The organism is Stenotrophomonas sp. SrG (assembly GCF_050031795.1).
In the GTDB taxonomy this organism is placed as follows: Bacteria; Pseudomonadota; Gammaproteobacteria; order Xanthomonadales; family Xanthomonadaceae; genus Stenotrophomonas; species Stenotrophomonas rhizophila_A.
Genome location: NZ_JBNBBE010000018.1, coordinates 20,992 through 75,167 on the forward strand (window position 1 = coordinate 20,992; position 54,176 = coordinate 75,167).

At 67.6% G+C, this 54,176-nt stretch carries 43 protein-coding genes, 1 other RNA gene, 1 pseudogene and 1 riboswitch; of the genes and pseudogenes, 30 read left to right on the plus strand and 15 right to left on the minus strand.

Going from position 1 to position 54,176, the window contains the following annotated elements:
- Positions 1–1,350: penicillin-binding protein activator (locus ACQG3P_RS15960; RefSeq protein ID WP_426805599.1), on the minus strand; the 1,350-nt coding region annotated here is incomplete at its 3' end.
- Between the two features lie 68 nt (positions 1,351–1,418).
- Here ACQG3P_RS15960 and rsmI point away from each other — a divergent pair.
- Both rsmI and rnpB read left to right on the plus strand, forming a co-directional pair.
- A complete protein-coding gene (gene rsmI / locus ACQG3P_RS15965; protein WP_093536101.1) occupies positions 1,419–2,240 on the plus strand; it encodes a 16S rRNA (cytidine(1402)-2'-O)-methyltransferase in 822 nt (273 codons plus the stop codon).
- A gap of 20 nt (positions 2,241–2,260) precedes the next feature.
- An RNA gene (gene rnpB, locus ACQG3P_RS15970) (RNase P RNA component class A) lies at positions 2,261–2,612 on the plus strand.
- 53 nt (positions 2,613–2,665) lie between these two features.
- On the opposite strand, the gene ACQG3P_RS15975 is transcribed toward rnpB, so the two are convergent.
- Complete coding sequence (locus tag ACQG3P_RS15975; protein ID WP_184124729.1) at positions 2,666–3,154, minus strand: DM13 domain-containing protein; 489 nt, start codon at positions 3,152–3,154, stop codon at positions 2,666–2,668.
- Between the two features lie 89 nt (positions 3,155–3,243).
- Positions 3,244–4,035, minus strand: a complete 792-nt coding sequence (locus ACQG3P_RS15980; RefSeq protein WP_426805600.1) for an NRDE family protein — start codon at positions 4,033–4,035, stop codon at positions 3,244–3,246.
- Between the two features lie 325 nt (positions 4,036–4,360).
- Between ACQG3P_RS15980 and mraZ the strand changes: the two genes are divergently transcribed.
- The 15 genes from mraZ to lpxC all read left to right on the plus strand — a co-directional run bounded on the left by mraZ (position 4,361) and on the right by lpxC (position 21,129).
- Complete coding sequence (gene mraZ, locus ACQG3P_RS15985; RefSeq protein WP_093536097.1) at positions 4,361–4,807, plus strand: division/cell wall cluster transcriptional repressor MraZ; 447 nt, start codon at positions 4,361–4,363, stop codon at positions 4,805–4,807.
- A gap of 14 nt (positions 4,808–4,821) precedes the next feature.
- A complete protein-coding gene (gene rsmH, locus ACQG3P_RS15990; RefSeq protein WP_184125439.1) occupies positions 4,822–5,787 on the plus strand; it encodes a 16S rRNA (cytosine(1402)-N(4))-methyltransferase RsmH in 966 nt (321 codons plus the stop codon).
- Complete coding sequence (gene ftsL / locus ACQG3P_RS15995; RefSeq protein WP_068849221.1) at positions 5,787–6,050, plus strand: cell division protein FtsL; 264 nt, start codon at positions 5,787–5,789, stop codon at positions 6,048–6,050. Before rsmH ends, ftsL begins: the two co-directional genes overlap by 1 nt.
- Entirely contained in the window at positions 6,047–7,894 is a 1,848-nt protein-coding gene (locus ACQG3P_RS16000) for a peptidoglycan D,D-transpeptidase FtsI family protein (protein ID WP_068849223.1), read from the plus strand. The genes ftsL and ACQG3P_RS16000 overlap by 4 nt, the downstream gene beginning before the upstream one ends.
- A complete protein-coding gene (locus tag ACQG3P_RS16005) occupies positions 7,891–9,369 on the plus strand; it encodes a UDP-N-acetylmuramoyl-L-alanyl-D-glutamate--2,6-diaminopimelate ligase (RefSeq protein ID WP_426805601.1) in 1,479 nt (492 codons plus the stop codon). Before ACQG3P_RS16000 ends, ACQG3P_RS16005 begins: the two co-directional genes overlap by 4 nt.
- Positions 9,366–10,760: a UDP-N-acetylmuramoyl-tripeptide--D-alanyl-D-alanine ligase gene (locus tag ACQG3P_RS16010; protein ID WP_426805602.1), complete on the plus strand. Its 1,395-nt coding sequence runs from the start codon at positions 9,366–9,368 to the stop codon at positions 10,758–10,760. The genes ACQG3P_RS16005 and ACQG3P_RS16010 overlap by 4 nt, the downstream gene beginning before the upstream one ends.
- A complete protein-coding gene (mraY, locus tag ACQG3P_RS16015) occupies positions 10,750–11,835 on the plus strand; it encodes a phospho-N-acetylmuramoyl-pentapeptide-transferase (protein WP_068849228.1) in 1,086 nt (361 codons plus the stop codon). The genes ACQG3P_RS16010 and mraY overlap by 11 nt, the downstream gene beginning before the upstream one ends.
- On the plus strand, positions 11,835–13,160 hold the full coding sequence (gene ftsW / locus ACQG3P_RS16020; protein ID WP_426805603.1) for a putative lipid II flippase FtsW: 1,326 nt from the start codon (positions 11,835–11,837) through the stop codon (positions 13,158–13,160). Before mraY ends, ftsW begins: the two co-directional genes overlap by 1 nt.
- The gene (murG, locus tag ACQG3P_RS16025; RefSeq protein ID WP_426805604.1) at positions 13,157–14,242 is read left to right on the plus strand and encodes an undecaprenyldiphospho-muramoylpentapeptide beta-N-acetylglucosaminyltransferase; all 1,086 of its coding nucleotides are present in this window, start codon (positions 13,157–13,159) and stop codon (positions 14,240–14,242) included. The genes ftsW and murG overlap by 4 nt, the downstream gene beginning before the upstream one ends.
- 22 nt (positions 14,243–14,264) lie before the next feature.
- Positions 14,265–15,701, plus strand: a complete 1,437-nt coding sequence (murC, locus tag ACQG3P_RS16030; protein WP_426805605.1) for a UDP-N-acetylmuramate--L-alanine ligase — start codon at positions 14,265–14,267, stop codon at positions 15,699–15,701.
- The gene (locus ACQG3P_RS16035) at positions 15,698–16,681 is read left to right on the plus strand and encodes a D-alanine--D-alanine ligase (protein WP_093536083.1); all 984 of its coding nucleotides are present in this window, start codon (positions 15,698–15,700) and stop codon (positions 16,679–16,681) included. Before murC ends, ACQG3P_RS16035 begins: the two co-directional genes overlap by 4 nt.
- Positions 16,678–17,424, plus strand: coding sequence for a cell division protein FtsQ/DivIB (locus ACQG3P_RS16040; RefSeq protein WP_426805606.1), 747 nt, complete (start codon positions 16,678–16,680; stop codon positions 17,422–17,424). Before ACQG3P_RS16035 ends, ACQG3P_RS16040 begins: the two co-directional genes overlap by 4 nt.
- Entirely contained in the window at positions 17,421–18,656 is a 1,236-nt protein-coding gene (ftsA, locus tag ACQG3P_RS16045) for a cell division protein FtsA (RefSeq protein ID WP_068849240.1), read from the plus strand. Before ACQG3P_RS16040 ends, ftsA begins: the two co-directional genes overlap by 4 nt.
- 161 nt (positions 18,657–18,817) lie before the next feature.
- The gene (gene ftsZ / locus ACQG3P_RS16050; protein WP_068849242.1) at positions 18,818–20,044 is read left to right on the plus strand and encodes a cell division protein FtsZ; all 1,227 of its coding nucleotides are present in this window, start codon (positions 18,818–18,820) and stop codon (positions 20,042–20,044) included.
- A gap of 173 nt (positions 20,045–20,217) precedes the next feature.
- The gene (gene lpxC / locus ACQG3P_RS16055; RefSeq protein WP_426805607.1) at positions 20,218–21,129 is read left to right on the plus strand and encodes a UDP-3-O-acyl-N-acetylglucosamine deacetylase; all 912 of its coding nucleotides are present in this window, start codon (positions 20,218–20,220) and stop codon (positions 21,127–21,129) included.
- A gap of 268 nt (positions 21,130–21,397) precedes the next feature.
- Here lpxC and ACQG3P_RS16060 read toward each other — a convergent pair whose 3' ends face one another.
- Positions 21,398–21,838 carry a DUF721 domain-containing protein gene (locus tag ACQG3P_RS16060; RefSeq protein ID WP_083214065.1) on the minus strand — a complete coding sequence of 147 codons (441 nt, stop codon included), beginning with the start codon at positions 21,836–21,838 and terminating at the stop codon, positions 21,398–21,400.
- Positions 21,839–21,850: 12 nt separating this feature from the next.
- Between ACQG3P_RS16060 and ACQG3P_RS16065 the strand changes: the two genes are divergently transcribed.
- The 4 genes from ACQG3P_RS16065 to ACQG3P_RS16080 all read left to right on the plus strand — a co-directional run bounded on the left by ACQG3P_RS16065 (position 21,851) and on the right by ACQG3P_RS16080 (position 30,714).
- Positions 21,851–22,801, plus strand: coding sequence for a M23 family metallopeptidase (locus tag ACQG3P_RS16065; protein WP_068849249.1), 951 nt, complete (start codon positions 21,851–21,853; stop codon positions 22,799–22,801).
- Positions 22,802–22,965: 164 nt separating this feature from the next.
- A complete protein-coding gene (secA, locus tag ACQG3P_RS16070; protein WP_093536075.1) occupies positions 22,966–25,701 on the plus strand; it encodes a preprotein translocase subunit SecA in 2,736 nt (911 codons plus the stop codon).
- 300 nt (positions 25,702–26,001) lie between these two features.
- The gene (locus tag ACQG3P_RS16075) at positions 26,002–29,661 is read left to right on the plus strand and encodes an autotransporter domain-containing protein (RefSeq protein WP_426805608.1); all 3,660 of its coding nucleotides are present in this window, start codon (positions 26,002–26,004) and stop codon (positions 29,659–29,661) included.
- Positions 29,662–29,757: 96 nt separating this feature from the next.
- On the plus strand, positions 29,758–30,714 hold the full coding sequence (locus tag ACQG3P_RS16080; RefSeq protein ID WP_426805609.1) for a Nudix family hydrolase: 957 nt from the start codon (positions 29,758–29,760) through the stop codon (positions 30,712–30,714).
- Here the strand turns inward: ACQG3P_RS16080 and ACQG3P_RS16085 are convergent.
- Both ACQG3P_RS16085 and metF read right to left on the minus strand, forming a co-directional pair.
- Positions 30,704–31,291 (minus strand): DUF4124 domain-containing protein, encoded by a 588-nt coding sequence (locus tag ACQG3P_RS16085; RefSeq protein WP_068849258.1) that lies wholly within the window; start codon positions 31,289–31,291, stop codon positions 30,704–30,706. The genes ACQG3P_RS16080 and ACQG3P_RS16085 overlap by 11 nt on opposite strands.
- Before the next feature lie 53 nt (positions 31,292–31,344).
- The gene (gene metF, locus ACQG3P_RS16090; protein WP_426805610.1) at positions 31,345–32,172 is read right to left on the minus strand and encodes a methylenetetrahydrofolate reductase [NAD(P)H]; all 828 of its coding nucleotides are present in this window, start codon (positions 32,170–32,172) and stop codon (positions 31,345–31,347) included.
- 120 nt (positions 32,173–32,292) lie between these two features.
- Between metF and ACQG3P_RS16095 the strand changes: the two genes are divergently transcribed.
- Together ACQG3P_RS16095 and ACQG3P_RS16100 are read left to right on the plus strand one after the other, a co-directional pair.
- A complete protein-coding gene (locus tag ACQG3P_RS16095; protein WP_426805611.1) occupies positions 32,293–33,171 on the plus strand; it encodes a TIGR01777 family oxidoreductase in 879 nt (292 codons plus the stop codon).
- 40 nt (positions 33,172–33,211) lie between these two features.
- Positions 33,212–33,769, plus strand: coding sequence for a DUF3228 family protein (locus ACQG3P_RS16100; RefSeq protein WP_426805612.1), 558 nt, complete (start codon positions 33,212–33,214; stop codon positions 33,767–33,769).
- Positions 33,770–33,771: 2 nt separating this feature from the next.
- Here the strand turns inward: ACQG3P_RS16100 and ybaK are convergent, their stop codons facing one another.
- The 3 genes from ybaK to ahcY form a co-directional block, all read right to left on the minus strand.
- Positions 33,772–34,242: a Cys-tRNA(Pro) deacylase gene (ybaK, locus tag ACQG3P_RS16105; RefSeq protein WP_426805613.1), complete on the minus strand. Its 471-nt coding sequence runs from the start codon at positions 34,240–34,242 to the stop codon at positions 33,772–33,774.
- A 140-nt stretch (positions 34,243–34,382) separates the two neighbouring features.
- On the minus strand, positions 34,383–34,910 hold the full coding sequence (locus ACQG3P_RS16110) for a hypothetical protein (protein WP_320459131.1): 528 nt from the start codon (positions 34,908–34,910) through the stop codon (positions 34,383–34,385).
- A 175-nt stretch (positions 34,911–35,085) separates the two neighbouring features.
- The gene (ahcY, locus tag ACQG3P_RS16115; RefSeq protein ID WP_426805614.1) at positions 35,086–36,531 is read right to left on the minus strand and encodes an adenosylhomocysteinase; all 1,446 of its coding nucleotides are present in this window, start codon (positions 36,529–36,531) and stop codon (positions 35,086–35,088) included.
- A gap of 32 nt (positions 36,532–36,563) precedes the next feature.
- A riboswitch (S-adenosyl-L-homocysteine riboswitch) is annotated at positions 36,564–36,651 on the minus strand.
- A 126-nt stretch (positions 36,652–36,777) separates the two neighbouring features.
- On the opposite strand from ahcY, the gene ACQG3P_RS16120 reads away from it, so the two are divergent.
- Both ACQG3P_RS16120 and ppc read left to right on the plus strand, forming a co-directional pair.
- Positions 36,778–39,300 (plus strand): S9 family peptidase, encoded by a 2,523-nt coding sequence (locus ACQG3P_RS16120; protein ID WP_426805615.1) that lies wholly within the window; start codon positions 36,778–36,780, stop codon positions 39,298–39,300.
- A 124-nt stretch (positions 39,301–39,424) separates the two neighbouring features.
- Positions 39,425–42,133 carry a phosphoenolpyruvate carboxylase gene (gene ppc / locus ACQG3P_RS16125; protein ID WP_426805616.1) on the plus strand — a complete coding sequence of 903 codons (2,709 nt, stop codon included), beginning with the start codon at positions 39,425–39,427 and terminating at the stop codon, positions 42,131–42,133.
- A gap of 28 nt (positions 42,134–42,161) precedes the next feature.
- Here ppc and ACQG3P_RS16130 read toward each other — a convergent pair whose 3' ends face one another.
- A complete protein-coding gene (locus ACQG3P_RS16130) occupies positions 42,162–42,665 on the minus strand; it encodes an acyl-CoA thioesterase (RefSeq protein ID WP_068849281.1) in 504 nt (167 codons plus the stop codon).
- A 71-nt stretch (positions 42,666–42,736) separates the two neighbouring features.
- Complete coding sequence (gene metK, locus ACQG3P_RS16135; protein WP_068849283.1) at positions 42,737–43,948, minus strand: methionine adenosyltransferase; 1,212 nt, start codon at positions 43,946–43,948, stop codon at positions 42,737–42,739.
- A gap of 257 nt (positions 43,949–44,205) precedes the next feature.
- On the opposite strand from metK, the gene ACQG3P_RS16140 reads away from it, so the two are divergent.
- Positions 44,206–45,249 (plus strand): metal-dependent hydrolase, encoded by a 1,044-nt coding sequence (locus ACQG3P_RS16140; protein ID WP_426805617.1) that lies wholly within the window; start codon positions 44,206–44,208, stop codon positions 45,247–45,249.
- Between the two features lie 101 nt (positions 45,250–45,350).
- On the opposite strand, the gene ACQG3P_RS16145 is transcribed toward ACQG3P_RS16140, so the two are convergent.
- The 4 genes from ACQG3P_RS16145 to ACQG3P_RS16160 all read right to left on the minus strand — a co-directional run bounded on the left by ACQG3P_RS16145 (position 45,351) and on the right by ACQG3P_RS16160 (position 49,900).
- A complete protein-coding gene (locus ACQG3P_RS16145; protein ID WP_068849287.1) occupies positions 45,351–46,175 on the minus strand; it encodes a methyltransferase domain-containing protein in 825 nt (274 codons plus the stop codon).
- Between the two features lie 19 nt (positions 46,176–46,194).
- Positions 46,195–47,187, minus strand: coding sequence for a tRNA dihydrouridine synthase DusB (gene dusB / locus ACQG3P_RS16150; RefSeq protein WP_426805618.1), 993 nt, complete (start codon positions 47,185–47,187; stop codon positions 46,195–46,197).
- Positions 47,188–47,619: 432 nt separating this feature from the next.
- The gene (locus tag ACQG3P_RS16155) at positions 47,620–48,576 is read right to left on the minus strand and encodes a ribokinase (protein ID WP_093536055.1); all 957 of its coding nucleotides are present in this window, start codon (positions 48,574–48,576) and stop codon (positions 47,620–47,622) included.
- A gap of 25 nt (positions 48,577–48,601) precedes the next feature.
- Positions 48,602–49,900 (minus strand): NupC/NupG family nucleoside CNT transporter, encoded by a 1,299-nt coding sequence (locus ACQG3P_RS16160; RefSeq protein ID WP_426805619.1) that lies wholly within the window; start codon positions 49,898–49,900, stop codon positions 48,602–48,604.
- Between the two features lie 203 nt (positions 49,901–50,103).
- Between ACQG3P_RS16160 and ACQG3P_RS16165 the strand changes: the two genes are divergently transcribed.
- The 4 genes and pseudogenes from ACQG3P_RS16165 to ACQG3P_RS16180 all read left to right on the plus strand — a co-directional run.
- Entirely contained in the window at positions 50,104–51,078 is a 975-nt protein-coding gene (locus ACQG3P_RS16165; protein WP_426805620.1) for a potassium channel beta subunit family protein, read from the plus strand.
- 163 nt (positions 51,079–51,241) lie between these two features.
- Complete coding sequence (gene hemP, locus ACQG3P_RS16170; protein ID WP_068849295.1) at positions 51,242–51,439, plus strand: hemin uptake protein HemP; 198 nt, start codon at positions 51,242–51,244, stop codon at positions 51,437–51,439.
- 161 nt (positions 51,440–51,600) lie between these two features.
- On the plus strand, positions 51,601–53,802 hold the full coding sequence (locus tag ACQG3P_RS16175) for a TonB-dependent hemoglobin/transferrin/lactoferrin family receptor (RefSeq protein ID WP_426805621.1): 2,202 nt from the start codon (positions 51,601–51,603) through the stop codon (positions 53,800–53,802).
- A gap of 5 nt (positions 53,803–53,807) precedes the next feature.
- A pseudogene (locus tag ACQG3P_RS16180) lies at positions 53,808–54,176 on the plus strand (Hemin transport protein); the annotation flags it as partial.

Sequence of the window (54,176 nt, forward strand, 5' to 3'; positions counted from 1 at the left end):
TGCCAGCGCCAGCTGCGGGGCCAGCGCGCGCGCCTGCGGTGCCTTCACCGCCAGCAGCACGCCGTCCACAGCGCCGGCGGCACGCAGCTGCGCGCCGATGTCGCCCACGGTGTCGCTCACACCCACGGTGGCCAGCACCTGGCCGCCGCGCTGGGTGAAGCGCTCGCGGAAGGCGGCGGCGGTACGGCGGCCGTTGTCGTCATTGCTGTGGAGCACCAGCACCTTGCTGCGTTCGCGGCTGCGCAGGTACTCGGCGGCGATGATGCCGTCGTCTTCCGGTGCCAGCGAAAAACCGGCGCTGCCGGCCGGCGGACTGCTCTTGCCGCGGTTCAGCGCCAGCACCGGCACCGGCAGTTCGGTACGGCCGAACACGGCGTCCACTTCATCGCGGCCCAACGGCCCGACGATGAAGTCCACGCCGGCAACGACGGCCTTGTCATACGCGGCCACGGCGCCGGCCGGAGTACCGGCGGTATCGATGAACTGGATATCCGGGCGCTGCCTGCTTTCACCGTAGTAGCCGCTGAGCAGGCCGTCGCGCACGGGCTGGGCGGCGGTAGCCAGGCGGCCGCTGAGCGGCAGCAGCACAGCCATCTTCACCGGCGGGCGGTAGCCATCGCTCATCGCCGGCGGACGCTTGCTGGTGTCGAACTGGGCCACGCCATCACGGTCGAACGGGCGCGGCAGCGGCAGCCCACGTGCGATCAGGGCGCGGCCGGCGAAGTTGTACAGCGGCTCGTTGGCCGGCAGCGCCGCAGCGCGGGCACGCAGGGTGGCATCGTCCAGCGTGCCGAGCAGACCGGCAATGGCCTGCTGGTTGTCGGTGCGTGCCTGGCCGGTCAGCGCGGCGTGCGCACGGGCGCGCTCGGTGGCCGCACCCATCGCATCGCCGGTGGCCTGCAGCGCATTGGCGCGCGCCAGCTGCCAGCGCGTGCGCAGCGGCGCGGAGACGGTGTCGGAGGATTCGTTCAGGAAGGCCAGTGCCTGGGCAGGCTGCTTGTCGGCCAGGGCCAGCTCGGCGCTGGTCAGCTGGAAACGCTGCAGGCTGGCGCCGCTCAGCTGGCGCGCGGTGACCTGGGCCAGCAGGCTGCGCGCGCGGGCGTTGTCGCCGGCCTCGCGCCAGGCAAAGGCCGCATCGGCCAGCGCGGCACCGCGGGCGTTGCCGCGCAGGGTGTTGGCCAGCGCTTCCAGCTGTACGGCGGCGTCACGCGGCTTGCCCTGGTCGATCAGCGCCAGGGCCTGGCTCTGCGCCGGCGATTCCGGGGCGCTGGTCAGGCTGGTCGTGGCGCAGCCGGCAAGCAGCAGCAGCGACAACGACAGGGCGGAGATGCGTGCGGCGGGCTTGTTCATCATCAGGTCCATTCGAGGGTGGCTCGTACACGTTAGGATTCTACCCTTGACCTGTGAGTGCCGTTGCGATGAGTGCTGTCCCCACGCTGTATGTCGTTGCCACCCCGATCGGCAACCTGTCCGACCTGACGCCGCGGGCGCAGGAGGTGCTGCGTTCGGTGGCCGCGATCTGCGCCGAGGACACCCGCCGCAGCGGCCAGCTGCTGGCCCACTTCGGCATCCAGCAGCCGCTGGTGGCGCTGCACGACCACAATGAAGAGGTGCTGGCCCAGCGCATCGTGGCGCGGCTGCAGGCGGGCGAATCGCTGGCGCTGGTCAGTGATGCCGGGACGCCGCTGGTCAGCGATCCCGGCTACCGGCTGGTCCGTGCCGCGCGCGAAGCCGGCATCCGGGTCAGCCCGGTTCCCGGCGCCTGTGCGGCCATTGCCGCGCTCAGCGTGGCCGGGCTGCCCAGCGACCGCTTCACCTTCGAAGGCTTCCTGCCGGCCAAGGGGTCCGGCCGCCGCGAACGCCTGCAGGCGCTGGCAGGGGAAACCCGCACGCTGGTCTTTTACGAATCCTCACACCGCATCGCGGAGTCGCTCGCAGACATGGTGGCCGCATTCGGCCCGACACGGCCCGCAGTGTTGGCGCGCGAACTGACCAAGCTGTTCGAGACTGTGCTCGACGGCGACCTGGCCAGCCTGCTGCAGCAGGTCGAAGCCGACGACAACCAGCGCAAAGGCGAATTCGTGGTGATGGTGCAGGGTGCGGCCAACGATGAAGAGGCCCAGCTCGCGCAGGGCCGCCGCCTGTACGCCAAGCTCAGCGAACACCTGCCACCCTCGACAGCCGCCAAACTCGCCGCCGAACTCACCGGCGCCCCGCGAAAAGCCCTCTACGGCAGCTGAGCTGGTAGACTGCGCACGGCAGAGCCGGCCAGACAGTCGCGTCATTCCTTCGGGAATGCCGAGGAAAGTCCGGGCTCCGCAGGGCAAGGTGCCAGGTAACGCCTGGGCGGCGCGAGCCGACGGAAAGTGCAACAGAAAGATACCGCCTACGTTCCCTTCGGGGAGCCGGTAAGGGTGAAATGGTGCGGTAAGAGCGCACCGCGAGTCTGGCAACAGACCGGCACGGCAAACCCCACCTGGAGCAAGACCAAATAGGGTCCTCATGGCGCGGCCCGCGTCGGGACCGGGTAGGTTGCTTGAGCGCCACGGTGACGTGGCGCCTAGAAGAATGACTGTCCACGACAAAACCCGGCTTATCGGCCGGCTCTGCCGCTTTTTCCGCCGACGGCGAAGAAGCCCCCTCAGCAAAGGGGGCTCCTCGTTCGTCAGGCTTGCGGGCCCATTCGATATTGGGCCGCCGAGATGAACTGGCTGAACGCTTCGCACCACACCACCACGGTGGTGTAGTCGTCGATGTCCACGTGGTCGGGCACGTCCAACAGGAAGCGGTTGAAGGTCTTTACGTCACCGATCAGCGTGGCGTCCTGCTTGATCCGCAGGAAATCGCCGCGGGTGTCGACGTATTCGCGCGACAGGTACACCTTGTAATCCGGGCCGGGGCCCATGCGGCCATCGAAGGCGATCTGGCTGTGGCTCACGCTGACCTTGCCGTCGGCCCAATGCACCGCGTCACTGCCCTTGAGGTCGCGGCGGAAGCGGGCTTCATGGGTGCTGTTGGCCATCGCCTCGGCAACGCTGGACGCGCTGGGCCCATCCGGTGCGGTAAGGATGGGCAACAGGTATACCCCGCTGCCGAAGCCTGCTGCCAGGGTCAGCACATGGGTGGCCAGGAAAACGGTAATTCGTCGATTCATCAAGGGTCTCGGCTGGAGGGCGCCAACTGCGCCGGTACCAGACAAGAGCGACGAGCGGGCGGGAACGATCCGGACCGCCCCCGCTTCATTCACCCTGCAGCGGGGCGGGGCAGCGGCCCGGGCGGGCCGACCGTGAGCGCGGTCTCGCCCACGCACGCGCCCGACGGGTCGAACAGACGCTCGCGGATGAAGCCCTGGCCCTGCGCATCCAGTGCGATCACGGTGCTGGCCCGGGTGCCGTACTCCGGGCTGCGGATGAAGGCGGCCGACAGCCAGCGCTCCCGCTCCAGGTCAATGCCGGTGTCGGGCAGGCGGGCGTCGGCAGCGCGGTTCTCGTCGGCCAGCGCCGCCCACAGCGGCGCCAGGTCCTCGCGGCCGGCGTCCACCCAGTCCTGCAGGGCGGCATTCAAGGCCAGGGTCTTGGGCCATGGCGCGTCCAGCGGGCCGTTGGACATGCCGTGGATACCCGGCGCCAGGGCCTGCCGCAGCAGCGGGTGGTTGCCCAGGAACTGGCAGCTGTCCCGATCGGCCAGCAGCAGGTTGAACGGGGCAAAGGCCGGGGCGTTGCCGGCCAGCGCGTCGGCAAAGGCGGCCGCAGACCCGGTGCCGCGCAGGTAGTCGGCCACCAGTGCACCGCGTGACGGGCCGGTCTGCCGGGCCAGCGGGTCGCGCACGTTGGTCACCACCGCCATCCGGCCATCGAGGCCGACGCCGGCCCAGGTGCCGCCCGAACGCAGGTCGCGCCCGGCCAGCACGCCCAGGTCCGGTGCGGGCCACGCCGCCAACCCCGCGGTCGGGCGTGCATGGAATTCGTCGCGGTTGCCGGCCATCAGCAACTGCCAGCGGGGGTGGACCTCCCAGGCCAAGGCAAGCAGACACATGACCGGCATTGTGCCGGTTTTGCGCAGCAACGGGTCGCTTGGGACATGGGGGCGGATGAATGCGCGGGGATGTTTCACGCCGTCTCCACACCCCTGAACTTCGCCCCAATCTCAAAAATTGAGACGAAACAGCAACTTGTGGATAAGCCTTGAACAAGTCTCTAAACATTGCTGCAAGCCCTTGATGTCCAAGGTGATTTCCCCTTCGCAAAACTGTTGACAACCCAATCGGCACTGCTAAGGTGGGCAACAGAGGGGAAACCGGGTTTTTTGTGGTTTTTCGTGGTTCAATGTTTCATCCAGGCGAAGGAAAGGTGTACGCGTCGTGTTTCAGGGCGAGACGGCCATCACGGTTGACGATAAAGGACGCATGGCGGTTCCCACCGCGCATCGCGACCTCGTCGCGCGTGTGAGCAACAACCGCCTGGTCCTGACCTACAACCCTTTCGAGTCCGGCTGCCTGTGGCTGTATGCCGAGCAGGAGTGGGAACGGGTCCGCGACGACGTCATGGCCAAGCCCAACACACAGCGCGTCGTGCGCCTGCTGCAACAGAAGCTGGTCGGTTCGGCCGCGCATCTGGAGCTGGATGGCAACGGTCGCATCAGTATCCCGGCAAGCCACCGCAACGCTGTTGGCATTGAAAAGAAGGCGGTGTTGCTCGGCATGGGCGACAAATTCGAATTGTGGAGCGAGCAGGCTCATCGCGCACTGATCCAGCAGACGTTGTCTGACGAGGATCTGGGCGATGGGTTGCTCGACCTGAAGTTGTGACCCGGGGTGCCCGGGTGCGCGGAGGCGCGCAGGCCGGTCACCTTCCGGTGTCGCAGTCGCCGGCGGGCCATCTGCCGGTGCTGTACACGCAGGTCCTGGACGGCCTGAGGGTGATCGAAAACGGAACGTATCTCGATGGCACGTTTGGTCGTGGCGGTCACGCCCGCGGCGTGCTCGAGCAACTCGGTCCTGGAGGCCGGCTGCTGGTCATGGACAAGGATCCGGAGGCAATCGCGGTAGCCGAGCGTGATTTCGCGCCGGACCCGCGCGTCTCGATCTTCCGTGGCAGTTTCGCCGACCTGCTGCACTGGAACGCAACCGCCGACGGCCTGGACGGGGTGCTGTTCGACCTCGGCGTGTCCTCGCCGCAGCTGGACGTGGCCGAGCGCGGTTTCAGCTTCGGCAAGGACGGCCCGCTGGACATGCGCATGGACCCGGACAGCGGCGAAAGCGCGGCGCAGTGGCTCAACCGTGTCGAAGAGCGCGAGTTGATGGATGTGCTGTGGACCTATGGCGAAGAACGCCAGGGGCGCCGCATCGCCCGCGCGATCATCGCCCGCCGCGACAAGCAGCCGTTCACCCGCACCGCCGAGCTGGCTGAACTGATCGCTTCGGTGATGCCGCGTGGCAAAGACAAGATCCACCCGGCCACGCGCAGCTTCCAGGCCATCCGCATCCACATCAACCGCGAACTGGCCGACCTTGAAGCCGGCCTGGACGCGGCGATGGCGCGCCTCAAGCCCGGTGGCCGGCTGGCGGTGATCAGCTTCCATTCGCTGGAAGACCGCATCGTCAAGCAGTTCATGAACCGCCACGCCAAGGCCCCGCCGACCAATCGCCGGTTGCCCGAGCTGGCGGCGTTCGTGCCGACGCTGGATCTGATCGGCGGCGCCATCAAGGCCGAGGACGACGAGCTGGCGGTCAACCCGCGCTCGCGCAGCGCCGTGCTGCGCGTGGCCGAAAAGCGCGGGGTGGTGTGATGAGCCGCCTGCTGCTGGTCGTGCTGCTGGCCTGCACCATCGCCTCGGCGATCGGGGTGGTGTTCATGCGCCACCGCCACCGGCAGACCTTCGTGGAGCTGTCGCGCGTGGAGCGCGCCCGCGACGAACTGAACATTGAATTCGGCCGCCTGCAGCTGGAACAGGCCACCCTGGCCGAAGCCACCCGCGTTGACCGCGTGGCCCGCGAGCGGCTGGGCATGAAGTTCCCCGAAGCGGCCGATGTCGTGGTGGTACGGCCATGAACAAGACCGGCCGCAACCGCACCCGCAACGCCTTCAACCTGCGCCAGCGCCTGAAGTGGGTCGGCCTGGCGCTGGGCCTGTGCTCGGTGTCGCTGGTCGGCCGCGCCGCCTACGTGCAGATCATCAACAGCGATTTCTACCAGCGCCAGGGCGAAGCCCGCTACCTGCGCGAGCTGCCCATCAACACCTCGCGCGGCATGATCACCGACCGCAACGGCGAACCGGTGGCGGTGTCCACCCCGGTCGCCTCGATCTGGGTCAACCCGCAGGAGCTGATGCGCTCGCCCGACCGCATTCCGGAACTGGCCACCGCGCTGGGCATGCCGCTGGACGAACTGACCTCGAAGCTGAGCCAGAAGGCGGACAAGGAATTCATGTACCTGCGCCGCCGGATCAATCCCGACGACGCCGAGAAGGTGGTTGCCCTGAAGATCCCGGGCGTGGCCTCGCAGCGCGAGTTCCGCCGCTTCTACCCGCAGGGTGAGGCGATGGCGCACGTGCTCGGCTTCACCAACATCGACGACCGCGGCCAGGAAGGGCTGGAGCTGGCCTTCGACGAATGGCTGCGCGGCAAGGCCGGCGCCAAGCGGGTGATCCGCAACCGAAAGGGCGAGACCGTCGAAAGCGACCTGCTGCGCGCCGCCGAACCGGGCAAGGACCTGACCCTGAGCATCGACCGTCGCATCCAGTTCCTGGCCTTCAAGGAACTGCGCAACGCGCTGATCGAGAACAAGGCCGCGGGCGGTTCGATGGTGATCATGGACGTGGCCACCGGCGAAGTGCTGGCCATGGTCAACCTGCCGACCTACAACCCCAATGCGGTGGGCGGCGCGGCGCCGGACACCCGCCGCAACCGCGCCGTGACCGACCTGGTCGAGCCGGGTTCGACCATGAAGCCGCTGACCATCGCCTCGGCGCTGCAGTCCGGCGTGGTCACCAAGGACACCACGGTCGACACCAACCCGGGCTACATGGCGATCGGCCGCTACACCATCAAGGACGTGCCGCGGAACAACGGCGTGCTCAACGTCACCGGCGTGATCACCCGCAGCTCGAACATCGGCGCGGCCAAGATCGCGGCCAAGATGCCCGACCAGGTGTTCTACGACCACGTCCACAGCTTCGGCTATGGCAGCGCTCCGCACAGCGGTTTCCCCGGCGAATCGGCGGGCGTGCTGCCGCGCCCGGCGCGCTGGAGCGGTTCGTCCAAGACCACCATGTCCTACGGCTATGGCCTGAACGTCACCCCGCTGCAGATCGCCACGGCGTACTCGGCGCTGGGCAATGGCGGCAAGCTGATCGCGCCGACCTTCGTGAAGGGCCAGCGCAACGAAGGCAAGCAGATCATCGACGAGAACATCGCCAAAGAGGTCGTGGCGATGATGGAAACGGTGGTCACCCAGGGCGGCGCCAAGCAGGCGGCGGTGCTGGGTTACCACGTGGCCGGCAAGACCGGTACCGCACGCAAGGCCGGTCCGGGCGGCTACGAGCGTGGCCACTACAACGCGCTGTTCGCCGGCGTGGTGCCGGCCAGCAACCCGCGCTTTGCCACGGTGATCGTCATCAACGACCCGCAGGCCGGCAAGTACTACGGCGGCCTGGTGTCCGCGCCGGTGTTCCACAACGTCATGGAAGGCGCGCTGCGCCTGATGGACGTGCCGCCGGACGACATCGATTCCTGGCTGGCGGCCCAGCAGTCCGGAAAGATGGGCCACGCCGCCTCCTCGCTGCCGACCCCGCCGCCGGCCGAGGCGGTCGTTGCCCCGGACGCCGCCGCCGAATTCGATGCCGCGCTGCCCAGCGCGCACGCCACGTTGCCGCCCGCGCAGGGAGGCACGCAATGAGCCAGATGATGTTGCTTTCGCAGTTGCTTCCCGATGTGGTGCTGAGCCACGACCCGTCCATCACCGGCCTGGTGCTGGACAGCCGCGCGGTGCGCCCCGGCAACGCCTTTGTCGCGATTGCCGGCTTCGGCGCGCACGGGCTGGGCTTTGTCGACCAGGCCCGCGCCGCCGGTGCGGCCGCGATCCTGTTCGAACCGCCGGCCCCGGCGGAGCTGCCGGCACCGGCCGATGCCATTGCCGTGCCGGGCCTGCGCACGCGCATGGGCGCCATGGCCGACCAGTTCCATGGCCAGCCCTCGCGCGCGATGACCATGGTCGGCGTGACCGGCACCAACGGAAAAACCTCCACCGTGCAGCTGCTGGCCCAGGCCTGGCACCTGCTCGGCACCGCCAGTGGCAGCATCGGTACGCTGGGCGTGGGCCTGTACGGCGATGTGGTGCCGACCGGCTTCACCACGCCGCTGGTGCTGCAGATACACGAAGTGCTGGCGCAGCTGCGTGACCAGGGCGCCAGGGCGGTGGCCATGGAAGTGAGCTCGCATGCGCTCGACCAGGGCCGCGTGGATGCCGTGCACTACGACGTGGCGGTGTTCACCAACCTCACCCGCGACCATCTCGATTACCACGGCGACATGGCCCAGTACGGCGCGGCCAAGGCCAAGCTGTTCCACCGCGCCGGCCTGAAGGCCGCGGTGGTGAACCTGGATGACAGCTTCGGCAGCGAACTGCTGCGCACGGTCGATGCCGGCGTCGCCCGGATCGGGGTCAGCTCGCGCGGTGCGCAGCAGGCCACTTTGCGCGCCGACTCGCTCAAGCTCGATGGCCGTGGCATCGCTTTCGATCTGGTGGTCGACGGTGCGCGCCACCCGGTGCAGTCGCCGCTGCTGGGCCGCTTCAACGTGGACAACCTGCTGGCCGTGGCCGGCGTGCTGCACGCGCTGGGCCATGCCCCCGAGGCGATCGCCGCGCTGGTGTCGCAGCTGCAGCCGATCGCCGGGCGCATGAACCGCCTCGGCGGCGAACGCGGCCTGCCGACCGTGGTGGTCGATTACGCGCATACCCCCGATGCATTGGAGCAGGCCCTGCAGAGCCTGCAGGGCCACCTGCAGGGCAGGCTGTTCTGCGTGTTCGGCTGCGGCGGCGAACGCGACGCGGGCAAGCGCCCGCAGATGGCGGCCATCGCCGAACGCCTGGCCCAGCAGGTGATCGTCACCGACGACAATCCACGCGGCGAGGATGGCGACGCCATCGTGGCCGACATCCTGGCTGGTTTCACTGCCCCCGACGCGGTCACCGTGCAGCGCAACCGCGCGCGCGCGATCGGCCTGGCGGTGAAGCTGGCCGGCCCTGGCGACATCGTGCTGCTGGCCGGCAAGGGCCATGAGCCCTATCAGGAAGTGCGCGGGGTCAAGCACGACTTCGACGACACCCTGGTGGCCGCTGCCGCGCTCAGCGCCAAGGAGGCCATCCTGTGAAGCGCACGCCGCTCTCGCTGATCGCCCATTGGGCCGGGGGTGACATCCATGGCGATGACACCGCCATCGACGCCATCAGCAACGACACCCGCACGCTGGCGCCGGGCAGCCTGTACGTGGCACTGCGTGGCGAGCGCTTCGACGGCCATGATTTCGCTGCCGACGCCGTGGCCCGTGGCGCCAGCGCGATGCTGGTCGAGCGCCTGCTCGACGTGGCCGTGCCGCAGATCGTGGTCGGCGACAGCGAGCATGCGCTTGGCCGGATCGCGGCTGGGATGCAGCGCGACCGCGCCGCACGCGTGTTCGCCATCACCGGCAGCAACGGCAAGACCAGCGTCAAGAGCCTGCTGCTGGCGATCCTGCAGCAGGTCGCGCGCGAGCAGCGCGCGGTGGTGTACGCCAACCCCGGCAACCGCAACAACGAGATCGGCCTGCCGCTGGCGGTGATCGATGCGCCGGAAGATGCCGATTACGCCATCTACGAGATGGGCGCCGGCAAGCCGGGTGACATCGCCTACCTCACCGACATCGCGCGCCCGCAGTACGCACTGGTCAACAACATCGCCCCGGCCCACCTGGAGCGGATGGGCAGCCTGCAGGGCGTGGCCAGCACCAAGGGCGCCATCTACGCTGCACTGCCGGCCGATGGCGTGGCGGTGATCAATGCCGATGACGCCTTCGGCATCTGGTTCGAACAGCACATCGTCGGCCAGCCGCCGCGCAGCCGCGTGCTGCGTTATGGCGTGGACCACAGCGCCGACGTGACCGCCCAGCAGATCCGCGCGACCGCCGACGGCAGCCGGTTCCTGCTGGTCAGTCCGGCCGGCAGCGTGGATATCGCCTTGGCGCTGCCGGGCCGCCACAACGTCAGCAACGCCCTGGCCGCCGCATCGCTGGCGCTGGCGGCGGGCATCGGCCTGGATTCGATTGCCGCCGGCCTGGCCCGTGCCGAACCGGTACCGGGCCGCCAGATCGCGCACCGGCTGCCCAATGGCGCCGTGCTGATCGATGACAGCTACAACGCCAACCCCGGTTCGCTGGCCGCTGCCATCGATGCGCTGGCCGCGTCGAAGGACGAGGCTTGGCTGGTGCTGGGTGACATGCGCGAACTCGGCCCGGATGGCGAGGCACTGCATGCGCAGGCCGGGCGCCGTGCCCGCGATGCCGGCCTGAAGCGGCTGTACACGCTGGGCACGCTGAGCGCGGCGGCATCGCAGGCGTTCGGCGACGGTGGCCGTCATTTCCAGAGCCACGACGCGCTGGCTGCCGCGCTGGCCGACGAACTGCATGCTGGCGTGCGCTGCCTGGTCAAGGGCTCGCGCGGCAGCGCCATGGACAAGATTGTAAAAGCGCTGCTGGCGCGAGGAGAGGAAACCCCCCATGTTGCTTGAACTGGCCCGATGGTTGCAGCAGTTGGAGAGCCTGTTCGGGCTGTTCGGCTACCTGACTCTGCGAGGCATCCTGGCCGCGCTTACCGCGCTGTTCCTGTCGCTGTGGCTGGGCCCGGCGATGATCCGCAAGCTGGCCCAGTTCAAGGGCGGCCAGCCGATCCGTACCGACGGCCCGCAGACCCACTTCTCCAAGGCCGGCACGCCGACCATGGGCGGTTCGCTGATCCTGCTCACCATCACCCTGTCGGTGCTGCTGTGGGCCGACCTGCGCAACCGCTACGTGTGGGTGGTGCTGGCGGTGATGCTGTGCTTCGGCGCCATCGGCTGGTACGACGACTGGATCAAGATCGTGCGCCGCGACCCGAACGGCCTGAAGTCGCGCTGGAAGTACCTGCTGCAGTCGATCTTCGGCCTGGCCGCCGGCCTGTTCCTGTTCTACACCGCCGACGTGCCGGCCGCACTGACCTTCTACATCCCGATGTTCAAGTCGGTGGCGTTGCCGCTGGCGGGCATCAGCTTCGTGGCCATTGCCTACTTCTGGATCGTCGGCTTCTCCAACGCGGTCAACCTGACCGACGGCCTGGATGGGTTGGCGATCATGCCGACGGTGCTGGTGGCCTGCGCGCTGGGCGTGTTCGCCTATGCCTCGGGCAACGTGGTGTTCTCCAACTACCTGCAGATCCCGCAGATTCCCGGTGCGGGCGAACTGGTGATCATCTGCGCGGCGATCGCCGGCGCGGGCCTGGGCTTCCTGTGGTTCAACACCTACCCGGCCATGGTGTTCATGGGCGACATCGGCGCGCTGGCGCTGGGCGCGGTGCTGGGCACCATCGCGGTGATCACCCGCCAGGAACTGGTGCTGGTGATCATGGGCGGCGTGTTCGTGATTGAAACGCTGTCGGTGATGATCCAGGTCGCCTCGTTCAAGCTGACCGGCAAGCGCGTGTTCCGCATGGCGCCGATCCACCACCACTTCGAGCTCAAGGGCTGGCCGGAGCCGCGCGTGATCGTGCGCTTCTGGATCATATCGGTGGTGCTGGTGCTGATCGGCCTGGCCACGTTGAAGGTCCGCTGATGAACGACCTGTCGCGCCAGGCAACCCGCCTTGAAGCCATCGGAGGCCACTTCGACAAGTGGCTGCTGGGCGCGATCATCACGCTCACCGGGCTGGGCGTGGTGATGGTCGCGTCGAGCTCGATCGCCCTGATGAGCAGCCCGTTCTACTACCTCAACCGCCATCTGATCTTCCTGGCGGTGGGCATCGTGCTGGCCGGGCTGGCCATGCGCACCGAGCTCAAGAGCATCGAGCAGTACAACCAGATGCTGCTGCTGGGCTGCTTCGCGCTGCTGGTGGTGGTGTTCATTCCCGGCCTGGGCAGCAGCGTCAACGGCGCCCGGCGCTGGATCAACCTGGGTTTCTCCAAGTTCCAGACCGTCGAAGCAGTGAAGGTGCTCTACATCGTGTGGCTGTCCAGCTACCTGGTGCGCTTCCGCGACGAGGTCAACGCGACCTGGCCGGCGATGCTCAAGCCGCTGGGCGTGGCCGGCGCGCTGGTGGTGCTGCTGCTGCTTCAGCCCGACTTCGGTTCCTCCACCCTGCTGCTGGCGATCACCGCCGGCATGCTGGTGCTGGGCGGGGTGAACCTGCCGCGCATGTCGATGCCGATCGTGTTCGGCCTGGTGGCGATGAGCGCGCTGGCGATCATCGAACCCTACCGCATGCGCCGCATCACCTCGTTCTGGGACCCGTGGGCCGACCAGCAGGGCGACGGCTACCAGCTGTCCAACGCGCTGATGGCGGTGGGCCGTGGCGAGTGGACCGGCGTGGGCCTGGGCAATTCGGTGCAGAAGCTGTACTACCTGCCCGAAGCACACACCGACTTCATCTTCTCGGTCACCGCCGAAGAACTGGGGTTCGTCGGCACCTGCCTGATCGTGGCGCTGTACGCGCTGCTGGCCGGCCGCGCGTTCTGGATCGGCATGCGCTGCGTGGAAATGAAGCGGCACTTCTCCGGCTACATCGCCTTCGGCATCGGCCTGTGGGTGAGCATGCAGAGTTTCGTCTCGATCGGCGTGAACCTGGGCATCCTGCCGACCAAGGGCCTGACCCTGCCACTGATTTCGTCTGGCGGTTCGAGCATCCTGATGACCTGCGTGGCGATGGGCCTGCTGCTGCGCGTGTCCTACGAACTGGACCGTGCCGAGCGCCGCCAGGCCGTGCGCATGGGCGCGGCAGAACAGGATGATGCCGCGCCGGTCGATGCGCCGGCCCGTGCCAGCGCCGTGGCCGCAGCCATGCAGGAAAGCAACGCACGTGCCTCCGCGCAGCGCGACAGCGCCCCGCGTGGGACCAGCCGCATGCAGCAGCGGATCGAGCCGACCCTGGGGAGGATGGGATGAACGCCCAGCATTCCCCGCGTCCGGTGATGATCATGGCCGGCGGTACCGGTGGCCACATCTTCCCCGGCCTGGCCGTGGCCAAGGTGCTGCGCGAACGCGGCATTCCCGTGACCTGGCTGGGCAGCATCGGCGGCATGGAAACGCGCCTGGTGCCGCAGCACGACATTCATATCGACACGCTGGCGATCAGCGGCCTGCGTGGCAAGGGCAAGCTGGCGCTGTTGACCGCGCCTGGCCGCCTGCTGCGCGCCGTGCGCTCGGCCGGCTTCCTGATCCGCGACCGCCAGCCGCGCGCGGTGATCGCCTTCGGCGGCTTCGCCTCCGGTCCCGGGGGGCTGGCCGCACGCCTGCACGGCCTGCCGTTGCTGGTGCACGAACAGAACCGCGCGCCGGGCCTGACCAACCGCGTGCTCTCGCGTTTCGCATGCCGCGTGCTGACCGGGTTCCCGGGCAGCTTCGCCCAGCGCGAAGAAGCGGTCGGTAACCCGGTGCGGGCCGAGATTGCCGCCATTGCCGGACCCGAACAGCGCCTGGCCGGTCGCGAAGGCCCGCTGCGGGTGCTGGTGCTCGGTGGCAGCCAGGGTGCGCGTGCCCTCAACAACGCCGTGCCCCAGGCACTCGCCGCACTGGCCGGTCGCATCGCGGTCGACGTGCGCCACCAGAGCGGTGAAAAGCTGCACGCCGAAGCGCTGCAGGCGTACCAGGATGCCGGTGTCGCTGCGCGCGTCGAGCCGTTCATCGCCGACATGGCCGAAGCGTTCGCTTGGGCCGACCTGGTGGTCTGCCGCTCCGGCGCGTCCACCCTGGCCGAGCTGTGCGCGGTCGGCGTGGGCAGTGTGCTGGTGCCGTTCGCGGCGGCCGTCGACGATCACCAGACCCGCAACGCGGAGTACCTGGTCGAACGTGGTGCGGCCGTGTTGCTGAAGCAGGACGAAACGCTGGCCGCGCGCCTGCAGGACGTACTGCGCGATCTGTCCGAAAATTCCGCCCGCCGCATGCAGATGGCAACCGCCGCGCGTGCCCTGGCCAAGGTCGATGCCGCCGAGCGCATCGCCGACATCATTCTCGAGGAATCCAAATGAACACCGTTACGCGAGGCCGCGCATGATCCGCCGCCTGCACGACACCAATGACCTGGTACGCGCCTTCCCGCGCGTGCACTTCGTCGGCATCGGTGGCACCGGCATGAGCGGCATCGCCGAAGTGATGCTGACGCTGGGGTATGAGGTGTCCGGTTCGGACAACGCCGACAACGCCGCCACCCGTCGCCTGGCAGGGCTGGGCGCGCGCGTGATGCGCGGCCATTCGGCCGCCAATGTGCTGGGCACCGACTGCGTGGTGGTGTCCAGCGCGATCCGCGAGGACAACCCCGAACTGATGGAAGCGCGCAGCCAGCGCATTCCGATCATGCCGCGCGCAGCCATGCTGGCCGAGCTGATGCGCTTCCGCCGCGGCATTGCCGTGGCCGGCACGCACGGGAAGACCACCACCACCAGCCTGACCGCGGCGGTGCTGAGCGAAGGCGGGCTGGACCCGACCTTCGTGATCGGTGGCCAGCTGCTGGCCGCCGGTGCCAACGCCAAGCTCGGCAGTGGCCAGTGGCTGGTGGCCGAAGCCGACGAAAGCGATGGCAGCTTCCTGCGCCTGAATCCACTGGTGTCGGTGATCACCAACATTGATGCGGACCACCTGGAAAACTACGGCAACGACTTCTCCCGCGTGCAGGCCGCCTTTGCCGAATTCCTGCAGCGCCTGCCGTTCTATGGGCTGGCGGTGCTGTGCATCGACGACCCGGAAGTGGCCGCGCTGGCCGCGCAGACCCCGCGCCATGTCATGAGCTACGGCATGAGCAGCAATGCGGACGTGCGCGCCGAAGACGTGGTCCAGGATGGGCCGCGCATGCGCTTCACCCTGCGTCTGCCCGAAGGCAGCAGCTACCCGGTGACCCTGGCGCTGCCGGGCGCGCACAACGTGCTCAACGCGCTGGCCGCCGCTGCGGTGGGCTGGCAGCTGGGCGTGGCCCCGGATGCGATCGCCCGCGCGCTGGAAAGCTTCGCTGGCATCGGTCGCCGCTTCAACGACCTGGGCATCGTCACCACCCGCACCGGCGCCAAGGTGCGCGTGATCGACGACTACGGCCATCACCCACGTGAGCTGGCTGCGGTGTTCGCCGCCGCGCGTGGCGGCTGGCCGTCGCAGCGCCTGGTGGTGGCGTTCCAGCCGCACCGCTACAGCCGTACCCGTGACCAGTTCGACGCGTTCGCCGCGGTGCTGTCCGAAGTGGATGCGCTGGTGTTGAGCGAGGTCTACCCGGCCGGCGAAGCGCCGATCCCCGGCGCCGATTCGCGCTCGCTGGCCCGCGCCATCCGCGCGCGCGGCCGCAGCGAACCGGTCGTGGTCGGCCAGGCGGCCGAACTGCAGCACGTGCTGCCTGACGTGCTGCAGGACGGTGACCTGCTGCTGATGATGGGCGCGGGCGACATCGGCCACGTTGCCCACCTGGTCGCCACCGAAGGCTTCAACGAGGCACCCGCCGCATGAGCACGCTGACCTTCCCGCCGCTGCGCACCACCGACCCGGCCGTGTTCGGCCGCGTTGCCGTGCTGCTGGGCGGCACCTCCAGCGAACGCGAAGTGTCGCTGGATTCCGGCCGCAACGTGATCGAGGCGCTGCGCGCGCGCGGTGTCAACGCCACCGCGGTGGACGGCATTCCGGCCCTGGCCCTGGCGCTGGTGGAAAAGCGCTTCGACCGCGTGTTCAACATCCTGCACGGCCACAACGGCGGCGGTGAGGACGGCATCGTGCAGGGGCTGATGGAAGCCTTCGGCGTGCCGTACACCGGTTCGGACGTGCTCGGTTCGGCGCTGGGCATGGACAAGATCCGCACCAAGCAGGTATGGCTGTCGCTGGGCCTGCCCACCCCGCAATACCGGAAGGTGGACAGCACCAATGTCCATGCGCTGGCGGCCGAACTCGGCCTGCCGGTGGTGGTCAAGCCGGCCAACGAAGGCTCCAGCGTCGGCATCAGCCGGGTCACCGACGAGGCTGGCCTGGATGAGGCGGTCGCCCTGGCGGCCCGCTACGACGGCCAGCTGCTGATGGAGCAGATGGTGGTCGGCGACGAACTCACCGTGGGCATCCTCGGCGACCAGGCGCTGCCGTCGATCCGCATCGTGCCCAAGGGCCAGTGGTACGACTACAACGCCAAGTACATCGCTGAAGACACGCAGTACCTGTGCCCGGGCCTGGAAGGCGATGACGAAGCGGAGATCCGCCGGATCGCGCTGGCTGCGTTCCGCGCCGCCGGCTGCCGTGGCTGGGGTCGCGTTGACGTGATGCGCGACCGCAACAGCGGCGCGTTCTACCTGCTCGAAGTGAACACCGCGCCGGGCATGACCAGCCATTCGCTGGTGCCCAAGGCGGCTGGCCAGGCCGGCATCGGGTTCGAAGAGCTGGTCTGGCGCGTGCTGGAACAGACGTTGCCGCAAGGCTTCGGCACCTCGGAGGCCACCTACGCATGAACGCGGTGCTGCGCATCTTCGTCTGGCTGCTGGCCCTGTCGCTGGTAGCGCTGCCCGTGGTGGCGGTGCTCAACGGCTGGGTCGGTGCCGAACGCTGGCCGTTGGCCAAGCTGCGCGTGCACGGTGAATTCAAGCGAGTGCCCGCCGAGCAGCTGCAGCAGGTGGTGCTGCCGTATGCGAAGTCCGGCTTCTTCGCGGTAAAGCTGCAGGACGCGCAGGACGCCATCGAAAAGCTGCCATGGGTGGAAAGCGCGCAGGTGCGCAAGCAGTGGCCCGACGTGCTGGAAATCACCCTGGTCGAGCACAAGCCGTTCGCGCGCTGGGGCAAGGACCGGCTGCTGTCCGAGCAGGGCAAGCTGTTCGCCACCCCGCAGAAGCTGCAGGACCTGGCATTGCCGGACCTGGATGGCCCGGACACGCAGACCGAAGAAGTGGTGGCGCTGTACAACGACGCACGCGCGCTGTTCGCGCCGGCCGGGGTGGATGTCACCCGGGTCAGCATGGATGCGCGCGGCAGCTGGTCGCTGCAGCTGAGCAACGGCACCGAAGTGGTGGTCGGCCGCGATGACGCGCGCTCGCGCCTGCAGCGCTTCGTGCGCGTGCTGCCGCAGCTGGCCAACCAGCAGGCGCCGATCGAACGCGCCGACCTCCGTTATACCAATGGTTTCACGCTGAGCTGGGGTACTCCCCCGGCCCCGGCCACGCCGGCCAATGTGGCGCAACGCACGCAGGACAGGACATGAATCGCAAGGGTGACAAATCGCTGATCGTCGGGCTCGATATCGGCACCTCCAAGGTGGTGGCGCTGGTCGGCGAGTACTCGCCGGGCAATCCCATCGAGGTGATCGGCATCGGTTCGCATGAGTCGCGCGGCCTCAAGCGCGGCGTGGTGGTGGACATCGAATCGACCGTGCAGTCGATCCAGCGCGCGGTCGAAGAGGCCGAGCTGATGGCCGGCTGCGAGATCCGCTCGGTGTATGCCTCCATCTCCGGCAACCATGTGCAGTGCAAGAACTCGCCGGGGATCGTGCCGATCCGCGACGGTGAGGTGACCTGGGGCGACCTGGACCGCGTGCTGGATGCGGCCAAGGCCGTGGCGATCCCGGCCGACCAGAAGATCCTGCACGCGATCCCGCGCGAATACGTGCTGGACGATTCTCAGGAAGGCATCCGCAACCCGGTTGGCATGACCGGCGTGCGCTTGGAGGTGCATGCGCACCTGGTGGTATGCGCGCAGTCGGCCGCGGCCAACATCAGCAAGTGCGTGCAGCGCTGCGGCCTGCAGGTGGATGACCTGGTCCTGTCCTCGCTGGCCTCCAGCGTGGCCGTGCTGACCGCCGACGAGCGCGAACTGGGCGTGGTGCTGGTCGACATGGGCGCCGGCACCACCGACCTGGCCGTGTTCGTGCAGGGCGCGATCTGCCACACCGCCTCGCTGCCGATCGCCGGCGACCACGTCACCAACGACATCGCGCACATGCTGCGCACGCCCACCCCGGAAGCCGAGCAGATCAAGGTGCGCTACGCGTGCGCGCTGGCCCAGCTGGCCACCGCCGAGGAAAGCATCCAGGTGCCCAGCGTGGGCGACCGTCCGCCGCGCCGCATGCCGCGCCACGCGCTGGCGCAGGCAGTGCAGGGCCGTTACGAGGAAATCTTCGAGATGGTGCAGGCCGAACTGCGCCGTTCCGGCTTCGAGGAACTGGTGCGCGCCGGCATGGTGCTCACCGGCGGTGCCTCGAAGATGGAAGGCGTGGTCGAACTGGCCGAGGAAATGCTGCAGATGCCGGTACGCGTTGGCATTCCGCAGCACGTCACGGGGCTGGGCGAAGTGGTCGGCAACCCGGTGCACGCCACCGGCGTGGGCTTGCTGCTGATGGGCAGCCAGATCGAACACCCGCGCCGCCCGTCGCTGCCCACCGGGCGCGCAGGCAGCATGTTCAACAAATTGAAAACCTGGTTCCGCGGCGAGTTCTGACGCGGCACCAGAACGCGGCGACGCGTGTTTCAAACCGGCCCCCGCCGGCGCAACAGAAAAGCAACACACAACCCACACAGCCGCAACGGCAACATGCAGCGCGAAGGCAGGACGCCAACACGCCCATGCCAACCACAAGCGGATACAACGAGGACACGGACATGGCGCATTTCGAACTGATTGAGAAGATGGCACCCAATGCGGTGATCAAGGTGATCGGCGTGGGCGGCGGCGGCGGCAACGCCGTGGCGCACATGGTCAGCACCAGCGTGGACGGCGTGGAATTCATCACCGCCAACACCGACTCGCAGGCCATCAAGAATTGCGGTGCCAAGCTGCAGCTGCAGCTGGGTACCAACGTCACCAAGGGCCTGGGCGCAGGCGCGAATCCGGAAGTGGGCCGCCAGGCCGCGCTGGAAGACCGCGAGCGCATCATGGACGCCCTGCAGGGTGCGGACATGGTGTTCATCACCGCCGGCATGGGCGGCGGCACCGGCACCGGCGCTGCACCGGTGGTGGCACAGCTGGCCAAGGAGATGGGCATCCTGACCGTCGCCGTGGTCACCAAGCCGTTCCCGTTCGAAGGCCGCCGCCGCATGCAGGTCGCGCTGAAGGGCATCGAGGAGCTGAGCCAGCACTGCGACTCGCTGATCACCATTCCGAACGAAAAGCTGATCACCGTGCTGGGCCGCAACGCCACCATGATCCAGGCCTTCCGTGCCGCCAACGACGTCCTCCAGGGCGCCGTGCAGGGCATCGCCGACCTGATCGTGCGCCCGGGCCTGATCAACGTCGACTTCGCCGACGTGCGCACCGTCATGTCCGAAATGGGCCTGGCGATGATGGGTACCGGCACCGCCCGTGGCGATGACCGCGCCCAGGCCGCCGCCGAAGCCGCCATCCAGAACCCGCTGCTGGACGATGTGAACCTGGCCGGTGCCAACGGCATCCTGGTCAACATCACCGCCGGCGCCGACTTCACCATGGCCGAGTTCGACGAGATTGGCCGTACCATCGATGGCTTCGCCTCCGAAGACGCCACCGTGGTGGTCGGTACCGTGCTGGATCCGGACATGCAGGACGAAGTCCGTGTCACCGTGGTTGCGACCGGCCTGAACCGTGCCGTGGCCGCCAAGTCCCAGCGTCCGGGCGAGCGCGCGCCGATCAAGCTGGTCCGCAACGCCACCACCGGCCAGCCGGAATTCGGTGATTTCGACAACGGCGGCGACGCTGTCTCCAAGGCCGTCGGCGGCATGGGCCTGGGCCTGCGCCGTCCGAGCGCCGACACCGTGGCCCCGTCCGCACCGTCGGCCTCGGGTCCGGCCGCGGCTGAGCTGCCCAACGATTACCTGGACATCCCGGCGTTCCTGCGCCGCCAGGCGGACTGAGGAACGCGGCCGGGGTCTTGTCCTCCCCGGTAAGCGCCTCCATGTCCCTTGCTGCCGGGCCAGGATAGGCCCGGCAGTCTGCCGCCCCCGGTTCAGAAAGGAGCGGTGGTAGTGCGTGTTATTCTTGTTTGTCACTGTCGCGTTGACTGCGCGCTTTCCCCCGGCTGGCCCCCATGATTCCGCAACGCACCCTCAAGAACACGATCCGCGCCACCGGCGTTGGCCTGCACAGCGGTGACAAGGTCTACATGACCCTGCGCCCGGCACCGGTCAACCATGGCATCGTGTTCCGGCGCGTGGACCTGGACCCGGTGGTGGAGGTGCCAGCCCGTGCCGACCTGGTCACCGAAGTAACCCTGTGCACCGGGCTGACCTGCAACGACGCCAAGATCCAGACTGTCGAACACCTGATGTCGGCCCTGGCCGGCCTGGGTGTGGACAACATCATCGTGGAGCTGTCCTCGGCCGAGCTGCCGATCATGGACGGTTCCTCGGGCCCGTTCGTGTTCCTGCTGCAGTCGGCGGGCATCGCCGAACAGGACGCGCCCAAGCGTTTCATCCGCATTCTCAAGACCGTGGAAGTCACCGAAGGCGACAAGGTCGCCCGCTTCGAGCCGTATGAAGGCTACAAGCTCGGTTTCACGATCCAGTTCGACCACCCGATGATCCCGGCCAAGCAGTCGCGCGCCGAGATCGAGTTCTCCACCGCCGCCTACACCAAGGAAATCTCCCGCGCGCGCACCTTCGGGTTCATGCGTGACCTGGAGTACATGCGCGAGCGCAACCTGGGCCTGGGCGGTTCGATGGACAACGCCATCGTGCTCGACGAATTCCGCGTGCTCAACGACGACGGCCTGCGTTACGCCGACGAATTCGTGCGCCACAAGATCCTCGACGCGATCGGTGACCTGTACCTGGCCGGCGGCCAGGTGCTGGGCGCCTACGAGGGCTTCAAGTCCGGCCACGCGCTCAACAACAAGCTGGTGCGGGCCCTGCTGGCCGATGCAACCGCCTGGGAGTGGGTGAGCTACGACGCACCCAGTAGCGCAGCGCCGGTCGTCTACGGCGTCCCCGCATACGCATAACCCGTTGAAATGATTGGGAAAGAACGGCGCCTTGGGCGCCGTTCGGCGTTTTCGGCGGTATGAGCGGCGTGACGTTGACGTCAATGAACCGTGTACGTACCTGGGTCACGTTTTTGTGAACCCGATCCGGTTCTGAGCTGAATTTAACGAACTTTTAATAAAAGACTAACGACTGGACGACCCAGCACGGCTACGATGGCCGCCGGCTCCCAACCAGATTCACGTGATCGTGACGACGGTAGGGAAGGGGCGGGATGCCCCGATGGCTTCAGGACCTGGTCGAATCCACGTCCTTTAGACAGGCCAACGCGTCGCGTAGCCCTTTGTGCGTGGCGGCTGAAACTGCGTGGGGGCCATTCCTGTTATCGATCGCTGGGGAGCGTGGAGGAGCGGCAGCCGCGGTTTTGACGGTCACCTTGGTGACCTTCAGCCCGATGGACCGGGCCGCGTCGATCAACTGAGCCTCGGCAAGCCGCACTTTGGCGTGCCAGACAGGGGATTCGACGAGAAAAACGAGGTGTTCGCCGTTCACATTCGCCAACCGGCAACGGGTGGCCAGGGTGGGCGGCAAATGGGGGCGCAACTGACGGTCCAGCGCATCGAGCCACAGGGCACGACGCAGCGGATTGCCAGCTTTGTCACCCATGACTGCATCCAGCGCCGGCTTCGGCGTTGACGCAGGACGGGCACTGGATTTCGGCTCAGACATGAAAACTCACTGATGGCATTCAAAAAGATCGTAATCAAAACGCGTGAAGGACAGGCCAAGACGCCGCTGGCGCGTTTGCGTTTCTACTTCGAGGACAGGCCCCGCGCCCTGCTGGGCAGCGTACTCGGGCTGGGCTGCCTGATCGGCTTCGGTGCCGGTCTGGGTGGCAGCATGTTCAACGATTCCCGGCTCCACGCCAAGGTCGCCCAGCAGGAACGCGACCTGGCGCAGGCCCGCAAGGACGCCCAGACCCAGGTCAACGCCCTGGCCGCCCGCATGGGCGAGCTGCAGGCGCAGGCGACCCGGCTCAATGCGCTGGGCGAACGGCTCACCCAGATGGGCAAGCTGGAAGACGGCGAGTTCGACTTCAACGAGACCCCCGGCCTCGGTGAAGGCGAGCCTGGCCCGACCCAGGACATCCCGGTCAGCGCGGTCAACGCCGACTTACAGGTGCTGGAGCAGCGCTTCGCTGCTTCAGGCCGCCAGTTGTCGGTGATGGAATCGCTGATGTTCGACCACCAGCTGGAGCAGGACGCCGTGCCGGGTCGCATGCCGATCCGCAACAGCTACATCACCTCCAGCTTTGGTGGTCGCAACGACCCGTTCGGTCGCGGTCGCGGCAACCACAAGGGCATCGACTTCCATGCCAAGGTCGGCGACCCGGTCATGGCCGTGGCCGATGGCGTGGTCAGCTTCGCCGGCGTGAAGGGCGGCTACGGCAACGTGGTCGACGTGGACCACGGCAACGGCTACGTGACCCGCTATGCGCACAATTCGCGCCTGGTGGTGAAGCCGGGCGATCTGGTGCGGGCCGGCCAGGAAGTGGCCAAGGCCGGTTCCACGGGCCGTTCCACCGGTGCCCACGTGCACTTCGAGGTCTGGGAACGCGGCCAGGTGGTCAACCCGCGCAAGTTCCTGGGCGATGGCGGCAACACCCCGGTCGGGCGGGTTTCCCGCGGCTGAGGGCGCCATCTGGCGGATCGCGGGCGCTTGAAACCAAGTGCCCTCGTCCCAAGCTACAATGGGTGTTGCCATAGACAGGGCGCGATGCGCCCTGATTCGTTTGCGGCGGGCGGCTCCTGAGGGAGCGTCGCCGTTGGGGCGTCTCATTCCAACCGGTTCCTTCAATGATCAACAGCCTGCTTACCCGCGTCTTTGGCAGTCGTAACGAACGCCAGCTGCGCCAGCTCAACCGCATCGTCGCCAAGATCAATGCGTTGGAGCCGGACATCGAAAAGCTCTCCGACGAGCAGCTCAAGGCCAAGACCCCGGAGTTCAAGCAGCGCATCGCCGACGGTGAAGCCCTGGACAAGGTGCTCCCGGAAGCCTTCGCGGTCTGCCGTGAAGCCAGCCGCCGCGTGCTCGGCATGCGCCACTACGACGTCCAGCTGATCGGCGGCATGGTCCTGCACCTGGGCAAGATCGCCGAAATGCGCACCGGTGAAGGCAAGACCCTGGTGGCGACGCTGCCGGTGTACCTGAACGCGCTGGAAGGCAAGGGCGTCCACGTGGTCACCGTGAACGACTACCTGGCCCGCCGCGACTCGGCGCAGATGGGCAAGTTGTACAACTGGTTGGGCATGAGCGTCGGCGTGGTCTACCCGGGCATGCCGCACAGCGACAAGCGCGAGGCCTATGCCAGCGACATCACCTACGGCACCAACAACGAATTCGGCTTCGACTACCTGCGCGACAACATGGCGCTGTCGCGGGCCGACCGTTACCAGCGTGGCCTGCACTACGCCATCGTCGACGAAGTCGACTCGATCCTGATCGACGAAGCGCGTACCCCGCTGATCATCTCCGGCCCGGCCGACGATTCCCCGGAGCTGTACATCCGCGTCAACCGCGTGGTGCCCAGCCTGATCCGCCAGGAAGCCGAAGAAGGCGAGGGCGATTTCTGGGTCGATGAGAAGGGCAAGCAGGTGCACCTGTCCGAAGCGGGCATGGAGCACGCCGAACAGCTGCTGGTCGAAGCCGGCATCCTCAGCGCCGAAACCGAAGGCCTGTACGCGGCGCAGAACCTCACCGTGGTCCACCACCTCAATGCCGCCCTGCGCGCGCATGCCATCTACCAGCGCGACGTGGATTACATCGTGCGCGATGGCGAAGTGGTGATCGTGGACGAATTCACCGGCCGTACCCTGGCTGGCCGCCGCTGGTCCGATGGCCTGCACCAGGCGGTGGAAGCGAAGGAAGGCGTGCCGGTCCAGCGCGAGAACCAGACGCTGGCGAGCATCACCTTCCAGAACCTGTTCCGCATGTACAAGAAGCTGTCCGGCATGACCGGTACGGCCGACACCGAAGCCTACGAATTCCAGAGCATCTACGGCCTGGAAGTGGTGGTCATCCCGACCAACCGCCCGACCATCCGCAAGGACTCGCCGGACCAGGTGTTCCTCAACCGCAACGGCAAGTTCAACGCCGTGCTGGCCGACATCCAGGAATGCAACAAGCGCGGCCAGCCCGTGCTGGTCGGCACCACCTCGATCGAAACCTCGGAAATGCTGTCCGAGCACCTGCGCAAGGCCGGCGTGCACCACGAAGTGCTCAACGCCAAGCAGCATGACCGCGAAGCGACCATCATCGCCAACGCCGGCATGCCCGGTGCGGTGACCATCGCCACCAACATGGCCGGCCGTGGTACCGACATCGTGCTGGGCGGTTCGCACGAAGCGGAGCTGCACGCGCTGGGCGAAGATGCCACCGCCGAGCAGCGCGCCAAGGTCAAGGCCGACTGGCAGGTCCGCCACGACCAGGTCAAGGCCGCCGGCGGCCTGCACATCGTGGGCACCGAACGCCACGAATCGCGCCGCATCGACAACCAGCTGCGTGGCCGTTCCGGCCGACAGGGTGACCCGGGTTCGTCCCGCTTCTACCTGTCGCTGGAAGACAACCTGATGCGCATCTTCGCCTCGGACTGGGTCCAGAAGGCGATGCGCATGATGGGCATGAAGGAAGACGACGTCATCGAAGACCGCCTGGTCAGCCGCCAGATCGAAAAGGCGCAGCGCAAGGTCGAAGCGCACAACTTCGACATCCGCAAGAACCTGCTGGACTTCGACGACGTCAACAACGACCAGCGCAAGGTGATCTACGCCCAGCGCGATGAGCTGCTGGACGCCGAGTCGGTGAAGGACAACGTCGACGGCATCCGCGGCGATGTGATCTACGACATCGTGGCCCGCTTCGTGCCGCCGAACTCGATCGACGAACAGTGGGACCTGCCGGGCCTGGAAGCCACCTTGGCCTCCGACCTGGGCGTGCAGATGGACGTCACCGGCCTGGTCAAGCAGCACGAAGAACTCGACGCCGAAGCCATCGCCAACAAGGTGCAGGCCCGCGTGGACGAGCACTTCGAGCAGAAGGAAGCCGGCGTCGGCGAAGAGACCATGCGCGCGCTGGAGAAGCACGTCATGCTGACCGTGCTCGACCAGAGCTGGAAGGAGCACCTGGCCCGCATGGATTACCTGCGCCAGGGCATCTACCTGCGCGGTTACGCACAGAAGCAGCCCAAGCAGGAATACAAGAAGGAAGCCTTCGAGCTGTTCTCGGAAATGCTGGAGAACGTCAAGCGCGAAGTGGTGACCCTGCTGGCCCGCGTGCGCATCCGCAGCGAAGAAGAGGTGGCGGCGCTGGAAGCGGCCGAACGCCAGCAGGCCGAAGCGCGCCTGCTGCAGTCGCAGTTCCAGCACCAGAACGTGGGCGGCTACGGCGCCGATGAAGAGGCAGCGGACGTGGAAGCCCAGCGCAACGGCGTCGTCGGCCAGGTGACCCGCGAAGAGCCCAAGGTCGGCCGCAACGATCCGTGCCCCTGCGGCAGCGGCAAGAAGTACAAGCACTGCCACGGCCAGTTGAGCTGATCAGAAAAAACCCCGCGAAAGCGGGGTTTTTTTTGATCTTTGTCTGCACGGCGCGAATGCTTGTGGGCATCGTTCTGTGACCGATGTCGCCAATGCGGACCTTTCAGAGAAACCTGACACAGAAGCGTGGCGCATCCCCACGCGAGTGTCAGATGCGACCCACGGGCGGGGATACGACAGAGGGTTAACGTGTTCAGCGCTGTCGCGAATGCATTGCATTCGGGGCAGGCTCGACGCGCATTGCGCTCCGCAGGCTGCGGCAGCGTCGCGTTTCCCCTGAGTCGCCATCCATGGAGTTTCATGAACAGGATTTATCGCCTGGTGTTCAACCGCACCACCGGCCTGATGCAGGTCGCGTCCGAACTCGCCACGTCCCCCTCTTCCTCCTCTCCCGCGACCGACAGCCGCCGCCGGCGTTCGCCGCTGAGCGCTGCCATGCTGGTTGCGCTCGGCCTGTCGGCCGCCTCGCTGCCTACCGCCTTCGCGGCGGTGTATGACTTCGATGCGAGCGAGACCGTCACCGATCCGCGCGCTTATGTCGATGGTTTCCGCGTCGGCCCGAACGGCGCGGTGGAAGTCCAGCTGCGCAACGGCGGCACGTTCACCTCCAACGGCCTGGTCTCGCTGGGTACGCTTGCCGGCAGCAATGGCGAACTGCAGATCTTCGGGCCGACCTCGTCGCTGACCGTCAACAGCGCCGTCGTGCGCGTGGGTGAAGCAGGCACCGGCGCGTTGCGTCTTTACGATGGCGCAAAGGCCACCCTGGGCTCGACGCTGTCGTTCGGCTATGCAGCCGGTTCCAGCGGCATCGGCCAGGTCGATGGCACCGACGCACTGCTTACCGCCCGCCAGATTCTGGTCGGTCGCGAAGGCAGTGGCATGCTCACCATCCGCAATGGTGCCCGCGTGGAGACCACGCTGCAGGCACCGCCTATCGGCGATTCGTTTGGCATGAGCGTGGGTACCGAGGTCGGCAGCACGGGCACCATCAACGTCACCAGTGGCGGCCAGCTGCTGGTCACCGGCAATGACCTGCGCGTCGGTGAGGGCGGTACCGGCGCGCTGTTCATCAACAATGGTGGCGTGACCGCCGGGCGCGACGTGCTCATCGGTGCTGCCGCCAGTGGCAAGGGCGAAGTCATTGTCCGCAACAGCGGCACCTTGGCGTCGCAGCTGGTCAGCATCGGTGAAGCACAGGAGGCCAGCGGCTCGCTTCTGGTGACCGGCGCAGGTTCGACGGTCACCACCGATACCCTGCGGGTGTCCGGCAACGGCGACGGTCTGCTGCGCATCGAAGATGGCGCGCTGGTGGCCGTGACCGGCAACGTGACCGCCGAAGACAACCAGGGCCTGCCGAGCACCGCCGCACGCACCGGCCGCATTGAAGTGACCGGCGCCGGTTCGGTACTGAGCGGCGACCGGATCATTGCAAGCACCCAGCTGCTGGTGGAGAACGGCGGCCAGATCCAGTCCAACACCGCGCGCATCCGCGACTCGCTCAGCGCTACCGGTACCGCCACCCTCACCGGTGCCGGCAGCCGCTGGACCAACCAGGGCGAGCTGGACATCCGCACCGGCGTGGACGTGCTGGACGGTGCGGTGATCGGTACCGACACGCTGCTGGTGTCCGGGGGCGCCAACACCATGACCTTCAAGATCGGCGCGGTCGATGAGCAGGTCCGCGTCAGCGGCGCGGGTTCGGCCATTGAGGCCACCGGCGACGTCACGGTGGGCAGCCACCTGGTCGGCGAACCGTTCGGCATCCTCAACGTGGCCAATGGCGGCCGTGTTGCCGCCGGCGGGGACCTCAAGCTGGGCACCCTGGGCTTTGTCGTGGTGGGCGGCGGCCTGGAAACCTGGTCGGTCGCCGATGGCGCCCCGACCTGGGCGGCGGCCGAAGCGGCCGGCGAACTGGGCGCGGCCGATATCGTCATGGACGGTGCGCTCAGCGCGCTGGTGTTCAACCACACCGGCGACATCAGCCTGGCCAACACCGTCAGCAGTACCAACGGCACCACCGGCGGCGTGACCAGCGTGGCCGGCACCACCACCTTGACCGGCGACCTGGCCGACTTCGGGGGCAAGGTCACGGTCAACGGCGGCACGCTGCGCATCGATGGCGACATGTACACCGGGCGCAGCTATACCGGTACCAGCCAGGCTGCTGCACAGCAGATCGAGGTCACCGGCGGCACCCTGGTGCTCAACGGCAACTCCGGCTTCGACCAGACCATCAATTACGGCAGCAGTACCGGCGTGGTGCGCAGCTCGAACGTGATCGTGCGCAATGGCGGCGTGCTCGCCGGCAATGCGACCGTGGGCACCACCCAGGTGTTCAATGGCGGCGTGCTGTCGCCGGGTGATGCCGGCATCGGCACGCTCACCATCAACGGTGACCTGTACATCAATGCCGCGGGCGCGGTGCCCGAAAGCGTGGCCGACAAGGCCTTCTACGACGTGGACCTGCTTGGCAACGGCCAGTCCGACCGGGTTGCCGTCACCGGCAAGGCCTACATCGGCCATGGCGTCGGCATCGCCGGCACCACCGGTGCCACCGGCGTGCGCGTGACCGGGCTGGACCCGAATGCCAGCTACCAGAACGGCCAGACCTACGCGATCCTCGACGTGGCCGGCGGCATCAATGGCGGCTTCGACGATGTGATCTCGCGCTCGGCCTTCATCACCCCCACCCTGACCCAGACCGGCAACCAGGTCGTGCTGACCATCGCGGTCAACACGCCGGTGACCCCGGTGGATCCGGTCGACCCGGGTACCCCGGTCGATCCGGGCACGCCCGTCGATCCGGGCACCCCGGTGGACCCCGGCACCCCGGTGGATCCTGGCTTCCCGGGCACCCCGGGCGTTACCCCGCCGATTGTGTTCGGCGCCGTCGCCGTCACCGGCAACCAGCGCGCCACCGCCGCGGCGCTGGATTCGCTGCAGCAGTCCGGCGACGCGCTGGCGCTCTACAACGGCCTGCTGATGCTCGATGAGGCCGGTGCGCTGGTTGCCTTCGATGACCTCGGCGGCGAACTGCACGCCAGCAACCGTGCGCTGCTGCTGGACGACCGCTTCCTGCGTGAAGGCATCTCCCAGCGCCTGCGCCCGACGCCGGACACCAAGCTCAACGGCTCCTCGGTGTGGGTGGCCGGCAGCGGCGCCTCCAAGCGCCAGGACAGCGATGGCACCGCCTCGCGCACCCAGGAAACCCGCCAGGGCCTGATGGTGGGCTACGACTGGACCTTCGGCGACCGCTGGACCGTCGGCGTGGCCGGTGGCCCGGAATCGCTGCGCCAGCAGATCCGCGACCGCAACGCGATCACCGAGGTCGACGCGGTGCACGGCGGCCTGTACGCCGGCTTCCGTGGCGAGCAGGCCTGGATCAACGGCGGCGCCAGCTACGCCGACTACGATGTGGATACCCGCCGTGAACTGGGTGCCGGCACGTCCTGGGAACAGAGCCTGGGCAGCCAGCATGACGCTCATTCGGTACAGGCCTTTGCGGAAGGCGGTTGGGACATCCAGCTCAGTGCGCTGACCCTGAGCCCGTACCTGGCCGTCGCCTACACCCGCCTGTCGAGCGAGGCCGCCACGGAAACCGGCGGCACCGCAGCCCTGTCGGTGGCATCCAGCAAGGATGAGGTCTGGACCGCCACGGCCGGCATCCGCGCCGCGTGGGACATCAGCGGTGGCCAGACCGACGGCGCCCGCCTGGAGGCCGGCCTGGCCTGGCAGAACGCGGCCGGCGAACTGCGTGCCGACTCGCGCAACCGCTTCGTGGCCGGCAGCGACAGCTTCACCGTCAGCGGCCTGCCGCTGGCGCGCAACGTGGGCATCGCCGAACTGGGCATCTCGCTGAACACCTCCGACAACAGCCGCCTGTCGATGTTCGCGCAGGGCCGTGCCGGCGATGGCCAGCGTGAAGTGGGGGCCCAGCTGAACTGGAACGTGACGTTCTGATCGAACCCGCCTCCTGATCCACCCGAAGGGCCCCGCATGGGGCCCTTCGTCTGTACGGCATTGCGCATGCACGGGCCGATTGGGCATTCTGGTCGCATGCCATCCCCCAAACGATCGATCCACGTCGTGGCCGGCGTCATCACCGACGCCCGCGGCCGCATCCTGCTCAACCGCCGTACCGAGAACCGCGACATGGCCGGCCTGTGGGAATTCCCGGGCGGCAAGCGCGAAGAGGGCGAGAGCTCCGAGCAGGCGCTGGTGCGCGAACTGCGCGAGGAGCTGGGGATCGAGGCCGAGGTCGGCGACTGGATCATGGACGTACCGCAGCTCTACCCGGACAAGCACCTGCGCCTGGAAGTGCGGCACATCCGCAGCTGGAAGGGCTCACCGCGCGGCCGCGAAGGCCAGGCCATCACCTGGGTGGCGCCGGACAAGCTGTCGCGCTATTCGATGCCGCCGGCCGATCTGCCGGTGGTGGCCGCGCTGCGCCACCCGGACCGCTACCTGATCACCCCCGAACCGGACACCGACGAGGATGCCGCGCACCAGGACTGGTACGCACGGCTGGCGCGTGCGCTGGAGGCGGGCGTGCGCCGCGTGCAGCTGCGCACGCCGAACAGCCCGGCCCGCATCGCCTTGGCCGAACAGGCCGTGGCCCGGCACCGCGGCGGGGTGCAGTGGCTGCTGAACCGCGATATCGAACTGGCCCGCCGGCTTGGCGTCGGCGTGCACCTGGGCGGCGAGCAGTTGCTGCAGCTGGAGGCGCGGCCGTTGCCGGCCGACCAGCTGGTGGCCGCGTCCTGCCACGACCTGGCCCAGCTGCAGGCCGCGCAACGACTGGGCTGTGACTTCGCCGTGCTCGGCCCGGTCCAGGCCACCGACAGCCACCCCGGCAGCGTGCCGATGGGCTGGGACGCCTTTGAAACCCTGCGCGCACAGGTCTCGCTGCCGTTGTACGCGCTGGGCGGCCTGCACCCGGACGACATCACCCAGGCGCGCCGCCACGGCGCGCAGGGCATCGCCGCCATCCGCGCGTTGTGGCCTACAGGGTGATCCAGAAACAGCCGTACTGACGGCGCAATCCAAACACCGTCCGCGCCGGCGTGGCCGTCGTACCGAGTGTCTGCTCCAGCCGCAGCCCGATCGGCCGCGGCCGGCTGGCCTGCGGCGCGGCCGCTTCCACTGCCTCGACCAGGGTCGCGTTCGGGTCGACCGGTAGCGGCGTCGGCGCGGCGACCTCCGGGTATACCGGGGCGATATCCAGCAGGGGCCGCTGCACCACCGATTCCAGTCGCCCGATGATCTGGTTGGCGGCGGCATTGGAGACGTTGCCCCACAGGTAGATCGACGACAGCCGGTTGACGTCCTGCAGGCTCACCGCATCGCGGATCTGCCCGGTCAGCTCGCTCAACCGGCGCGCGCAGCCGGCGCGGTAGATGCCGGTATTGCCCACCGAATCACCACGCGGCGGCATCCGCGCCGTCGCGCCCAGCGCATCGCAGCTGCGGTCGGTGAACACCGTTTCGCCCTGTGCAGTCGTGCAACGGTTCACGCGCTGCGCCTGTGCCTGCGCCCAGGGGGCCCAGCACAGCATGCACAGCGACAGCAGCAACGGAACGACCGGTCTCATCGCAGCAGGGTAGCGGGACGCGCGTTATCTGCAAGCAATGGCGTGCGCGATGTTCAGCGGCCCAGCAGCTTCAATACCTGGGTGGTGGGCTTGGCCAGGTTGAGGGTGTAGAAATGCAGGCCCGGTGCGCCACCGGCCACCAGCCGCTCGCACAGCTGGGCGACCACTTCGGCACCGAAGGCGCGCACCGCATCGGCGTCGTCGCCGTAGGCCTGCATGCGCTTGCCGATCCAGCGCGGGATCTCGGCACCGCACTGTTCGGAGAAGCGGCGCAGCTGGCTGAAGTTGGAGATGGGCATGATGCCCGGCACGATCGGCACCTCCACGCCCAGCTTGCGCACCGCGTCGACGAAGTGGAAGTAGGCGTCGGCATTGAAGAAGTACTGGGTGATGGCCGCATCGGCACCGGCGTCGATCTTGGCCTTGAAGTACCTCAGGTCGCGCAGCGCGTCGTCGGATTGCGGGTGCGTTTCCGGGTAGGCGCCGACCTCGATGTGGAACGCGTCGCCGTGCTCGGCGCGGATGAAGGCGATCAGTTCCGACGCGTAGCGCAGGTCGCCGGGATGGCCCATGCCGGAGGGCAGGTCGCCGCGCAGCGCCACGATTCGCCTGCAGCCGATGGCCCGGTACAGCTTGAGCAGTTCGCGGATCTCCTCGCGGCTGCCGCCCACGCAGGACAGGTGCGGCGCGGCGTCGAAGCCGTGGTGCTGCTTGAGGTGTCGCACCGTTTCGGAGGTGTAGCTCAGGGTCGAGCCGCCGGCGCCGAACGTGCAGGACACGTATTCCGGCGCGTACGCCTTGAGCTTGGCCGCGGTACGGTCGAGCTGGGCGCGCTGGTCGTCGGTCTTGGGTGGGTAGAACTCGAAGCTGAGGGCGGTCATGGGCGGCGGCGGCAGCGGGTGTGGGTCCATCATATCGCTTCATCGCGATGAATGTAAAAGGTGGCGGGCGTTGCGTTTACACCCTGGCGCGTAAAGTGGCCTTCCCCAAGGAGAGCACGCATGGACATCCTGATCACCGGCGGCACCGGATTCATCGGCCAGCGCCTGTGCCAGCGGCTGCTGGCGGCCGGGCACCGGGTCACGGTGCTGACCCGCAGCCCGGGCCGGCCCGGCCAAGCCGGGGTGCAGTACGTCGGTGCACTGGGCGATGTGGGCCCGGTGCACGCGGTGGTGAACCTGGCGGGCGAACCGCTGGTGGAAGGCCGCTGGAACCCGGCGCGCAAGCAGGCCATGCTGGAGTCACGCATCGACACCACACGGGCCCTGCTGGACTGGATGCGCGGGTTGCCGATCCGCCCGCAGGTACTGGTGTCCGGCTCGGCGATCGGCTACTACGGGCCGCGCGATGCCACCCCGCTGGATGAATCGGCCTCGCCCGGGCATGACTTCGCCGCCATGCTGTGCCGGCGGTGGGAGGCCGAGGCGCTGAAGGCCGAAGACCTGGGCGTGCGCACCTGCCTGCTGCGCACCGGCATCGTGCTCGACCGCCAGGGCGGTGCGCTGGCGCGCATGCTGCCGCCGTTCCGGATCGGCGCGGGTGGGCCGATGGGCGATGGCATGCAGTGGATGAGCTGGATCCATCGCGACGACCTGGTGGGGCTGATCCTGTGGCTGCTGGCCGATCCCGAAACACGTGGCGCCTGCAACGGCACCGCGCCGGCGGCGGTCACCAATGCGGAATTCGCCCGCACCCTGGCGCATGTGCTGAAGCGGCCGGCATGGGTGCGGACGCCGGCATTCGCATTGAAACTGGCCTTCGGCGAGATGGCGGGCCTGCTGCTGACCGGGCAGAACGTGGTGCCGGCGCGCGCGCTGCAGGAAGGCTACCGGTTCCGCTACCCGACGCTGGAAGCGGCCCTGCGCGCGATCCTCGGCTGAGGCCGGTTACCCTGTGCACCTGTCTCCAGCTGCGTACGCCATGTCGATTGTCCTCACCGAATTCGCCCGCCCGCGTCTGTTCCCGCGCGTGCCCCGTGGCAACACCATCCAGGACTGCACCGCCGAGCAGTTCCAGGCGCACCTCAACGCGCACGCGCCGTTCAAGGTGCTCGATGGCTACGCGCCATTCTGCAAGCTGTTCGTGTATGAAAACTGGACCTCCACGCGCTGCCTGACCGTGCCGGTCACCGATGCCAACCGCCACCAGCTGCGCAGCGCCTATGAGGCGCGCAACCGCGACGAACTGCCGGTGCTGGTGCGCTGGTTCGAGGGCGTGCAGTCGCCGCGCGCGAACTATCTGGTGGTGATTTTGTACAGCGCAGAACAACTGGAGAAGGAAGGCTCGCCGATCGAAGCGGACTGGGGCATCGTCGGCTGCATCTACACCGCCGAACCGGAAGAAGTGCCGATGGCGCCGATCACCATGATGCGCAATGCGCTGGGGGTGGAAGAGGGCGGCTCCGGTGTGCCGCTGGATCGTGAGGCTTACAAGCGCGCCGTGGCGTACTGGGAAAGCCACGCGAACTGGCGGCCGTAAGGTTACGGCCGACCGATACCCGCCATTTCTGCTTCGGTCAGCGCGACCAGATCGGCCGGCGCCAACGCCACCTCGAGCCCGCGTCGGCCGGCGCTGACGTGCATCACCGGCAGCGCCTGCGCGCTGGCATCGATGAAGGTGCGGTGCTTCTTCTTCTGGCCCAGCGGACTGATTCCGCCGACCAGGTAGCCGGTGGCGCGCTGTGCCGCGTCCACCGCCGCCATCTCGCACTTTCTACAGCCCGCCGCCTCGGCCAGCGCCTTCAGGTCCAGCGTGCCGCTGACCGGCACGATCGCCACCAGCAGCTCGTGCTTTTCGGTACTGGTCAGCAGGGTCTTGAACACCAGTGCGGGGTCCAGCCCCAGCTGCTCCGCCGCTTCGCCGCCATAGGAGGCGGCGTTGGCATCATGGTGGTAGGCAAGCACGCGGTGGGCGATACCGTGCTTCTTGAGCAGATTGATGGCCGGGGTCATGGTCATGCAGCTGGCGTGGTCGCACTACCTTAGCGTGGGCGCGACCGCAGAATCTTGACCCGGACTATCGGGGGCGGTTCCAGGTAGGGGTCTATCCCGCTGCTGCCGGCACTGGGGCCGCCAGCAGCAGGAATGCAACCTCAACCCATGGGCGCGCAATCGACATGGTCGACCTTCCCGGCCCCGTACTTCGCTTCCGCCTTGGCTTTTGCCAAGCCATCGGCCACGTCACCGTTGCTGGCAGCGACCTGGAAGTAACCCTCCGCCTCGCCCTTGAGCACATTGCCGTCCGCATCGTGCACGGCACACCGGTAGTCCTTGGTTGCACCTGTCGCTGGGGCAGATGGAGCCGTTGGCGTCGGATCGGTTGTCGTGGCCGGTGCCGACGTTGCCGTGCTCGATGCCCCTGCCACCGCATCGCATTGGGCCTTGGTCAGCGTGACGCTGTTCTTCTTGTAGCGCGTGGCGGCAGCCAGGGCACCGGCCTCCGCTGCTTTCAGGTCGGCCGCCTTGATGGCGTATTTCCCGTCCGCGTTGGAGCTCGCTTCCGGCGTTTTGCCATCTGCACCGGAAAACACCATGCACCGATAGTCGGCGGCGTGGACGGGGGACATGCAAGCGGCACCGCACAGCACCAGCAGTGCGGGAACTAGGAACTTGATATTCATGGAAATCTCCGGAATGCACCCAGATATTCCCCCGCGCGCTGATGATCCCGGCGCGGATGTGAAGCTCGCATGACGAAAACGGGCGCCCGAAGGCGCCCGTGGTATCCGGTAGTGCCGACTGTCAGTCGGCAACCGTCCGACCGGTAGTGCCGACTGTCAGTCGGCAAACGTCCGATCAGTAGCGGTAATGCTCCGGCTTGAACGGACCTTCCACCGGCACGCCGATGTAATCGGCCTGTTCCTTGGTGAGGGTGGTCAGCTTCACGCCGATCTTTTCCAGGTGCAGGCGCGCCACTTCCTCGTCCAGCTTCTTCGGCAGCAGGTACACCTTCTTCTCGTAGCTGTCCTTGTTCGCCCACAGGTCGATCTGCGCGAGCGTCTGGTTGGCGAACGAGTTGGACATCACGAAGCTCGGGTGGCCGGTGGCGCAGCCCAGGTTGACCAGGCGGCCTTCGGCCAGCAGGAAGATCGCGTTGCCGTTCGGGAACACGTACTTGTCCACCTGCGGCTTGATGTTGATGTGCTGCACGCCCGGGAAGCCGACCAGCGCATCGACCTGGATTTCGTTGTCGAAGTGGCCGATGTTGCAGACGATCGCCTGATCCTTCATCGCGCTCAGGTGCTCGATGCGGATGATGTCCTTGTTGCCGGTGGTGGTGACGTACAGGTCGGCACGGCCCAGGGTGGATTCGATGGTGTTGACCTCGAAGCCTTCCATCGCCGCCTGCAGGGCGCAGATCGGATCGATTTCGGTCACCACCACGCGCGCGCCGTAGGCACGCAGCGACGCGGCGCAGCCCTTGCCCACGTCACCGTAGCCGCAGACCACGGCGACCTTGCCGGCCAGCATCACGTCCATCGCGCGCTTGAGGCCATCGGCCAGCGACTCGCGGCAGCCGTACAGGTTGTCGAACTTGGACTTGGTGACCGAGTCGTTGACGTTGATCGCCGGGATCAGCAGCGTGCCGGCCTGGGCCAGCTGGTACAGGCGGTGCACGCCGGTGGTGGTTTCTTCCGAAACACCCTTCCAGTCCTTGACCACGCGGGACCAGTAGCCCGGGCGTTCCTTGGCCACGCGCTTGAGCAGGTCCTTGATGACCTGTTCTTCGTGCGAGGCCGCCTTTTCGTCGACCCAGGTGCTGCCATTTTCGAGCTCATAGCCCTTGTGGATCAGCAGGGTGACATCGCCACCGTCATCGACCACCAGCTCCGGCCCGGTCAGGGTGCCGTCGGGCAGGGTGAAGGTGAGCGCGTCCAGGGTGCAGTCCCAGTACTCTTCCAGCGACTCGCCCTTCCAGGCGAACACCGGGGTGCCCGACGCGGCGATCGCCGCAGCGGCATGGTCCTGGGTGGAGAAGATGTTGCACGAGGCCCAGCGCACGTCGGCGCCGATGTCCTTCAGCGTTTCGATGAGCACGGCGGTCTGGATGGTCATGTGCAGCGAGCCGGTCACGCGCACGCCCTTCAGCGGCAGGGTGGCGGCGTGCTTGCGGCGGATCGACATCAGGCCCGGCATTTCGTGCTCGGCGATATCCAGTTCCTTGCGGCCCCAGTCGGCCAGCGAGATATCGGCAATCTTGTAATCACCTTCGGTGGAGAAGGTCTTGGCAACAGCGTTCATGCAAAAGCTCCGGTAATGGACGAATGGCTCGTCTTCGCCGGGCGCCGTTGGAACCAGCCCTGCCACCGAGCCTGGCCGTGCGGAACAGGTCCGGCAGCGGTCGCAGCGCCCCTCGGTGGAGGGGATGCCCATTATATCCCGGCGCACCGCCCGGGCATGAATCGGCGCACGCCCCCAACCATCGGCAGGGGGGCAAATCGCGCCCCGCTGTTAAGGTCCAAGGTTTGCACAGGATGGGGTGGGAAGATGACAGGCACTGACCGTACGCGCCGCGCGCGCTGGAGCAGCCGGCTGATGGTGGGCATGGCCCTGCTGGCGGTGGCGCCGCTGGCGCTGGCGGCAACGCCTACGGCCGGCAAAAAGGCGCCCCAGGCCACTGCGGCCCCGGCCGGGCAGGGTTACCAGCTGCCGTCGGCGGCGCTGCAGGCGGTGGCCAACGCCCCGCGGGCGCCCACCCTCAGCCTGTCGCCGCGCCGCGATATCGCCGCCCTGCTGCAGACCCCGCCGCTCCCTTCGATCAACGAGGTGGCCCAGCCCGAGCTGAAGCTGGCCGGCGTGCGGATCAACCCGGCCACGTATTCGGCCAGCACCTTCATCTTCGCCGACAAGCTGTGGCTGATGAACATCGCCGACGGCAAGGAGCGCCAGATCACCGGCCTGCCGCAGCCGCTGTCGGTGGCCTCGCTGGCGTGGTCGCCGGACCAGCAGTACCTGGCTTTCAACCAGGTGCATGCCGCCAGCGGTGCCAATGAGCTGTGGATCATCGACGTGGCCAGCGGCACGGCGCGCCGCCTGCTGGCCGACCTCAACACCGTGTTCGGCAGCGGCTACGACTGGCTGCCCGACAGCCGCGGGCTGGTGGTCACCCAGCAGGTCAAGGGCCAGGGCCCGGCGCCCGCCGCCGGCGGCATCCCGACCGGCCCGGCGATCCAGCAGACCCAGGCCGACGCCGGCGTGCGTGCGATCCGCACCTACCAGGACCTGCTCAGCAACGAAGCCGATGCGCGCCTGTTCGATCATTACGCCAGCTCGCAGCCGGTGCGCGTGGCGCTCAATGGCGTGACCGCGCCGCTGTCCACCGCTGGCGTCTACCTGGACGTCAGCATCTCGCCCGACGGGCAGCATGTGCTGGCCCAGCGCGTGCAGCGTCCGTATTCCTACCTGGTGCCGGCCGATGATTTCCCGCGCCGCATCGAAGTGCTGTCCGCCGCTGATGGCCGGCTGCAGCACACCGTGGCCACCCTGCCGCTGGTGGAGGGCCTGCCCACCGGTAACGACGCGGTGCCGACCGGGGTGCGCGAGGTGAGCTGGCGCGCCGATGCGCCGGCTACGCTGGTCTGGGCCGAGGCGCAGGACGGCGGCGATCCGGCCCGCGATTCCAAGGTGCGCGATGCGGTGCTGATGCAGGCCGCGCCGTTTGAGGCGCCGCCAGTGACGCTGGCGCAGCTGGGCAGCCGCTATGCCGGTATCCAGTGGGGCCGGGGCGACCTGGCGCTGCTCAACGAGTCGTGGTGGAAATCGCGCGTGGTCAAGCAGTGGCGAATCGCGCCGGACCAGCTCGACCAGGCCCCGCAGCTGCTGTCCGAGCGCTCATCGCAGGACCGCTACAACGATCCCGGCAAGCCGGCGCTGGTGCGCGATGTGAACGGGCGTTCGCGCCTGCAGATCACCGCCGATGGGCGCAGCATCTTCCTGATCGGCCAGGGTGCTTCGCCGGAAGGCGACCGACCGTTCGTGGACCGCTTCGACCTTGAGAGCCGCACCGCCACCCGTCTGTTCCATTCGCAGGCGCCGACCTATTCGCTGCCGCAGGCACTGCTCGACCAGGAAGGCACCTCGGTGCTGCTCACCCGCGAGTCGCCCGATACGCCGGCCAATTACTTCGTACAGTCGCTGGCCGATGCCACCGCCGCGCCGCGCGCGCTGACCCGCTTCGAGCATCCGCTGCCGCAGCTGCGCGGGGTGAGCAAGGAACAGATCCGCTACAAGCGCAACGACGGTGTCGACCTGACCGCGACGCTGATGCTGCCGCCGGGCTACAACGCCAGGAAGGATGGCCCGTTGCCGATGCTGATGTGGGCCTACCCGGGTGAGTTCAAGACCGCTGCGGCGGCCAGCCAGGTGACCGATTCGCCTTACCGTTTCAACGCCATCGGTTACTGGGGCCCGCAGGCGTTCCTGGCCAAGGGCTATGCGGTGCTGGTGAGTCCGTCGATGCCGATCATCGGCGAAGGCGACAAGGAACCCAACGATACCTACCTGCCCCAGCTGGTGGCCAACGCCGAAGCAGCGGTGGATGAAGTGGTGCGGCGCGGGGTGACCGACCGCGAGCACATCGCCATTGGCGGGCATTCGTACGGGGCGTTCATGACCGCGAACCTGCTGGCGCATACGCGGCTGTTCAAGGCCGGTATCGCGCGCAGCGGTGCGTACAACCGCACGCTCACCCCGTTCGGGTTCCAGGCTGAGGAGCGCAACTTCTGGCAGGCGCAGGACGTGTACCTGAAGATGTCGCCGTTCAACTTCGCCGACAGGATCAAGGATCCGATCCTCTTCATCCATGGCGGGGACGACAACAATTCCGGTACGTTCCCGATCCAGAGCGAGCGCATGTTCGCGGCGGTGAAGGGGCTGGGCGGTACGGCGCGGCTGGTGATGCTGCCCAACGAGTCGCACCATTACCGCGCGCGTGAGTCGCTGATGACCATGCTGGCGGAAAGCGAGCGGTGGTTGGAGCAGACCATCGGGCCGGGCATGAAGATCAAATGATGCCGCGCCGGGCGTTGCCCGGCGGATGCAACACATGCAATTGAAACCATTTGCGCGGCAGGGATTGCCGCGCAATCTGGGTTAGGCTTGATGCGATTCCGTTCCCGAGGCCAGTGCGTCGCAGATGAACGAGTACCGCAGCAGCATCGTCTTTGCCACCCCCGACATTCCCCTGCGTGACGACGTGCGCCGACTCGGCGCACTGGTCGGCGACCTGCTTGCCGAGCAGGTCTCCACGCAGTTCTTCGATGATGTGGAACAGGTGCGTACCCGCGCCATCGCGCGCCGTGAAAGCGAGGCGCCGCTGTCCGATCTCAACGATGCATTGACCGGGCTGCCGCCCGAACGCGCCGAAGCGATGGTGCGTGCGTTCAGCACCTACTTCCAGGTGGTCAACATCGCCGAGCGGGTGCACCGCATCCGTCGCCGTCGCGATTACCAGCGTGCAGGCACCGCGCCGCAGCCCGATGGCCTGCAGGACGCACTCCAGCAGCTCAAGGCGCAGGGCGTCACCCTGGAGGAGCTGGCCAGCTGGCTGCCGCGCATCGACATCGAGCCGGTGTTCACCGCGCACCCGACCGAGGCGGTGCGCCGCGCACTGCTGGAAAAAGAACAGCTGATGGTGGCCAGCCTGGTCGACAACCTCGACGGCCAGCGCACCCCGGGCGAAGCCGCGGCCGATGCGGCGCGCTTCCGCATGGCACTCACAGCGTCCTGGCAGACCACCGATTCCTCACCGGTGCGTCCCACCGTGGACGACGAGCGCGAACACGTCGGCTTCTACCTGGTGCAGGTGCTGTACCGGGTAATCCCGGTGCTGTACGAATCGCTGCAGCAGGCATTGCTCGATACCTACGGCGACAGCGTGCCGCTGCCCCGGCTGCTGCGCTTCGGTACCTGGGTGGGCGGCGACATGGACGGCAACCCGAACGTGGATGCCGGCACCATCCGCAACACCCTCGATGCGCAGCGCCAGGCCGTGCTGGGCCGTTACCAGAAGGACCTGCTGCAGCTGGCCAGCCTGCTCAGCCAGTCCACCGAGCGGGTGGCGGTCAGTGACGCGCTGCAGGCCCGGGTGGCGCACTACCAGCAGCTGCTGCCGAAGGTGGTCTCGCGCCCGCGGCATGCCGACATGCCCTACCGCCTGCTCAACGACCGCATGCGCGCGCGGGTGCAGGCCACGCTGGAAGATACCGACGGCGCTTACGCCTCGCCGCAGGAACTGGAGGAGGACATCACGCTCATCCTCGACAGCCTGCATGCCAACAAGGGCGACCACGCCGGTGGCTTCGCGGTGCGCCGGCTGTTGTGGCGGGTGCGCACCTTCGGTTTCCACCTGGCGCGGCTGGACGTGCGCCAGGAGTCGAGCGTGCATGGGCGCGCGCTGGCCAGCGTGCTGGATGGCCAGGACGCCTGGGACGCGGCCGACGCGATCGCGCGCGCGCAGCGCTTGGCGCCGTTCGCCAGCGGTGAGCAGGCACTGCCCGCCAGTACCGAAGAGGGCGGTCAACGCCTTGATGCGGTGTTCGCCGCACTGGCCGATGCCCGCCGCCGCCACGGCGCCGATGCGTTGGGCAGCTACATCATTTCCATGGCGCATGATCGCAGCGATGTACTGGCCGTACTGGCGCTGGCGCGACGTGGCGGACTGGTGGACGACGCCGGTGCGGTGCCGCTGGATATCGCGCCGCTGTTCGAAACCGTGGACGACCTGCAGCGCGGCACGGATACGCTGCGCGACCTGCTGGCCGATCCGGTGTACCGCGCGCACCTGGCCGCGCGCGACGATGTGCAGATGGTGATGCTGGGCTATTCGGACAGCGGCAAGGACGGCGGCATCGCCGCCTCGCGCTGGGGCCTGCAGCGGGCCCAGGTGGAGCTGCTGGAGGTGGCCGCGGAGAGCGGTATCCGGCTGACCTTCTTCCATGGCCGTGGCGGCTCGATCAGCCGCGGCGGTGGCAAGACCACCGATGCGGTGGATGCATCACCGCGTGGCAGCATCGATGGCCGCCTGCGCGTGACCGAACAGGGCGAAGTGATCCACCGCAAGTACGGCATCCGCGCGCTGGCGCTGCGCTCGCTGGAGCAGTCCACCGGTGCGGTGCTGCGCTCCAGCCTGCGCCCGCGTGCACCCGAACCGCGGGAGGCGCAGTGGCGCCCGGTGATGGACCTGGTCGCGCGGAAAAGCGCGGAGGCCTATCGGGCATTCGTCGGCCAGCCCGATTTCATGCAGTACTTCCGCCAGGCCACCCCGATCGACGTGATCGAGCGGATGACGCTGGGCTCCCGGCCGTCGCGGCGGCTCGGCCAGGACGCGGCGCTGACCAACCTGCGCGCGATTCCGTGGGTGTTCGCCTGGAGCCAGGCGCGCGCGGTGATTCCGGGCTGGTATGGCGTGGGCAGCGGACTGCAGGCGGCGATCGATGCCGGGCATGCGGATACGCTGCAGGAGATGGCGCGCGACTGGCCGTTCTTCAGCACCTTCCTGGACGATATCGCGATGGTGCTGTCCAAGGGCGACATCACCATCGCCGAGCAGTTCTCGCAGCTGGCCGGACCGCTGCACGACCGGTTCTTCCCGCAGATCCAGCACGAACTGGCGCTCACCGGCAGGCAGATCCTGGCCATCACCGGGCAGGACGAACTGCTGCAGCACGACCAGCGCCTGGCGCTGTCGATCCGCCTGCGCAACCCCTACATCGACCCGATCAGCGTGCTGCAGGTGGACCTGCTGCGGCGCTGGCGCGACAGCGGCGGCGAGGATGACGAAGTGCTGCGCGCGCTGGTGGCGTGCGTCAACGGCGTCTCCCAGGGCGTCCAGAACACGGGATGAGGTAGGTCACGACCGTTGGTCGTGACGCTTACTCGGGCGACGGCGGATTGGACGCCAGCAACTCGCGCTGGCGCTGCTCCATCTCCGCGCGCAGCTGCCGGCGCAGCAGCGCGGCGGCCTGGCGGCGGCGCTGGTCGCTCGTTTCCAGCTGCAACGGCGGTACCGGGGTCGGCTTGCCGTCGTCATCGACGGCCACCATGGTGAAGAAGCAGCTGTTGGCGTGGCGCACGCTGCGCTTGAGGATATCCTCGGCCACCACTTTCACCCCGACTTCCATCGACGAAGTGCCGGTGTAATTCACCGAGGCCAGGAAGGTGACCAGTTCGCCCACCGCGATCGGTTCGCGGAACGTCACCTGGTCCACCGACAGGGTGACCACGTAGCGACCGGCATAGCGGCTGGCGCAGGCATAGGCGACCTGGTCGAGCAGGCGCAGGATCGCCCCGCCATGGACCTTGCCGGAGAAGTTGGCCATCTCCGGCGACATCAGCACGGTCATGGTCAGCTGGTGGGATTTGATATCGGTAGGCATGCAGGGATTGTAACGACGACGGCCCGCGGTGGCGGGGCGGCGGGTCCACCTGCGGCGCGGGCGGGGGGCCCTTATTTCAGCTTCGCATCGGCGCGCAGGGCGGCGGCGCGGTCGGTCTTCTCCCAGGAGAAGGCCGTTGCGTTCACCGTTTCACCGGCAGCGTTGAGGTAGCTGAAGTCCTTCGGCTTGCGGCCGAAGTGACCGTAGGCCGCCGTCTGCTGGTACATCGGGTGGATCAGGTCCAGCATCTTGATGATGCCGTACGGGCGCAGGTCGAAATGCTTGCGGATCAGCTTTTCGATCTTGTCATCGCTGATCTTGCCGGTGCCGAAGGTGGTGACCGAAATCGAGGTCGGCTCGGCCACGCCGATGGCGTAGGAGACCTGCACTTCGCAACGATCGGCCAGGCCGGCGGCCACGACGTTCTTGGCCACGTAACGGGCCGCGTAAGCTGCCGAACGATCGACCTTGGACGGATCCTTGCCCGAGAACGCGCCACCACCGTGACGGGCCCAGCCGCCGTAGGTGTCGACGATGATCTTGCGGCCGGTCAGGCCGCAGTCGCCCACCGGGCCGCCGATCTCGAACTTGCCGGTCGGGTTGATGTGGAACTTGGTGCCCTTGTGCAGCCACTTGGCCGGCAGCACCGGCTTGATGATCTCTTCGCGGACGGCCTCGATCAGGTCCTTCTGCTTGATCCCCGGGGCATGCTGGGTCGACAGCACGACGGCGTCGATGGCGGACACTTCGCCGTTTTCATAGCGCAGGGTGACCTGGCTCTTGGCGTCCGGGCGCAGCCACGACAGCGGCGAGTTCTTCTTCTTGCGGATCTTGGCCTGCTGCTCGACCAGGCGGTGCGACAGGTGGATCGCGGCCGGCATGTAGCTGTCGGTCTCGTTGGTCGCATAGCCGAACATCAGGCCCTGGTCGCCAGCGCCCATTTCTTCGGGCTTCTTGCGGTCCACGCCCTGGGCGATGTGCGGCGACTGCTTGCCGATCAGGTTCAGCACGCCACAGGTGGCGCCGTCGAAGCCGACGTCGGAGCTGTCATAGCCGATGTCCAGGATCACCTTGCGGGTCACCGCTTCCAGGTCGATCCAGGCGGAGGTGGTGATTTCACCGGCCACAATCGCCACGCCGGTCTTGACCATGGTTTCGCAGGCCACGCGGGCGCGCTGGTCCTGGGCAAGGATCGCGTCCAGCACCGCATCGGAGATCTGGTCGGCAATCTTGTCCGGATGGCCTTCGGAGACCGATTCGGAGGTGAACAGGTAGCTGGACATCAGGCGTAATATCCTTTGATTCGGATGGAAAGATGGGCGCGAATGATACACGGCAAGTCGCGCCATTGCATTGTGGCCCAGCGGGGGTTGCCCGTGGTTAAGCCGGCGTGCCCACCGTGAAAGGCCGCCGCAGCGCGATTGACCCCCAGCCTCGGGGCCCAGTGTTCCACCAGCGTGACAACGCCGCCCAACCCGCGCGCCATGACCCTGCGCCCGGCTGCACCCGTAAACCCGCTGCCGTCCCGTACCATCGCCGGATGGATTCCCTAAGCCAGATCGTACTGGGCGGCGCCGTAGCCGCCGCCATCGCCCCTGCCGGCCACCGCCGCGCCGCGCTGCTTGCCGGCGCCGCACTGGGCACCCTGCCGGACCTGGATGCCCTGTTGCTGGCCTTCACCGCCACCGACCCGGTGGCGCTGATGACCGAGCACCGCAGCTACAGCCACTCGCTGCTGGTGCTGCCCTGGGTGGCGCTGTTGATCTGGTGGGGTTTCAAACGCTTTGGTCACGGCCGCGTGGCGCAGGCACCCGCGCGCTGGTTCTGGGCGATCCTGCTGGCGCTGATCACCCATCCCCTCCTCGATGCGTTCACGGTGTACGGCACCCAGCTGTGGTGGCCGTTCACCCCGCCGCCGACGATGTGGTCCAGCGTCTTCATCATCGACCCGCTGTACACGGTGTGGTTGCTGCTGGGCTGCGCGGTGGCATGGTTTGCGCGCAGCCGCCCCTTGGCGCAGAAGGCGCTGCTGGCGGGGCTGGTGCTGAGCACCGGGTACCTGGGCTGGTCGCTGCTGGCCAAGCACCAGGTCGACCGCGAAGCCGACCGTGCGCTGGCGGCGATGGGGCTGGGCGATGCACCCCGGTTCTCGGTCGCCACGCCGTTCAACACGCTGCTGTGGCAGGTGGTGGCGATGACGCCCAGCGGCTATGTGATCGGCGAGCGTTCGCTGGCGGCCGACAGGGGCCCGATGACGTTCCGCGGCTTCCCCTCGAACGTGCAGGCGCTGCGCCAAGCCGCGCACATTCCCGCCGTTGCCCGGTTGAACTGGTTCAACCGGGGCTTCATGCGCGCGCAGGTGGTCGATGGCCAGCTGCAGCTGAGTGACCTGCGCATGGGGCTGGAACCGGATTACACCTTCACCTTCGCGGTGGCACGTGCGGAGGGCGAGCGTTGGGTGGCGATCCCGCCCGAGCAGCTGCGCCCGGCGTACGACGGCGAGCAGGGCCGGGCCCGCGCCAAGCGCCGCCTCGGGGCGATGTGGCAACGCATCTGGCACGCCCCGCAGACGCAGGACCGGTAAGCCAACGGGTAGAGCCGACTGTCAGTCGGCTGCGCGCAGCGCGCCGGCGAGCAGCCGACTGACAGTCGGCTCTACCACCGTCAGCAGTACCCGCCATTCTTTCAGTAAACCGTCGCGCGGGCCTGCACGAACGAGAAGAAGAACACGGCGTTGGGGTCGTTCTGCACCAGGCTGAACTCGCGGCGCATGCCGTCGACGGTTTCCTGGTCGACCAGCCCGGCTTCCAGCAGCGGATCGGCGGCCGACAGCAGCAGCTGTTCCCAGAAGGCGATCATGGTCTTGCGCCGGGCCGGTTCCCGGTTGTCCAGGTGGATGGTCTTGATCTCGGTGTGGACGTCGCGGAAGCCGCCGGCCAGCAGCAGGTTGCCGAGCTTGGCGCCGACGAACGGGTCGCCGCCATGGTCGTACTGGAAGTCGTTGAAGGCCATCCAGTAGCGCCAGATGTGCGGCGAGTACGGGTCGAGCAGGAACGAGGCGTTCATCACTTCGGTGACGTAGACGGGCGAGCCAGGCACCAGCACGCGGCGCACTTCGTTGAGCACGCGGGCCGGCGAGGGCACGTGTTCGAGCACCCAGCACAGGAAGGCTGAATCGAACTCGCGCGCGCCGAACGGCAGGTTGCCAGCGTCGGCCTGCAGCAGGGTGTAGCGCTCGCTGCACCACGGGGTTTTCTCGAGGTTCTGGCGGGCGGTGGCCAGCTGGGTTTCGCTGAGGTCCACGCCGGTGACGTGCAGTTCGGGGAAGCGGCGCAGCAGGATCTCGGTCTGCGCGCCAACGCCGCTGCCGACTTCAAGCAGGCGCTGGGCGCCGCTGTAGTCGATGTTGTTGAAGATGGACGATTCCAGCAGGCGGGCCTGGGTGACCAGGCGATGCTGTTCGGTGCTGGAGAAGCCGTGCAGGTAGGTGGGGGCGGCAATCGGGGTCATGGCGGTCACTTGGGGTGGATCAGGCCGCGGAGGACAGCGGTTCGCCGGCGGCCAGTGAGGTGAAGTAGTCGGTGGTCAGGGCGATCTGGCCTGCGGCGTCTTCGGCGCGGTTGACGACGGCGCGGAAGGCGGCATTCTCGGGGCGGTCCTTGGCGTACCAGCCAAGGTGCTTGCGGGCGATGCGCACGCCCTGGGGTTCGCCGTAGAAGTCGTGCAGGGCATGCAGGTGGCCGAGCAGGATGTCGCGCACTTCGTGCAGGCTGGGCGGCGGCAGCAGGGTGCCGGTGGCGAGGTAGTGGGCGACTTCGCGGAAAATCCAGGGGCGGCCCTGTGCGGCGCGGCCGATCATGACGGCGTCCACGCCGGTCTGGGCGAGCACGTGGGCGGCTTTCTGCGGGGAGTCGATGTCGCCGTTGGCGATCACGGGGATGCGCAGGGCGGCCTTGATCGCGGCGATGGTCTCGTATTCGGCGCTGCCGGTGTAATGCTGGTCGCGGGTGCGGCCATGCACGGCGAGTGCGGCAATGCCGCTGTCTTCGGCGATGTGGGCGATGCGCGGGCCGTTGCGGTGGTCGCAGTCCCAGCCGGTGCGGATCTTGAGGGTGACGGGCACATCGACGGCGCCGACGACGGCGCCGAGGATGCGGGCGACGAGGTCTTCGTCGCGCATCAGGGCGGAGCCGGCCCAGGCGTTGCACACCTTCTTGGCGGGGCAGCCCATGTTGATGTCGATGATCTGGGCGCCGTGGTCGACGTTGTAGCGGGCAGCGTCGGCGAGCTGCTGGGGTTCGGTGCCGGCGATCTGGACGCTGATGGGGTCGGGTTCGCCGGCATGGTCCATGCGGTGGATGGATTTGCGGGTGGTCCAGAAGCGCGGATCGGAGATGGTCATCTCCGAGGCAGCCAGACCCGCGCCCAGGCGCTTGCACAGCAGCCGGAACGGTTTGTCGGTGACGCCGGCCATGGGGGCGAGCACCACGTTGGGCTGGATGTTGTAGGGACCAATCTGCATGCGGGCATTGTAGTGCCGGCCCATGGCCGGCAACCAAGCAGACCCCTGCGATCCGGCCCCACATTCAGGCCGATCCGGAAGGCCCTGATGCTGTACGGGCATGAGCAGATGCTTGACGGTTGCTTCCTGCGCCCCCATGGCTGCGGCATGGTTGGGAGTTCACTCGGTCAACAGGCAGATCAAGAGCAACGTCAACGGCGTCGGCTCTGCCGGGTCCTACGGCTTGGCAGGTCGGTGTGGGTTTGCGGGGGACGCCGTGAACCCATCCTTGGGGGCTTGGTCGCCGCATCCATGCGGCTCACACCCCCGCAAACCCACCCCGACCTGCCTTTGAGACATTGTCGGTGACGGTACGAACGTCAAATGCAGCGGCAAAAAAAACCGGCGCCTTGGCGCCGGTTTTGGTAGGGCACGACCGTTGGTCGTGCTGCTTTATGCGTCTGCCGGCGTGTAATGCGGCATCGCTACGGCGGCGCCTTCCTTTTCGGTGGAACGGCCGGCGAACTGGTTGGCGAAGCGGACATGGCGGGCGAAGGCGGCGTCCGGGTCCTGGGCCAGGGAGGCGACCAGGGCGCCGTTGAAGGCGTCGCCGGCGCCGGTGGTATCGAGCACCTGGACCTGTTCGGCGCCTACGCGGTAGTAGGGCTGGGTGTCGCCGCGCAGGTTCTCTTCGGCGTGCGAGACGAAAACGCCGACGGCGCCGAGGGTGACCACGACGGTACCGTTGCCGACCAGCTTGCGGCACAGGGCGTGCAGGCTGGCGCCGTCGAGGGCGGCAACGTCGTCGGCGTCGACGCGTTCGCCGACATGACGGCCGAGCAGGGCGGCGAATTCGGTTTCGTTGGGGGTCAGCACGTCGGCAAGCTTGAGCAGGCCGATGCTGGAGGGCGCGTCGGCCGGGGCGGCGTTGAGGACGGTGGTGGCACCGGCTTCGCGGGCGATGGCCAGGGCCGCTTCGATGGTTTCAACCGGGGATTCGAGCTGGGCCAGCACGACCTTGGCGCCGGCCAGCAGCGCGCGCTGCTGGTCGATGTAGGCGGTGCTGAGCGCGGCGTTGGCGCCGGGGCCGATCACGATGGTGTTGCGGCCGCGGCTGTCGACGTAGATGCCGCCGGTGCCGGTGGGCTCGGTGCTGGCTTCGGCGCTCAGGGCGAAGCCGTCCTGTTCGGCCAGGCCGCGGGCCATGGCGCCGCCGGCGTCATCGCCGAGGGCGCACAGGAACGTGGTCGGGGCGCCGGCACGGCGGGCGGCCACGGCCTGGTTGAAACCCTTGCCGCCGGGGCCGGTGCTGTAGCGGCCGGCGATGGTCGCACCCGGGGCCGGGAGCGATTCGCAACGCCACACATGATCCACGTTGAAGGAACCGACAACGACGACACTGCTACTCATAAAGACTGTTTCTCGGGAACGGATATCAGCTGAAATGCGTCAGCACGCCGGCGATGGTCGCCGTCATGAAGGTGGCAATGGTACCGCCCAGCACGGCCCGCAGGCCGAACTTGGCCAGGTCGTGGCGGCGTTCCGGTGCCAGCCCACCAATACCACCGATCTGGATGGCGATCGAGCTGAAATTGGCGAAACCGCACAGGGCGTAGGTGGCGATCAGGCGGCCTTCAGCCGACAGCGACACGCCGGGGACCTGGCCGTTGACGATTTCGGACAGCTTGGAATAGGCGACGAACTCGTTGATGACCACTTTCTGGCCGATCAGCGAGCCAACGGTGGTGGCATCGGCCCACGGGGTGCCGATCACCCAGGCGATCGGGGCCAGCAGGTAGCCGAAGATGGTCGACAGGTCGGTCGGGCGGCCGATCATGGCCTGCAGGCCGGTGATTTCGCCGAACCAGGTCAGCGGGGCGTTGAGCAGGGCGATCAGGGCGATGAAGGCAAGCAGCATGGCGCCGATGTTCAGGGCCAGCTTGAGGCCGTCGCCAGCGCCTGCGGCGGCGGCGTCGATGATGTTGCTGGAGGTCTTCTCCACTTCCATCTTGACGGTGCCACGGGTCAGCGGGGTGCCGGTTTCGGGCACCAGCAGCTTGGCCACCACCAGGGTGGCCGGGGCGGCCATGATGCTGGCGGCCAGCAGGTGCTTGGCGTAGAAGGCCTGCTGCACCGGGTCGTTGCCGCCCAGCATGCCCACGTAGGCGGCCAGCACGCCGCCGGCGATGTGCGCCATGCCGCCGATCATCATGGTGATCAGCTCGGACTGGGTCATCTTGGCGATGTACGGGCGCACGGTCAGCGGCGCTTCGGTCTGGCCGATGAACACGCTGGCGCAGACGCTGGTGGTTTCGGCGCCGGACACGCGCATCACCTTGGTGATCGCCCAGGCCATGCCGCGCACGATCAGCTGCATCACGTTGAGGTGGTACATGACCCCCATCAGCGCCGAGAAGAAGATGATCGTCGGCAGCACCTGGAAGGCGAAGATGAAGCCGAACTGGTTGGTGTCCATCAGGCTGCCGAAGATGAAGCGCGAGCCTTCGTTGACGAAGCTGAGCACCTTGACGAAGCCGTCGCCGAGCAGCGAGAACGCTTCGCGCCCACCGGGCATCAGCAGCACCACCGCGGCGAAGGCGATCTGCAGGGTGATACCGGTGATCACCAGCCGCCAGTCGACGGAACGCTTGTTGTTCGAGAACAGCCAGGCGATGCCGATCAGCACTACCAACCCGAACAGGCCGAAGCCAATCCTGCCCAAACCTTCGACCATCAGACTTCCCCTAGGGCGCCGCGAAAAACGGGAAGCCTAGAGCAGCGGCAGGGGCGGGGCAAGGAAAAGCAGCGTGCGGGGGGCGATCGGCCGCGATCGGGCAAGTATCCACAGGGGTTCGGGCCCGCCGGGCGATACACTGATGCGACTCATTCCGGCCGCGCCCCGGTGTCCTGGCGCAGCCATCCAGCAGGAGAAAACGCATGCACTACCGCCGCCTGGGCTCGTCCGGGCTGAAGCTGTCGGCCTTGTCCTTCGGGGCCTGGGTCACCTTCGGCGACCAGATCAGCCGTGACGAGGCCCGCAACCTGGTTGCCTGTGCCTGGGACCACGGGATCAACTTCTTCGACAACGCCGAGGGGTATGCGCGCGGCCGCGCCGAGCAGGTGATGGGCGATGTGATCGCCGACCTGCGCCTGCCCCGCGATGGGGTGTGCGTGTCCAGCAAGGTGTTCTTCGGCGCGGTGGACGAGCCCCGGCCGACCCAGCACGGCCTCTCGCGCAAGCACGTGACCGATGCCTGCCACGCCGCGCTCAAGCGCCTGCGAGTGGACTACCTGGACCTGTATTACTGCCACCGGCCGGATCCGGACACCCCGATCGCCGAGACCGTGCTGGCCATGGACGCGCTGATCCGGCAGGGCAAAGTGCTGTACTGGGGTACGTCGGAGTGGTCGGCCGCGCAGATCCAGGAAGCGGTGGACGTGGCGCGCCGCCACCACCTGCACCTGCCGACGATGGAGCAGCCGCAGTACAACCTGCTGCACCGCGAACGGGTGGAGCGCGAGTACGCGCCGCTGTACGCCGACCCGGGGCTGGGCACCACGATCTTCTCGCCGCTGGCCTCGGGGCTGCTGAGCGGCAAGTACAACAGCGGGTTCGATCCGGATTCGCGGCTGGGCCAGGCCCAGATGGGTTGGCTCCGCGAGCTGGTGCTGGGCGATTCGGCCGAGGCCCGGCTGGACAAGGTGCGCGCCTACAGCGCGCTGGCTGCCGAGCTGGGCCAGTCGCCGGCGCAGCTGGCCATCGCCTGGTGCCTGCGCAACCCGAACGTCTCCAGCGTGATCCTCGGCGCCAGCCGGGTCAGCCAGCTGGAGCAGAACCTGGGCGCCCTCGAGGTGCTGGAGCAGGTGGCCGAAACGGACTGGAGCAGGGTGGAGGCGGTCTTCGCGCCCTGACCTGACGGCCGGTAGAGCCACGCCCTGCGTGGCTCTACCGATAGGCAGCATCAATCGATTTCCAAAAATCGATCATTAATTTCATCAATCAACATGAGAATGGTTGTTGATTGTGAACTGAGAATCATTATCATCTAACTCGTCCCTCGCACGAGTCCAGACAATGAACACTCAAGCCGCTGTACTGCTGCGCCCCGAAACGCTGACCCTGCGCGACCGCCCGGTCCGCGCCGTTCCGGCCGAAGAAGTGATCGACAGCGAGGCCCTGCTCAAGGGTCGCCGCGAAATCCTGATCCAGCACGGCGACCGCTTCTATCGTCTGCGCCACACCAGCAACGACAAGCTGATCCTCACCAAGTAACGGCCCGCCTCCCCCACGGGGTGCATTCGCGCGGCCGCGATGCGCTCCCCAGGCCTGCCGCCTTCACTGCTCTCTCCCCCTCGGCACGTCGCCTGCGACCGCTTGGTCCCTGGCGTCTGTCGGGGGTCTCCTTCCGCGTCCAGCCGACCCTGCCCACCCACATGACCCGTCCTACCGCCCTGAGCCTTGCCTTGTGGCTGGCGCTGCCCATGGCCGCCGCCCACGCGGCTGCCCCTGCCACCCCCGATGCCGGTGCCGACGCGCGCGACTTCGACCGCGTGCAGGTCACCGCTACCCGCACCGAACGTGCGCTCAGCGACGTGGCCGCCACCGTTGATGTGATCGACCGCGAGCAGCTGGATGACCACCTTGTGCGCAGCATCAAGGACCTGGTCCGCTACGAGCCGGGCATCTCGGTGACCAGCAGCCCGGCCCGCTTCGGCCTGGGCGGGTTCCGCATCCGCGGGCTGGATGGCAACCGCGTACTGATCCAGACCGACGGCATCGCCATGCCCAAGGCCTTCAGCATCGGCAGCTTCTCCGACGCCAACCGCAACTTCACCGACCTGGAAACGCTCAAGCGGGTCGAGATCGTGCGCGGCCCGGCCAGCGCGCTGTATGGCTCCGATGCACTGGGCGGGGTGGTGGCCTTCGTCACCAAGGACCCGGCCGATTACCTCAAGGACGGCAAGAACAGCTACGTCGGCCTGAAATTCGGCTATGACGGCGAATGGAACGGCCTGCTGGGCAGCGCCACCACCGCCTTTGGCGGCGACCATTGGAGCGGCATGGTGAACGTCAACCATCGCCAGGGCCAGGAAACCGAAAGCATGGGCGATGTGCGCAGCAGCGACCGCACCCGCACCGCCGCCAACCCGCAGGACCGCGATGGCCGCAGCGTGCTCGGCAAGCTGTTCTATGCGCCGAGCGAAGACCAGCGCTTCCGGCTGACGGTGGAAGGCAACGAAGACAGCGTGGACACCGACGTGCTGTCGGCCATCGACCACACCACCACCACCGGCATGCAGGCGCGCGACCACCAGACCCGCGCGCGGGTGTCGTTCGCGCACGAGATGGACAACCTGGCCGCCGGCTTCGCCGACAGCCTGTCCTGGCAGCTGTACCGGCAGGACAGCGAAACCACCCAGCGCACCGATGAGCAGCGCGCCAACCGCAGCACGCGCCACCGCGAATTCAACTTCGACCAGCGCGTGTACGGCCTGCAGGCGGTGTTCCACAAGGCGCTGCAGACCGGCGCGGTCGAGCACGCGCTGACCTATGGCTTCGATGGCACCTGGACCGAAACGCGGCAGAAGCGCGACGGCTACCAGGTCCTGGCCAACGGCCAGACCAGCACCACGATCCTGCCCGATGCGTTCCCCGTGCGCGATTTCCCCATCAGCAGAACCACCGAGCTGGGCCTGTACGTGCAGGACGAAATGCGCTTCGCCGATGGCCGCCTCTCGCTGGTGCCGGGCGTGCGCGTGGACCACTACGAACTGCGCCCGGACGTGGACCCGATCTTCGCCGCCGACAACCCGGGCATGCCGGTGTCGGACCTGACCAAGACCAGCGTGTCGCCGAAGCTGGGCATGGTGTGGCGTTTCGCCGATGACTGGTCGCTGTTCGCCGGCTACTCGCACGGCTTCCGCTCGCCGCCGTACAACGACGTCAACCTGGGCTTCACCAACGTAATGTTCGGTTACACCGCCATTCCCAACCCCGACCTCAAGCCTGAAACCAGTGATGGCCTGGAACTGGGTCTGCGCTATGTCAGCAAGGCCGCGTACGTAAGCCTGAGCGGCTACTACAACGACTACAAGGACTTCATCGAGTCGCAGCGCCAGGTCGGCATCAACCCGCAGGGGCTGATCGTGTTCCAGTCGCAGAACATCGCCGACGCGGAAATCTACGGTGCTGAACTGAAGGCGGGGGTCGAGTTCGGCGAACTCAGCACCGCGCTGGCCGGCTGGTCGTTGAACGGAGCGGTAGCGTGGTCGCGCGGGCAGGACAAGACCGAAGACGTGCCGCTGGAATCGATCGATCCGCTGCGCGGCACGCTCGGCGTCGCCTTCGACCGAGATGCGTGGGGCGTGGAGCTGCTGGGCACGTTCGCCAGGCGCAAGGACCGCATGGCGAGCGCCACCGCGTTCCGCCCGGCCGGCTATGGGGTGCTGGACCTGGTGGCGCACTGGGACTTCGCCCCCGGCGCCAAGGTCAACGTCGGCGTGTTCAACCTCGGCGACCGCACCTACATCGATTACTCCGCGATCACCTCCGCGCTGGCCTCCAGCAGCACGGTGATCGACCGTTACACCAACCCTGGCCGGAACGTCTCGGCCAGCCTTGCCGTGAGCTGGTAGCCATCATGAGCCGAGCCCTTTCCGCACTGCGAACCCCAGACCGGTACCTGCGCCCTGGCCAGCTGCCATCCCCGGAACAGCTGGCGGCACTGGGCACGGTGCTGTGTCTGTACCGCCCCGAAAGCAGCGAGCTGGGCGGCTGGAAACATGCCGTTTCGGCCCATGCCTGCCAGGGCATGGACAGCGAAGGCATCCGCGAAAGCCTGTGCTTCTCCGATGCGCGCGGACGCTGTTGCTGGCGGCTGTACCTGCTGCCCGACAGCGATTTCCTGGCCTGGGACCGCCTGGTATCGGCGTTCCCGGCGCGCCCGGAGCCGGCCAATGAGGGCGGCGTGGCCGAGCGCCTGTGGCGCCGGCTGGCCACGCGCCTGGGA

Coding starts and splice junctions, on each gene's coding strand:
- rsmI (WP_093536101.1), top strand. CDS start 1,419: ATGAGTGCTGTCCCCACGCTGTATGTCGTTGCCACCCCGATCGGCAAC.
- ACQG3P_RS15975 (WP_184124729.1), bottom strand. CDS start 3,154: ATGAATCGACGAATTACCGTTTTCCTGGCCACCCATGTGCTGACCCTG.
- ACQG3P_RS15980 (WP_426805600.1), bottom strand. CDS start 4,035: ATGTGTCTGCTTGCCTTGGCCTGGGAGGTCCACCCCCGCTGGCAGTTG.
- ftsL (WP_068849221.1), top strand. CDS start 5,787: ATGAGCCGCCTGCTGCTGGTCGTGCTGCTGGCCTGCACCATCGCCTCG.
- ACQG3P_RS16000 (WP_068849223.1), top strand. CDS start 6,047: ATGAACAAGACCGGCCGCAACCGCACCCGCAACGCCTTCAACCTGCGC.
- ACQG3P_RS16005 (WP_426805601.1), top strand. CDS start 7,891: ATGAGCCAGATGATGTTGCTTTCGCAGTTGCTTCCCGATGTGGTGCTG.
- mraY (WP_068849228.1), top strand. CDS start 10,750: ATGTTGCTTGAACTGGCCCGATGGTTGCAGCAGTTGGAGAGCCTGTTC.
- ftsW (WP_426805603.1), top strand. CDS start 11,835: ATGAACGACCTGTCGCGCCAGGCAACCCGCCTTGAAGCCATCGGAGGC.
- murG (WP_426805604.1), top strand. CDS start 13,157: ATGAACGCCCAGCATTCCCCGCGTCCGGTGATGATCATGGCCGGCGGT.
- murC (WP_426805605.1), top strand. CDS start 14,265: ATGATCCGCCGCCTGCACGACACCAATGACCTGGTACGCGCCTTCCCG.
- ACQG3P_RS16035 (WP_093536083.1), top strand. CDS start 15,698: ATGAGCACGCTGACCTTCCCGCCGCTGCGCACCACCGACCCGGCCGTG.
- ACQG3P_RS16040 (WP_426805606.1), top strand. CDS start 16,678: ATGAACGCGGTGCTGCGCATCTTCGTCTGGCTGCTGGCCCTGTCGCTG.
- ftsA (WP_068849240.1), top strand. CDS start 17,421: ATGAATCGCAAGGGTGACAAATCGCTGATCGTCGGGCTCGATATCGGC.
- ftsZ (WP_068849242.1), top strand. CDS start 18,818: ATGGCGCATTTCGAACTGATTGAGAAGATGGCACCCAATGCGGTGATC.
- lpxC (WP_426805607.1), top strand. CDS start 20,218: ATGATTCCGCAACGCACCCTCAAGAACACGATCCGCGCCACCGGCGTT.
- ACQG3P_RS16060 (WP_083214065.1), bottom strand. CDS start 21,838: ATGTCTGAGCCGAAATCCAGTGCCCGTCCTGCGTCAACGCCGAAGCCG.
- ACQG3P_RS16065 (WP_068849249.1), top strand. CDS start 21,851: ATGGCATTCAAAAAGATCGTAATCAAAACGCGTGAAGGACAGGCCAAG.
- secA (WP_093536075.1), top strand. CDS start 22,966: ATGATCAACAGCCTGCTTACCCGCGTCTTTGGCAGTCGTAACGAACGC.
- ACQG3P_RS16075 (WP_426805608.1), top strand. CDS start 26,002: ATGAACAGGATTTATCGCCTGGTGTTCAACCGCACCACCGGCCTGATG.
- ACQG3P_RS16080 (WP_426805609.1), top strand. CDS start 29,758: ATGCCATCCCCCAAACGATCGATCCACGTCGTGGCCGGCGTCATCACC.
- ACQG3P_RS16085 (WP_068849258.1), bottom strand. CDS start 31,291: ATGAGACCGGTCGTTCCGTTGCTGCTGTCGCTGTGCATGCTGTGCTGG.
- metF (WP_426805610.1), bottom strand. CDS start 32,172: ATGACCGCCCTCAGCTTCGAGTTCTACCCACCCAAGACCGACGACCAG.
- ACQG3P_RS16095 (WP_426805611.1), top strand. CDS start 32,293: ATGGACATCCTGATCACCGGCGGCACCGGATTCATCGGCCAGCGCCTG.
- ACQG3P_RS16100 (WP_426805612.1), top strand. CDS start 33,212: ATGTCGATTGTCCTCACCGAATTCGCCCGCCCGCGTCTGTTCCCGCGC.
- ybaK (WP_426805613.1), bottom strand. CDS start 34,242: ATGACCCCGGCCATCAATCTGCTCAAGAAGCACGGTATCGCCCACCGC.
- ACQG3P_RS16110 (WP_320459131.1), bottom strand. CDS start 34,910: ATGAATATCAAGTTCCTAGTTCCCGCACTGCTGGTGCTGTGCGGTGCC.
- ahcY (WP_426805614.1), bottom strand. CDS start 36,531: ATGAACGCTGTTGCCAAGACCTTCTCCACCGAAGGTGATTACAAGATT.
- ACQG3P_RS16120 (WP_426805615.1), top strand. CDS start 36,778: ATGACAGGCACTGACCGTACGCGCCGCGCGCGCTGGAGCAGCCGGCTG.
- ppc (WP_426805616.1), top strand. CDS start 39,425: ATGAACGAGTACCGCAGCAGCATCGTCTTTGCCACCCCCGACATTCCC.
- ACQG3P_RS16130 (WP_068849281.1), bottom strand. CDS start 42,665: ATGCCTACCGATATCAAATCCCACCAGCTGACCATGACCGTGCTGATG.
- metK (WP_068849283.1), bottom strand. CDS start 43,948: ATGTCCAGCTACCTGTTCACCTCCGAATCGGTCTCCGAAGGCCATCCG.
- ACQG3P_RS16140 (WP_426805617.1), top strand. CDS start 44,206: ATGGATTCCCTAAGCCAGATCGTACTGGGCGGCGCCGTAGCCGCCGCC.
- ACQG3P_RS16145 (WP_068849287.1), bottom strand. CDS start 46,175: ATGACCCCGATTGCCGCCCCCACCTACCTGCACGGCTTCTCCAGCACC.
- dusB (WP_426805618.1), bottom strand. CDS start 47,187: ATGCAGATTGGTCCCTACAACATCCAGCCCAACGTGGTGCTCGCCCCC.
- ACQG3P_RS16155 (WP_093536055.1), bottom strand. CDS start 48,576: ATGAGTAGCAGTGTCGTCGTTGTCGGTTCCTTCAACGTGGATCATGTG.
- ACQG3P_RS16160 (WP_426805619.1), bottom strand. CDS start 49,900: ATGGTCGAAGGTTTGGGCAGGATTGGCTTCGGCCTGTTCGGGTTGGTA.
- ACQG3P_RS16165 (WP_426805620.1), top strand. CDS start 50,104: ATGCACTACCGCCGCCTGGGCTCGTCCGGGCTGAAGCTGTCGGCCTTG.
- hemP (WP_068849295.1), top strand. CDS start 51,242: ATGAACACTCAAGCCGCTGTACTGCTGCGCCCCGAAACGCTGACCCTG.
- ACQG3P_RS16175 (WP_426805621.1), top strand. CDS start 51,601: ATGACCCGTCCTACCGCCCTGAGCCTTGCCTTGTGGCTGGCGCTGCCC.